We start from the raw sequence: 57,671 nt of genomic DNA, 5'->3' as shown, positions 1-57,671 counted from the left end.
AATTCGGAATCTTGTATTGGAAGCGCCGGTAATGTTTATGGTACCACTAAAAGCTGACCAGTTCCCAAAGAATATTGTCCTGTCTTTTGTTCCCGGAAGGTTAAGATTAAATGTTCCGCTACCTGTTAGACGGCCTCTGTAATTGCACCGGTCATCAGTATTTAGGGTACCGCTTGCATTTTCAGGGACAATCAAATCAGAGGTAAACTCGGTATATCCGCCACTACTCATTGATAAGATCCCATTTCCGAAAGTAACTGAACCGCGGTTTAACCCGGCCGCATTGGCGGTTTCATTTCCGAGAAATAATTCTCCTTCATCTATATACGTATTCCCTTTAAAGGTATTGGCAGCTTTTAATGTTAAGGTCCCGGTACCTTTTTTCACCAGGTTTCCTGTACCGGCAAGCACACCTTCGATAACAAAAGTTGCTGAGCTTCTTTTTACATTGATCGTATCAGAATTTCCTGACAGTGTCATTCCTTTGTTTGTCAATGCCAGATTACTTCCACTGTAGATGAAGTTAGCATTGTTGATTATAAATTCCGCGGGAGACACCGACTCGTTGGCGCCAATAGAACTATTCATTCCTGACTCCGAAATTTTATTTACTTCCAGGCTTCCACCGTTAATAACAGTTTTGCCTTTATAACTGTTGGTGTTCAGTAAGGATAACCTGCCACTTCCTGTTTTCACGAGCGAAGCATTTCCGCTAATACTACCACTTCCGTTAAAGGTATAATTCACTCCGGTTGTATCGGAAACGATTACCGCACTAACCGGTAATTCTCCGTCGATATTAATTGTTTGATTGCTTTCACCACTCCCGTCAAAAATTACCGTATCGTTGGCAACAAAAGTCACTGATTCTTTTTCCAAAGTCCAGTTTGGAGTGGTAAGCAGGTCCCAAACATTGCTCTTTCCGTTCCATGTAACGGTTCCAGGGTTTCGCGATCCTTCAATCTTTAACCAAATGGTTTGGTCTGATGTTGTAAGTGAATATTTTTGTCCGTACAGCCCCTGAATTTCTATTTTATCCAGGTCTCCTGTCAATGTTCCTGAATAAGTAATTAACGGATAATTTCCCGGTTCTACCTGTTTCTCTGTTTTATTAATGATTAATGAGGTGAGGCCGCTAAATGTTATATTTCCTTTTACTGCAAGCGAATCAGAGATTTTATTCATTCCGCTTGAATCATTGGAAATATCAAAGAATAAGGAAGCATTCTCGGGTAACATGAGATCTCCATTCAGAGTTAATATTCCTGTTTGTCCTTTTAATCCCGGAGATAGAACTGATCCGCTCATTAAAGATACCGGCTGATTTACTACTCCGTTTCCTCCAAAAGTTGCTCCCGGATATACGATTACCTTACTTTCTGTCAAGGTGTCGTTAAGGTATAAAACGCCTTCTTCTATCGATGTAATGCCGGTATAAGCAGCCCGACAATCTAAATATAATTTACCATTTCCGGCTTTAATCAGCCCGGTGTTTCCTGCTAAAGTGCCATCGCCGTTAAAATGATAATTAATGGGAGTAATTACTTTAATATCTGAAGGCATAATTTCTCCGTTTAACCATACGCTGGTATCAGGATTTGCTGAAATATCAAATAGTACATCATCTCCCTGCGCGTAAATGCCTAAAGTATCTCCGACAATCCAGTTTTCTTGTCCGTCAAGCTCCCAGATGTTTGAAGTTTCACTTCCTTTCCAGATGCATTTTGCAGTTTGAATAGGTGGTGTTGGTGGTTTGTTCATGTTAGCACCAAGAAAGTAGTCGAGCATGTGCGATTGCATATATCCTTTAATGGTCATTCCGTTTCGGTAAGCCGGATTATGGGGAAGGGTATAAATACGGTGATTCGTTTCAACAGGTGTTGTGAATATCACCAACTGAGAGAAAGAACTATTTGTATAAATGATTTCTTCACGCCAGTCGCCCATAATATCGCCATAAAACATAGGAACTGCACGTGCACTACCTGTTGCAGAATGATAATGCCAGGTTGTCAACAAACGACTTACACTTTTACTTTGGTAGAGGTACTTTTCCAGCTTCCCGTCGTTCAGGTTTTCGCTTAGCAAATCTCCATCCCACCAAATCCGAAGGTTGGGGTAAGCATAGCTTGAAGAGATTCGCGTATTGGATGGTGCATTGTACAATCCACCAAATTCCCAAACTTCATACCCCGGGTAGCTGGGATCTACATCGCCGACTGATCCGCGTCCTACATCACCGATACCTCCATCAGGTGTGGTATGCTTCCAAATCAGTTCACCGGTACCGGCATCGTAATAATAATCCAGAATGGAATTGTATTGTTGAATACCATATCCTTGCAAACCCGGCCGCGTAGGATCGAGTTTTCCTACAAACCAGCGGTCTCCGTGTTGTATTCCATAGTCGCCCATATTGTAATACAACGAACCATCTTCGCCATTTAATACAAAGCCGATATGAGCAACTTCATCCTTTCCATCACCATCTAAATCTATAATTCGCATCTGATGGCCATCGCTTCCGTCTCCGTAACTGGTACCAAAAGGCATATTGGTTTTCCACTTTAATTCTATGTCTGTTCCGTTAAAATCCCAGGCACACATCAAACGATTAAAAGATTTGTCGCTGTTACGGTTTTTAAAAAAGGTTACCAGGCTTGGTGTGATTCCGTTTAAATATCCGACACCCATTGAGCAAGCCAACGGGCCAACAGAAATGTAACTATTCGGGATTTCGGCCCGTGCGCGTTCCATTCCGGTCAGTCCATCTATTACCGATACAAATTGTACATTGTTGTTATTATGCTGCAGTACTGAACCATCTCCAAAAACCACTCCGTTGGCGGTACGTACCATTACTTCGGCTTTTCCGTCCTCGTCCATATCATAGACAGTAACGCCATCCCAATTTCCTACATCAATGGCTGATGAACCAGGCGAGATATTATCCATATTCGAACTATTAGGCCCTAAATCAATGGTCCAGAGATAGGTACCATCTCCTTTGTAGGCTTCAATTTTGCAACCTACTCCCCATTGCAGACGGTCTACAATATAATCGTATTCGCCATCGCCGTCTAAATCGCCTACCCATACAAAATGAATCTCTGCTCCGCTTTTTAGAGGTAACACAATGCATGGTTCTATGCTTGTATTTGCTTTTAAAGTATAGGAATTACTCGCTTCCTGTTCCACCCCATTTACAACCGGTTTAATAAAATAGGAATTATTGACAGAAGAATTTAAGGTGTTATCGGTGAAGTTTGTGCCTTTTATCAGCACTTCATTGTTCAATTTGACAGGCTCTCCACCACCGGAATCTTTGTAGATATTAAAACCTGTATCCCACGATTCTGTTCCAAACAAACGCCAGCTTATAAAAGCACTGCCGGTTTCTGTTCGAACAGCGACTACTCCCCGCCCAAGTTTTTCCATTTTTCGTTGCCCTTGTGTCGAGAAAAAGAATACAAGCAAAAGGCCTGTTAGTAAGATATTATTTAAACGCATAAGAATTTGGTTTTAGTCCTAATCAATATTATATCCATTTGAACAGTCAGGATAGTACGACAAAGATATTAAATGAAGTGAAAGATTGGCTTTCTTGAAAAAAATGCGGGCTACTGATGAGATCAGTCCATATTGTTGTTTTATTAACAAGAAAAAATACTGTGTGCTGTTCAATTACAGAAAACAAAAAGAAATGGCTATTTTAACGCGCTCTTAAAAGAGTTAAGGCAGTCGAATTGATAACATTCGATGCCTTCCTTATTAGAACCTGAATTTAACTAAAACTGACATAATGGAAATGGCGTCTTCAAAACCTTCTAAATTCTTAGCCGTAATCTGCATTGGCTTAATCATTTTAATGTCCAGCATGCAATCGCAAGCCAACAGGTACAAATACAATTTTAATTCGGGATGGAAATTGTTTGTCGGTGACCCGGTCGGAGCTGATAATCCTGCGTTCGATGATTCGGAATGGAAAGATATTACACTTCCTTACGCCTGGAATGAGGACGAAGCCTTTAAGAAAGATATCCTAGAATTGTCGACCGGTATTGCCTGGTATCGGAAAACTTTCATTCTGCCGGAAGGTGAAGATGCAGCTAAGGTATTTCTGGAGTTTGAAGGCGTTCGGCAAGCCGGAGAGTTCTATTTAAACGGCAAAATGATCGGGCTTCACGAAAACGGAATTATGGCTGTTGGGCTTGATGTTTCTGACCTGATGAAGCCATTTCCTGAGAAAAATGTAATTGCTGTACGAACGGATAACAGCTGGGATTATGCCGAGAAGTTCTACAATCAACGTTATCAGTGGAACGATAGAAATTTCAATGCCAATTACGGCGGTATTCCAAAGAATATTTATTTACATACCACAGGCGAAGTCTATCAAACACTTCCGCTATATTCTACGCTTGGCACCACCGGTACCTATGTTTATGCCACCGATTTTAATATTCCGGAGAAGTCGGCAACGATACATGTTGAATCGGAAGTAAAGAATGAAGGCACTGAAGCTGTTGTTGCCGGACTGGAAATAACAGTTGAAGATTTGGAAGGGAATGAGGTGGCGCGTTTTGAAGGGATACCAAGAATGATTTCCCCGAACGGACAAATTGAATTGAGTGCATCACAACAAATGTCTGATCTGGAATTCTGGAGTTGGGGCTACGGCTATTTGTACACAGTTACTTCAAAAGTAGTAGTTGACGGCGTGGTGATAGATGAGGTACCTATTCGAACAGGTTTTCGTAAAACAGAGTTCAAAGATGGAATGGTTTACCTGAACGACCGAGTAATCATGATGAAAGGTTATGCCCAACGCACGAGCAACGAGTGGCCCGGGGTGGGGATGTCGGTTCCGCCGTGGCTGAGCGATTACAGCAATAAACTGATGATTGAGTCGAACGGTAATTTTGTCCGCTGGATGCACATTACACCATGGAAACAGGATGTGGAGTCGTGCGACCGTGTTGGGTTAATACAGGTGATGCCTGCCGGTGATTCGGAAAGAGATGTAAACGGGCGGAGATGGGAGCAGCGTTGTGAGGTAATGCGCGATGCGATCATTTACAACCGGAATAATCCAAGTATCCTTTTTTATGAAGGAGGAAACGAAAACATCAGCGAGGAGCATATGGCCGAACTGAAACAGATTCGCGACAATTATGATCCACATGGAGGACGTGCTGTTGGAAGCCGCGAAATGCTTGACAGTAAAGTTGCCGAGTATGGCGGGGAAATGCTCTATATCAATAAAAGTGCCGGGAAACCATTGTTTGCCACCGAATATTCGCGCGATGAAGGACTACGGAAATATTGGGATGAATTTACACCGCCGTATCACAAAAACGGATCAGGCGGAACTTATGGTACCAATGTTAATGGGGCTAAAGTTAGAGATGCTTCAGCGTACAATCATAACCAGGATTCGCATGCCATTGAAGATGTAAGACGCTGGTTCGATTATTACATCCAGCGCCCGGGCACAGGAACACGAGTAAGTAGTGGGGGAGCGAACATTATTTTTTCCGATACCAATACGCACTATCGGGGCGAACAGAATTATCGTCGTAGCGGAGAAGTTGATCCAATGCGTATTCCAAAAGATAATTTTTATGCGCATCAGGTCATGTGGAATGGCTGGGTTGATCCTGACGAACAAAACACACATCTTATCGGGCACTGGAATTACGAGCCGGGAACCGTGAAACCGATTTATGTGGTTTCGGCAGGTGAAAAAGTTGAGTTATTTGTAAACGGCAATTCGAAAGGTTATGGTGAGAATTCTTACCGTTACCTTTATACTTTCCCTGAAATTAAATGGGAAGCAGGCGAAATAAAGGCAGTTTCTTATAACAAAGCCGGCGAAATTGTATCGGAAGATGTGATAAAAACAGCCGGAGAACCTTATGCCATTAAGCTGACTTCCATGCAATCTCCCGTTGGATTTAAAGCTGATGGCGTTGATTTAGCCATGGTGCAGGTTGAGGTGGTTGATAAAAATGGACAACGTTGTCCCACAGCTTTAAACGAGATTGATTTTGATTTAAACGGTGAAGCTGTTTGGGTAGGCGGGATTGCTGAAGGTCCGGAAAATTACGTCGGTTCAACGACTTTGCCCGTTCAGTGTGGAGTGAATCGTGTGTTGGTTCGTTCAACAACAAAAGCCGGAAACATTAAAGTAAAAGCTTCGGCCAAAGGATTAAAGGGAGCGAGTGTTGAGTTCGAGACACTGCCAGTTAAAGTCACAACTGGTTTGCGTAAAGAACTTGTTTCTGAAGGGCTTCCTTCGAATTTAGAAAAAGGACCGACACCGCTGACTCCTTCTTATAAAGTTACCCGACGCACGATCGCCATTGTAGCAGCAGTTGCCGGTGCTAACCAGGAAAAAGCAGTACTGAGTTACGATGATAATGAAATGAGTGAATGGACCAATGACGGTAAAATGTCAACCGGATGGATTACGTACCAATTGGAGGAAGAAGCTGAAATTGATGAAGTCTCGCTTAAACTTACAGGCTGGCGACGAAGAACTTATCCTATAGATATTTATGTGGATAACCAAAAAGTATGGCAGGGTGAAACAGAACGCAGCCTCGGCTATATTCTAATTCCAATTGCGCCAACTACCGGAAAATCGGTAACCATAAAATTAACTGGTGCCGGAATTGAAGGCGACCTGTATCAGAATATGATTGAATTAAACGGAAACGTGGAACTGGATGGCTTTAGAGATCCGGAAGATCTGGATACAAAAGGTCAGCTACGAATAATTGAGGCTGAATTTATGGATGTGCTGGGAAAATAAAACCTCGAGCAGAAAAGCTTTCGGTCAGTCGTCAAATTCAATTCTTAGGTTCAATGACTTATTGTGCCAGATAGCTTATTCTGTAATCACTTTATTTTAAAGGTTCATATTTAAAATTCTTAAAAATGACTTTTCCATTGCCGATAGAGCAAAGCCCGATGCGCAGACTCAGAAAACCGCTTAGCACGTTGTGGTGTAATGCTGATGTTTCAAACGAATTTTCAATCTTGATCCAGTCTTTTCCGTCCAGACTATAAAACATATCTACTGTATTCTCAACGCTTTTCAAACGAAGAAAAACGTGACGATCGATGACCTGGCTTTCAGTGGCAAATTGCCATCCTCTAAGGTTAGCCAGAATATCATTATCGTCGGCCAAAATACCTGACGAGGCCTGACGGTTGTAAAACAATACTAGTCCGCCAATGGCATCACCTTCAGTTTCAATTTCAACCTGCGCACTATAAGAATGATCTTGTGGAATGCACAACATGGGAGAACAATCGGATATCGAATTTCCTTTTCCTTCAATTATAATACTGTTGTTCCTCACTTCGAAACGATCGTTGTCGAAACCACCAAAAAATTTCCAGTGTGGTTTAAGTTCGTTGCCTTCAAATTTGTCGCTCAACTCAAAAGGTATTCGTTTGGTATTGGCTTTTCCGGGAAGTGTCATCGATTCATCAATTTTAATATCACCCGGAATTTTATACCAGTCATCTTCTGTCCATTCAACCGGTGCCAGCATGGTTTGGCGCCCCATGTTGTAATAACCGTTTTCGTAACCATGGAAGAGCATAAAAGTATTGCCGTCAACATCATCGAAAATGGTTCCGTGACCTACCGACCACCACTGATCTTTATTCGATTGTGCTCTGAGAATCGGATTAAAAGGCGAATTTTCCCATGGGCCGAGTGGTGATTTCGACCGGGCTGAAATTACCATGTGTCCGGTTGCCGGGCCGGCGGTTCCTCCCTCGGCAACGGTTAAATAATAGTATTCGCCCCGTTTGAAAAGTTTCGGGCCTTCCATACAAAAACATTCGATCGACCACTCGCGCGGAATTTCCCAACCGTCGTAACTGTGTACCGGGTCGCCAGCAACAGTTAGTCCGTCATCGGTTAAAGGGACATAACTTCCGCTGCTGAAATAGAGGTAGCGGTTTCCGTTTTCATCAACCACATGACCCGGATCGATCATGCTAATATCGATCAGTACCGGTTCCGTCCATGGGCCTTCAATATTTTCAGCGGTGATGACATAATTTTTGTTATCGGCCGGAAAGTAGATGTAGTATTTATCGTCGTATTTTGCAATGTCGGGTGCCCAAACCGATCCAATATACGTATGCAATGCGTTTGCAACCGGGGTCCAGTTCATGAGGTCGATTGAATGCCAGATTAAAAGCCCGGGGTAATATTCAAACGAGGAGTGCACCATGTAATAGTCGTCCCCGTCGCATAAAATGCTGGGATCGGGATAGTCACCGGCAAGCAGAGGATTAGTAAAAGGGTAGCTTTTATTTGTAGTGCTTTGGTTTTGTGCATTGGTCGTTTGAAATATTAGCAACGACACAAGAGCTCCGACAAAAAATAATAGTTTCATGCTGTTTTATTGATTGTAAGATTCATTAACTCCTTCCATTAGTGCATCCAGAGCCTGCTGGTCGAAAACCGTATTGTTTTGGCGATTGAAAAGTGCCGAGGCATTTTCTCCCATGTTTCCGGCGTCCCAGTAAAATGGTAGCAATCCGTTTGCCCGTGCCTGTTTGGCCAGGTATTTCAGGAAATGAGCTCTCGAATTCAGGTGCAACTGTAGCTTATCTCCCGTTAAAGATGTCCGTTTAATCGCTGCAAATTCACCCAAAACCACCGGTATTCCTTTGTCGACAAATTGTGTTTTCATTCGTCCCATCAGGTCATCGAGGGTTGATTCTTCTCCCCAACTGGCGTTGCGTTCGGTATCGGTTGTTGAGTGGTAGTCTTTTCCCCAGTAGTAAAACATTTTTCCCCAACTTGCATCTTCCGTCATTAAACAGAACTGGTAAGGCGTATAATAATGAATTTCAGCCATCATGCGTCCTTCAACTTCGTCGTTTGGTAATGTCGACATCAGGTTATTGGTTTTTTCAATATCGGTCGATGGTCCCTGAACGACCAAAGTACGGTAACTATTTTTTCCACCCGTTGAGCGCACCGCATCAACAAAGGTTTGGTGATAGGAGAGAAGCACATTCATTTGTGTTTCATCATCCACGTTAGGTTCGTTGGCCCCGGCAAATAGAAGGTGCTCGTCGAAATCGCGCAAATGAGTGGCTATTTGTTCCCAGAACGCCTTTTGCTTGGCGTTGTTTTCGTCCTGTTTCTCAGGCGTACAGTTATTTTCGAGCCAACCTCCGTCCCAGTGAATATTTAAAATTGCATACATGTCGTTATCAACACAATATTGCACCACCTCTTTTACGCGGTCGAGCCACGACGATTTGATTTTTGCGGTAGTACTGTTCTCCATATTCTGATCCCACGAGCAGGGAATACGAATTGCATTGAAACCGTTTTCTTTTACCAGTTGAATCAGTGATTCGGTAACCTTTGGGTTTCCCCAGGCTGTTTCTCCACCAATAGCTTCGAGCGTGTTCCCGATGTTCCAGCCGATTTTAATTTGAGCGGCAATTTCCTGCGCACTGCTGTTCATCCCGGTCATATCAGGCTCCAGTGGATTGATATTGTAGTTTGGATAGCCGCCCTTTTGCAAAACCGCAATTTCTGATGTTGGCGCTTTATCTCCGCTTAATGTAATCGTGGTTGTTCTTTCTGAAAGGACCTCGTTCGCCTCAGTACTTAATACAACTGAAAAGGTTCCTTCGGCTCCAGTAGTTTTGCTAATTTGCAGCCATTCGGCATCACAGGATAAATTCCATTCCGATGTTTCTGAGCTGATTTCTATCGTTATTTCGTCGGCAGAAAAGCTAAACTCGGCGTAATTGATATTCGCACTCAAATCATAAAGATAGTCGGACGCTGCCTGCACCACTTTTATCTCCAGCGGATCTGCATTTCCTGCGCTTAGCGTCAGCTTAGTTTCGCGCTTCTCTAAGGATTTTGAGGAAACGCTAATATCAACTGTTTCCGATTCAAGTGTACCCGATGTTTTTGATAAGTTCACCCAGTCGGTTGAGGGATTACTGATACGCCATCCGTCTGCTGCGTCAGTTTTTATGGTAATGGTTGATGTACCTCCCGATGCCGGAATGTTGATTTCTGATTGCGAAAGCCACAAGGTGTCGGATTCTTCATCAGCACATGATTCTAAAAACAGGAACAACAATAATGCAATGGAATAAAATGAAAGTCTGCAAAATTTGATAGCGGAAATCAATACAGTTTTTGTCATGATTTACTCAAAATTTAGTTAACGGTTTGAGTTGCAATATTAATAATTTGTCTTTTTGTGTTTTTTACAAAATATACAAATTCTTTTACAAAAGCTGTCAGCTTTGGTTTTCGCGGTACTCCGAAGGATTTTTTCCGGTTTCGGCTTTAAAAACACGGTTGAAATGACTTTGATTGTTGAAGCCTACTTTATACGAGATCTCTCCAATATTCAGGTTCGATTCAAGCAATAATCGTTTGGCTTCATTTAATCGAATGCGGTTCAGGTAGGTTTTAAAATTGCAATTAAACTTGTTGCTTATAATTTTTGCCACGCGTCGGGGTGTGGTTGCAGTTTCCTCCGCTATTTTTTCGAGTGTGAGGCTGCTTTCGCTGTAATTGGAGTTGATGAACTCCAAACATCTGGCTTCACTTGAATTAATATCCTCAATATCAAGCGATTTGTATTCGACTACAATCTCTTTTTCTTTCTCCTTTCTTTTTAGTATGAAATAATTTAGGCTTAAAATTAACAGTACCAAAACAAAATAGCCTATTCCAATCATCAGAAACAACTCCTTATTGTCTCGGGTGAACGCAATCTGGAAAATATCAATGGTTTTTGGAGCTTTTATCTCAGGCGAGAATGCGGTCCCGATGTTGATATGAAGCAGGTTTTTTAAATCGAGAGTATGTTTTTTATCCTCTTCCAACTGATGCAAATCCACCCACCAATCGGGAAATTGAAATTGAGAAAGTGGAACATTGTACTGAATTTTTTGATCGCTAACACCCAAATAAGAATGATAAAGCGTTTCGTCCGAACTTTGTTCGGGATCCAAGGGCGGTGTATACAACGAAATACCAATTCTTTCGATGTTTTTGCCTGAAATGGTGATGCTGATTTGGTTGTATTTGGCCACATTTATTGTTCCCATATTTTTGGGCGAAAGAATCAAACCAACATAAGGACTGTAAAACTGATCATTAAGCTGAAATTTAAAATGAATGAGGGTATCGGAAACCGTGTATTCCTGCATTTCGGAATTTCCGCTGTTTGCCTGGTCGGTGTAATAATTGTAGTTGTAATTTTCCAGATTCGGAAAAATTATACGATCGCTAATGCTTGAAATATAGATGAGAACAGCAACCAGTATAAGAGTAAAAGCAGCAACAGGAATATAAAAATACTTCGCATTTAATATTTTCAAGGCCTGTTTATTCATACAATCTTTGCGCGAAGCTTTTGTGCTTCGGCCCGAAGATACAAAATATCATTTTTCCGTCTGATTTCTTTTAAGGAAGAATCGGTTCATTAAAATTTGTTCAGCGAAACAGGAATCGTTAACTTATCGGAAGGAAATCTAACGGATTTTTAAGCGGAATTAAACGATAATTAAATCTATATCGATGAACCTAAATCATTTCAATTTTCCGGCTTTAGTACTACTGTTGCTCGCCGTGGCCTGTTCCTCTGGTCCGAAAAAAACAGTTGAAAAGGAGGACGCGATAAAACTGTATACCGAGAAGTACCGTCCGCAATTCCATTTTTCGCCGGATTCCGCATGGATGAATGATCCGAATGGAATGGTTTACTACGATGGCGAATACCACTTGTTTTATCAATATTACCCCGACAGTACAGTTTGGGGACCAATGCATTGGGGACATGCCATTAGCACTGATCTTGTACATTGGCAAAACATGCCCATTGCTTTATATCCTGATAGTTTGGGGTATATTTTTTCTGGAAGCGCTGTGGTAGACTGGAACAATTCAAGCGGATTTGGCTCCGGAGAAAATCCCCCGTTGGTGGCATTTTATACTTACCACGATCCTGTTATTGTTGAGGCCGGAGGAGTTGATGTTGAATCGCAAGCCATTGCCTACAGTTTGGATAAAGGACGAAGTTGGACAAAATATAAAGGGAATCCGGTGATCCCGAATGACGGGAATCGGGATTTTCGTGATCCAAATGTGATTTGGAATGAAGATATTCAGAAGTGGAACCTCTTACTTTCTGCAAATGATCATGTTCAAATTTATACTTCTGACGATCTTAAAAACTGGAAATATGAAAGTGACTTTGGAATCGATGCTGGAACACATGATGGCGTTTGGGAATGTCCCGATCTCTTCCCGCTGCAGGTTGAAGGAAGTGACGAAATTAAATGGGTATTGATTGTGAATATAAATCCGGGCGGGCCAAATGGTGGTTCCGGAACACAATACTTTACAGGAGATTTTGACGGACACCAATTTACTGCCGACTCAAAAGAAACCAAATGGGTGGATTGGGGGCGAGATAATTATGCCGGCGTTACCTGGTCGGATGTGCCCAAAGAAGACGGCCGCCGGATTTTTCTGGGGTGGATGAGCAACTGGGATTATGCATCGGTTGTACCTACTGAGCGATGGCGCAGTGCAATGACCTTACCCCGAACGCTTTCGTTGACTAAAAAGAATAACCAATACGTTCTGAAATCGGCTACTGTAAAAGAGATGGAATTGATCTTCGATAAATCGAGTGAAATAAGTCTCGATGAGGCTTTGATAATTTCAGGAGTTAAAGAACTGGATATTCAGGGATTGACATTAAATCAGAGTCACTTATCGGCGGAATTTGAAACGGGTGAAACGCTGCCTGAATCATTTGGAATTACACTTGAAAATGAGTTGGGTGAGAATGTAACACTCAGTTATTCCGTAACAGCTCATCAGTTTCAATTCGATCGGACCAAATCCGGTGATATGAGCTTCTCAGATAAGTTTTCGGGAATCGCGTTTGCTCCATACAAAATTGGATGGACCGTAAAACTTGAAATGTTTGTCGACGCCGCATCAGTAGAACTTTTTGTGGATGGTGGAGAGCTGGTAATGACAGAGATCTTTTTCAATTCTCAAGCCTTCAGTAAACTGCAGGTTTTTGCCAATGGTGGCCATGTAAGCTTAACAAAAGCAAAGTTTGTTAATATCAACAGTATCTTTTGAGTAATTAGAAGAATATGTCCGATAAATTCTGACGCTACACTTCGTTAAATTGTCGGACTTATGCATTGCGGGGGAGACGTGGGAGATTCAACGAATTCATTTTTATCAAATTAAATTTTAAGGTTAAAAACTTCAATAATAAATGGTTTAAATATGAAAATCTTAGCATCAAAAGAGTTTATAAAAAGAAAAGATGTGATGATTATAAAAATAATAATCATATCAATGGTTTTTGGTACCTTCTCGTTCATAACGACTGCGCAAAGTTCATTTGCCCAAACAAAAATTTCAGAGGAGGAACGAATAAAAGCTGACCTGGACAGGATATTTGACTACCTCGATAAAAATACTCCGGCGAGGATTGTTGATCGCGAATCTAATGAGGTTATTACTGATTATAAAAATATAGATGCGTCAAGCGTTTTGGAAAGGGGCGATTTTGGGATCACAAGTTATGAATGGGGAGTTACCTATTCTGGAATGCTTAAAGTAGCTGAAATTACGGAGGACAAGAAATATGCAGATTATACCTTTGAACGTTTAAAATTGCTGGGAGAAGCTTATCCTTATTTTAAGAAAGTAAATGACGAAACGGGTAGGAGCGGGCTGCGCGGATTAGTAGCTCCAATATGGCTTGATGACTGCGGTTCAATGGGAGCTGCAATGATGAAAGCCTCGTTAGTAAATCCTGTACTGGCAGAAACCATTCGTCCGGTTATTGATAATGCATTTGATTTTGTAATGTATAAAGAGTTTCGCTTATACAATGGGATACTGGCGCGTTTACGCCCAACTAAAAATTCCGTATGGCTTGATGATATGTATATGGGAATTCCGCCTATAGCTTACATGGCCAAACTTCTCGAAAATGAGGATCCAGAGAAAGCCAGACTTTTATACGACGAAGCGGCTCTTCAAATCGAGTTCTTCAAAATGATTTTATGGCGCCCTGAAAAGAATTTGTACCGCCACGGTTGGATAGAAATTATGGAGGAACATCCTTCATTCTATTGGGCAAGGGCAAACGGTTGGGCGCTGCTTGCAATAAGCGATGTACTCGATGTATTACCTGAAGACCACATTGCAAGAGGTGAAATTATGGAACTATTCAAAAATCATATAAGGGGTTTGGCTGCTTTGCAATCGGGCGAGGGTTCCTGGCATCAGTTGCTCGATCGTAACGACTCGTACCTCGAAACAAGTGCTTCCGCAATGTACACCTATTGTATTGCACATGCCATAAATAAGGACTGGATTGATGGTATGGTTTATGGTCCAATTGCTCTCGCCGGCTGGAATGCTGTTGCAGCCCAGATAAATGAAATTGGCCAGGTAGAAAATACATGTGTTGGTACCGGCTTGGGATTTAATCCTGGTTTCTACTATAAGAGGCCTGTTAGTGTATTTGCTGCTCATGGCTATGGGCCTGTGCTTTTAGCGAGTGCAGAAGTGTTGCAACTTCTTGATAGTCAGAAGAGATGAGACGCTTTGAAAATCTATTTATTTAATATCGACGACTTTGAGAAAAAGATGATGAGGGAGAACACATATTCTGATTTCAAAACCTGGAAACAGGATTGAATAAATACACTGTAAATGAAAGTCACATCAGTACCGAAATATTTATGATAACTTTATAAAATTCAAAAACCTGATTTATGCTAACAAATTTCAGAACTCGAGGATACAAAGGGAAATTATTTCAAACAATAGTGTTGTTTTCAGTGCTACTTTGTTTCGGTTCGTGTAACGAGAATAAGCATAAGTTGTATGATATAAGCGATTTTGGTGCTGTAAGCGATTCAATGGTTGTAAATACAAATGCAATACAAGCTGCAATTGATAAATGTGCAGAAGATGGAGGCGGGACCGTTGTTGTGCCGGCGGGTACATTTATCACAGGGGCAGTGTTTTTTAAGCAGGGCGTTAACCTTAAAATAGAAGCGGGCGGAGTTCTTAAGGGCACCACAAATATGGCAGACTACAATTTGGTTCAGACGCGTTGGGAAGGCGAAGAGCGTATTTGGGTTAGTGCACTGGTAAATGTTTTTGATGTGACAGGTTTTCACCTTAGTGGTGAGGGTACCATCGATGGTTCTGGCGACATTTGGTTTTCGCGCGGAAGAAGTTGGTTTGGCAGGTCACGAGGAACAGAGGCTTCGCAGCCCATTGTTCCAAAATATGTTGGTCCTGTCCGGGAAGGTCCGCCTTCTCTTGGAGTTAAAGGAGGATTGAATCTCACGCCGGAATCACCGGCTTACCATTTTAGGGAAGTAGAATTACCAGCCTATGCTCGTCCGCGATTGATTGCCATTCAGAACTGCAGTGATGTTGTTGTTGAGAATCTGACTTTTATGAATCAGTCGAGCTGGTGTTTATTTGTACTCTACAGTAAAAAAGTTGAGATTCGAAACCTTATTATACGTTCAGAACATTATATCCCAAGTTCCGATGGTATCGACATCGATTCTTCCGATGGAGTTCATATTATAAATGTAGATATTGACGTAAACGATGATTGTATAGCCATCAAATCAGGCAAAGACGAAGATGGACGTCGCGTAAACAGGCCCGCAGAAAATATTCTGGTTGAGAATTGTATTTTCAGGTACGGTCATGGAGGTGTTTCGATGGGCAGCGAAATGTCGGGAGGAATTCGTAATGTCACCATCAGTAATTGCACTATGATGGCAGACAATTGGGCACCCATCCGTTTTAAAACGCAACCGAGCCGTGGCGGAGTAGTAGAAAACATAACCTATCGCGATCTGGTATTGGATAATACAAAGCAGGCCTTTGAGTTTAATATGGAATGGCGTATGGTACCACCAGTCAAACCACCATCCGATCCACTTCCTGTTGTTCGTAATATCAAAATTATAAATGTAAGCGGCACCGTAGGCGATGCCGGATTTATGCACGGTTTAAAAGAAAGCCCAATTGAAAATGTAACATTTGAGAACTGTAGTATTAAGGCAAAAAAAGGTTTGTTACTCGATAATGTGAAGAACCTGGATTTGTCGGGTCTTAAAATTTCAGTTGAAGAAGGCGAGGCGATTATCCAAAGGAACATCACCGAGGAATAAGGCAAATAGCATAGTTTGGAGAAGTGAAAAACAACGGTGCATTACACTTTGAAATAGTAAGGTTAATACTCCATGTATTTACATTTCGATTGTTTCCATTCGCATGTATCCGCTTTGTTAGTTTTTGAAGGTCTTTTTTTGATGCAAATTTGGTGCAAATAAAAAGGGCTCACAACTTAATTCGGTTGTGAACCCCTTTGTTTTCAGTAGCGAGAGGCGGGCTTGAACCGCCGACCTCATGATTATGAATCATGCGCTCTAACCAGCTGAGCTACCTCGCCATTTGCCTTGAAAAAGGCGGTGCAAATATAGTATTTATTTTTATTTCGATGCCCTTTTGCCCATTTTTTTCAAATGAAGTTTTATGTGGTAAATTTTGCCGCTTGTAAGTTCCATTCTTATTAACTATATTGCCGAAAATCAGACTTATGACAAAAATAAAAGTACAACTGGAGTACCTGATAAACTGCTCTCCAAAAGTTTTATACAACAGACTTAGTACGGCTTCTGGATTAACAGAATGGTTTGCCGACGATGTGAAAGTTAGAGGTAAAAAATATACTTTTATTTGGGACAATTCGGAACAAACCGCCGAGATGACACTTCACAAAGAAAACCGCCTGGTGAGATATACCTGGTTGGATGAGGAGGATGAATCGTATTTCGAATTTAAAATTACACGCGACGAACTTACCGGTGATGTATCCTTAATTATTACCGATTTTACCGAAGAAGATGAAGAGGATGAAACCCGCGGACTTTGGAATACACAGGTTGCCGATTTGAAACATGTACTCGGATCGTAAATCAACTTCCCAAACACATATGGTTCTTTAGTTTCTGCTAACCATTATTAACTTTTTTTACTTTAGTAATTCCCAAAATAACTTAGCTTTGTACACGTTTCTCAAAAGGAACCGGAAAACATGAAGCGTTTAGATTTATACGTTATACGATCGTTTATTGGGCCATTTTTCATGACCTTCTTCATCGTACTTTTTATCCTGCTCATGCAGTTTTTATGGAAGTATGTTGACGACCTCGTGGGCAAGGGATTGGATTTTATGGTTTTAGCCGAAATGATGTTCTACGCTTCTTTTGCATTATTACCGCTGGCCTTTCCTTTGGCTATGTTATTGGCTTCCATCATGACTTTTGGTTCGCTGGGCGAGAACTATGAACTGGTTGCCATAAAAGCATCCGGTATATCATTATTCCGAATAATGAAACCGCTGGTTGTTATCGCAATAGCAATTACTGCTGCTGCTTTTTATTTCTCGAATAATATCATCCCCAAAACCAACCTTAAATTTTCGACTTTGCTTTACAGTGTAAAAAAGCAAAAGCCGGAACTGGTGGTACAGCCCGGAATTTTTACCAATGAAATGGACGGTTACAGTATTAAGGTGAGCCGCAAAAACAGTAAAACAAAAATGCTCTACGATGTGATGATCTATGATCATACAAAAGGCCAGGCGAACGAAAGTGTGACTGTGGCCGATTCCGGTTTTATGAAGATCACTGAGGATAAAAAGTTTATGGTACTAAACCTTTTTCACGGCATTAATTATACCGAGGAAAAATCGAAAGGCGACAGAGATCGGGATAATCACGCTTTTCAACGCAATAAATTTGAAGAGCAGACCATTCGTGTTGCACTTCGTGGTTTTGATTTTAACCGTCGCGACGAAAGCATTTTCAGAAATCAGTACCGAATGCTTAACATCGATCAGTTGAGGTGGGCCGAAGATTCAATCTCGTCAGATTACCGTACTCGTCTTAATAAATACATGTTGCAGCTTTCACCAAACCAGGTCATTAATCGGAAGATGGTGAATTTAATAGCCCTTCACGATTCACTAAAACGAGATATACCTGTACCTGAAGCCGATTCGGTTTTCGATTTTGATGCCTATTTCTCGGGACTTGACAAATGGGTACAAGCCGACATAACCAGAACAGCGATCCAGAATGCCCGTTCGAATATGCAAACCATTAATATGTACCAGGGGCAACTTTATGTGAAAAAGAAGAACCTGAACAAATACTCGATGGAATTCCACCGGAAGTTTACCCTTTCAATTGCAGTACTTATTTTCTTTTTCATAGGGGCGCCGCTTGGAGCAATCATTCGAAAAGGCGGACTTGGAATGCCTGTAATCGTTTCCATCCTGCTTTTCATTTTTTACTACATAGTTTCCATGAGTGGCGAGAAATCGGCGCGTGAAGATGCCTGGTCGATGTTCAACGGGATGTGGTTTTCATCTTTTATTTTTCTGCCGGTGGGTGTATGGTTGACCTATAAGGCAGTAACCGATTCGGCCATTATGTCCGCCGAAACTTATACCCGCTTTTTCAATCGCCTGGGCTTATCGAAGCTGTTCGGTAAAAAGAACAAATCGGAATAAATGTTTTTATGAGAATACTACAGGTAAGTAATAAAGTTCCTTATCCTACCAAAGATGGTGGAGCCATTGCCGCAATGAACCTAATTAAGGGATTCTCGCACCTTGGTCACGAGGTAACCGTACTTTCCATGAGTACACTAAAGCATCGAATTTCGGTTGAAGAACTTCCGGAAGGAGTCGCCGACCTGGCCAATTTTCGTTTTGTTGACGTGCCGGCCCGGATAAGCGCCTTGAGGGCAATTGTCAATCTTTTATTTTCATCGCAACCCTACAACGCCATTCGTTTTATCGATAAAAATTTTTCGGATGAACTGGAACAGGTACTTGACGAAAAGGAGTTCGATGTAATTCAGCTCGAAGGTTTGTATGTTTGTCCCTATATTCCACTGATTCGAAAAAAATCGAAAGCACTGATCGTTTATCGTGCCCATAATGTTGAATTCGAAATTTGGCAGCGTACAGCTAAATTGTCGAAAGGACTTTTTAAATATTACCTGGCTAATCTGACCAAACGAATCAAGAATTTCGAAACAAAGTTACTGAACAGTTACGATGTTATTGTGCCGATCACGGATCGGGATAAGAACAAGCTGAATGAAATGGGTAATACAAAGCCCGCACAGGTTTCCCAAACGGGTATCGACAGTTCGGTGCTGATTCCCAATGCACGAAATCTCGAATATCCTTCATTGTTTCATATTGGCTCCATGGAATGGTCGCCAAACCAGGAAGGTTTGATGTGGTTTATTGACAAGTGCTGGCCTGTTTTGAATGAAAAATTTACGGATTTGAAATTTTATGTGGCCGGACGAGGAACGCCAGATTGGCTGCAAAAGAGACTTAAAATGCCAAATGTCGAGTTTTTAGGTGAAGTTGATGATGCTTATCAGTTCATGAACTCGAAAGCAATAATGGTGGTACCCCTATTCTCGGGAAGTGGGATGCGCATTAAAATCATTGAAGGAATGGCCCTTGGGAAAAGCATTGTATCAACTACAATTGGCGCCGAAGGTATTGATTTAGAGCCCGGAAAACATTTATTGGTGGCTAACAATGAAGATGAATTTGTTGAAGCTATTTCGAAACTGGTGGAGGACAAAGAACTGTTCACGCAATTGGGAGAAAATGCCATCGACTTTATCCATGAAAAATTTGATAACTTAGCCACGGCAGGCAAACTGATTGACTTTTATAAACAGCATTTGTAATGATCTTAACCACCTTATTCTGGTTGTTGTTTTTTATTATCGTTTATACCTACGCCGGGTATGGAATACTTTTGTGGGGGCTGGTTCAACTCAAAAAACTATTCTCCAAAAACGATACACCCTTCGATGAAAGTTACGAGCCCGAAGTCTGTCTTTTTGTGACTGCCTTTAATGAAAAGGACTACATTGCTGAAAAGGTGGAAAATTCTTTCTCCCTGGATTATCCAAAGGAAAAGATCCAATACGTGTGGGTGACCGACGGTTCGGACGACGGTACACCTGATCTGTTAAAAAAATACAGCGAACTGGAAGTGTATCATCAACCCGAGCGGAGAGGGAAGATGCATGCCATGAATCGTGGAATGAAATTCGTAAAGGCACCGATCGTTATTTTTTCTGATACAAACACAATCCTGGGTAAGCAATCGATTCGTGAAATTGTGAGGCAATTCAGCAACGAAAAAGTGGGATGCGTTGCCGGCGAAAAAAGAATTATTGAACACGATACCGAAAGTGCTGCGGGGGCAGGAGAGGGGCTTTACTGGAAACTGGAGTCGTGGATAAAAAAATACGATTCGGAGCTTAATACGGCCGTTGGTGCCGTTGGGGAATTGTTTGCTGTTCGAACTCATCTTTTTGAAGATGTGGAAACCGATACCTTGCTCGATGATTTTATAATTTCGTTGCGAATTGCACAAAAAGGGTATAAAATTGCTTACACTCCTGAAGCCTATGCGCAGGAAACCGCATCATTAAATGTAAAGGAAGAACTAAAAAGAAAAGTAAGGATCGCAGCCGGTGGTGTGCAGACCATTTTCAGATTGAGCTCGTTATTGAACATATTTAGAAACGGATTACTAACCTGGCAATATATTTCACATAAAGTTTTGCGATGGACGATCACTCCAATATCTGTTTTTCTGTTATATGTCGTTAACTTTTTTGTGGTCGTGAAAAACAGAAGTTGGGCACCGGATGATTTCTACACCGTGTTCTTTTACATCCAGAGTTTGTGTTATTGGGTAGCATTGATAGGCTGGTATTTCGAGAATAAAAAAATAAGGCTGAAGTTATTTTTTGCGCCCTATTATTTTGTGATGATCAATTATGCTGCCATTCTGGGAATTCTGCGCTATTTCAAAGGGAGGCAGTCTGTGAACTGGGAAAAATCGAAACGTGCTATGTAATCATTTTTAAAGATCCCCTTTCAGAAAACGTTGCTCAATTAATTCGCTTCGTTTTATGGTTTTCCTGATCCATTCAAGTTTAATCTCGTCTTTTTCTGTGTCACTTAATTGCCAGTTGATTCTTTCGTCCTGGCGCATTTTTAAAGTAAGGTGGTGAAGAATTATGGCTGCCGAAACCGAAATATTAAAACTTTCGGTGAAACCGTACATCGGAATCTTCAGAAATTCATCCGCTTCATTCATTATTCGGCTTGTAATGCCCGGAAGTTCGGAGCCAAAAACAAGGGCGGCTTTTCCTTTCGAAACATCAAAATCGTGCAGTTGCTGATCATTGGTGTGTGGAGTTGTGGCTACAATCCGGTAGCCTTGAGCTTTTAGATGTTTGATAGCCTGCAGACTGTTCTGTTCCTTTTCGTTGTATTTTTTTAGCGATAACCACTTTGAAGAACCCAGCGAAACCTCTCGGTTGACTTCAAAGGTATTTCGGTTCTCAATAATGTGTACATCTTGTAACCCAAAACAATCGCAGGTACGCAAAACGGCACTGGCATTTTGCGGCTGGTAAATGTCTTCCAGTACAACCGTTAAATAACGCGTGCGCATTTCAAGCACTTTGTTAAATAAATCTTGGCGCTGCGGGGTCAGGTATCCTGATAAATAAGTAAGCAGATCTTTGTTCATGGTTAAAAGCTTAGGCTACAAACATAAAAAAGGGAAGCAATAGTGCCTCCCTTTAAATTTTTTTGCCAGGTATCGTTATGATACTGCGTCTGCTAATTCAGCGCCAGCTTTAAATTTAACAACCTTTTTAGCAGGGATTTGAATTTCTTTACCAGTTTGTGGATTTCTACCTGTTCTGGCACCACGTTCAGAGATAGAGAAGGAACCAAATCCAATAAGAGCTACTCTATCACCGCTTTTAAGAGCGTCAGTAGTTGCATCAACAAATGCGTCTAAAGCTTTTTTTGCGTCAGCTTTGCTTAGGCCAGCTTTTTCGGCCATTGCTTCAATTAATTGTGCTTTATTCATAAGGCAAAATTTAAAAAATTAATTAAGTGATTGAAATTAAAATACTTAGTATTTATAATTTGTTAAAACATAAGTTTCGTTTAGTTCTGAAGTTCATACTGTATTTCTTTCGAACAATCAGTAAAATCAAGCGTTTCAGAAGCCTTTTCTTAAGGCATAGCTAAATTCAGAAATAAGTTTTAAAAAACCAAGCGCTGCAACCCTTTTTTTTTCAGCATTTTCAGAAAAATTTGTAAAAAATGGTTTTGCGGTTTAAAAAAATCATATACTTTTGCACCGCATCCGGAGAGATGGCAGAGTGGTCGAATGCGGCGGTCTTGAAAACCGTTGTACCGCGAGGTACCGGGGGTTCGAATCCCTCTCTCTCCGCAAAAGGTTCATCGGATTTTACGGTGGACCTTTCCTTTTTTTATCCTGTTGATAACTTTTTTACAGGTCGCCCGGTATTCGGGCATTTCAGCAGGATTTGGACAGTTTTTTTATTTCGGAAAATAAATTTTACTCCGCTTAGGTAATTTAGAATGAATTATTATATTTGCAGTCGCTAAAGCGAAAGGGGTGAAAAGCTCCAAAATACGGGTGTAGCTCAGTTGGTAGAGCACTGGTCTCCAAAACCAGGTGTCGGGCGTTCGAGTCGCTCCTCCCGTGCCGTTCAAGAGAGGTTTTACATTGTAAGACCTCTTTTTTTATGTGTTTATTTAAAACTGCAACGAAACACGAATTCCCCATCTTTTCACTATTTTCAATTCCAAAATGAATCGTATGCAAGTTGAAGCTTTTATTCCATGTTTTATCGATCAGTTTTATCCCGAAACTGCCTCGAATTTTATAAAGGTGTTGGAAAGGGCTGGATGTGAAGTCTATTACAATCCCGAACAAACCTGTTGTGGTCAGCCGGCATTTAACAGCGGTTACTGGGATGAAGCGCATAAAGTGGCTTCAAAGTTTATTGATGACTTTTCTGGGTCAGAGCTAGTTGTTACTCCTTCGGCCTCATGCAGTGGGTTTGTACGCAATTATTATCCTGAGGTTTTTAAAGATCATTCGGAAAAAGAAGAGGCTTCAACAATCGGCAGAAAGCTAATAGAGTTTTCCGATTTTTTGGTGAATCACATAAACGTGGTGGACATCGGAGCTGAATTCAATCATAAAGTTACTTTTCACGATTCTTGTGCCGGATTGAGGGAATATGGAATAGAGGATGAGCCGCGCAAATTACTGGCGCACGTTACAGGACTGGAACTTATTGAAATGGAAAACCGTGCAACTTGTTGCGGCTTTGGTGGTACATTCGCTGCAAAATTCCATAATATTTCGACGGCTATGACTGAGCAGAAAGTTGAAAACGCGTTAAAAACAGGAGCCGAATACATTGTTTCTACCGAAGCATCGTGTTTGATGAACCTGGAAGCGTACATACGAAAACAGCAACTTCCGATAAAGACTATTCATTTAGCCGATATATTGGCCAGCGGTTGGTAGAATCTTTTGCTTTTTGGGCCCAAAGCTCCAGGCTCTGAGCTCGTGGTTCGATATTAAAATACCTGCATTTTGTGCAAGCGTGTATATCTGCCATTTTGTTTCAGAAGCTCATCGTGCGTGCCGCGTTCAACTATTCTGCCTTCATCAAGTACACAGATCAGGTCGGCATTTTTTATGGTAGAAAGCCGGTGTGCGATCACCAGCGAAGTGCGGTTTTTCATTAGGTTCTCAAGCGCTTCCTGAACCAGACGTTCCGATTCAGTATCCAAAGCTGATGTAGCTTCGTCGAGGATAAGAATTGGAGGATTCCGCAGGATAGCCCTGGCAATAGAGATCCGCTGTTTTTGTCCTCCTGAAAGTTTGTCGCCGCGGTCTCCGATTTTGGTTTGGTAGCCATTTTCGCTGGCCATAATAAATTCGTGCGCATTGGCAATTTTCGCTGCTTTTATGACGGCTTCAACCGAAGCATCTTCCACCCCAAAAGCAATGTTGTTAAAAATGGTGTCGTTAAACAAAATCGGCTCCTGGTTTACATTCCCGATCAGGTTACGAAGTGAATGAAGCTTCAAGTCGCGAATGTCGGTCCCGTCAATTTTAATGCTGCCGGTACTGATGTCCCAAAAGCGAGGTAACAAATCGACAAAAGTAGTTTTTCCGCTCCCTGATGAACCCACCAAAGCAATGGTTTTTCCTTTCTTAATTTCGAGTGAAACCTCGTTAAGTACAGTAGCTTTTTCGTAGGCAAAGCTCACATTTTCGTATTCAATACTCTTATTAAATGCACTTATTTCTTTTGCATCCGGTTTATCAGTAATTGTAACTTCAGCGGCCAGAACATGATCGATGCGTTGCATGGAAGCCAAACCTTTTTCGATGCTGTAAAGTGCCGTTGAGAATGCTTTCGCAGGGTTGATTATTCCGTAGAAAAATACCAGGTAACCTATAAATTCAGCAGCCGATAACGACGATTTACCACTTCCCAAAATAATGGTTCCACCGTACCAAAGTACAATTACAATAACAATGGTTCCGAGGAATTCGCTGGCCGGGTGTGCCAAATGACGTCGCCACATCAGGCGGTTCATAATTGAGCGGTAGTTGCTGTTCTCGTTTTGAAAACGATTAATGGCTTTACCTTCGGCATTGAACGATTTTATGATCCGTAATCCGGAAAGATCTTCCTCTATGATCGATAAAATCTCGCCCAGTTTATCCTGTCCTTTTGATGAAACACGTTTCAGGCTCCTTCCAATTCGCCCGATGATAAAACCGGTAACGGGAAGCATGATGAACACAAACAAAGTCAGCGACCAACTCATATAAATCATTGCTGCCAGAAAGACAGCAATCAATATGGGATTCTTGATCATCATTCCCAATGAGTTGGCAATGGAATTCTCAACTTCCTGCACATCGCTGGTAATACGCGCCATAATATCGCCTTTACGCTCTTCTGAAAAATACCCCAGCGGCAAGCCGATGATTTTCCTGTAAATTAGGGTGCGGATATCGAAAACAATGCCGTTGCGCAAACCAATCAATACAAAATCCGACAGGTAAGTAAAACCGACTTTGAATAAAGTGGTGGTAACTAAAATTACTCCGATGAGTAATAAAGCCTGCTGCTGGCCATGTTCAATAATAAACTGACTGATGTAATAGTTAATGTTGTGGGTGATGGCATCGGCAGAAAATGAAAATTCCACCTTTTCGGTGACCAGTTCTTTGGTTTGGAAGAGTATATCCAACGCGGGAATAAGCATGGCAAACGAAAAGACGCCAAAAATCGCTCCCAGCAAGTTGTAAAAGATATTCAAAACGACCTTCCACTTGTAAGGCGGAACAAATCGTTTCATTAATTTCAGAAAATCTCTCATAGTTATTAAGCAGCCGGGTTACCTTTTTCTAAATCGAAGCACTTTAAAAGATACCGGTGTAATTCTGCGGTGTTATGGCTTTCAGTTCATCTTTCACACTATCATTAACGTCGAGTGTGTCGATAAAATTATGGATCGCTTCTTTATTGATCACCTCATTTTTACGGGTGAGGTCTTTTAATGCTTCATATGGATTCGGGAAAAACTCACGGCGCAGAATGGTTTGAATGGCTTCGGCCACAACTGCCCAGTTATCTTCCAGGTCTTTTTCGATGGCCGGAGTATTGATCAGCAGTTTATTTAACCCTTTTAACGTTGATTTGATGGCTATAATGGTGTGACCAAACGGCACACCTATAAAGCGTGTAACGGTGGAATCGGTCAGGTCGCGCTGCAAACGCGAAACCGGAAGTTTTTGTGCCAGTTGCTCGAAACCTGCATTGGCAATCCCGATGTTTCCTTCCGAATTCTCAAAATCGATCGGATTCACTTTGTGTGGCATGGTCGACGAGCCTACTTCCCCTTTTTTGATTTTTTGCTTGAAATAGTTCATCGACACATAAGTCCAGATATCACGGTCCAGGTCGAGAATGATATTATTGATCCGTTTCAATGCATCGAAAATGGCGCTATGATTGTCGTAATGCGAAATTTGCGTAGTGAATTGCGAACGGTGAAGCCCCAGTTTTTCCTTCAGAAAATTGTTGGCAAATTCTTCCCAGTTAATGTCGGGATAAGCCACATGGTGTGCGTTAAAGTTTCCGGTTGCACCGCCAAATTTAGCGTCGATGGCAATTGATTTTAAATGCACCACCTGCACCATAATCCGTTCAATAAAGACTTTAATTTCTTTTCCCAGTTTTGTTGGCGATGCGGGCTGGCCATGGGTTTTTGCCAGCATCGGAATTTCATTCCACTCATTAGCTAAAGTCAACAGTTTTTCAATCAATTGCTGCAATATCGGGTGGTATTCGTTTTCAAGTGCATCCTGAATCGATTTTGGAATGGCTGTATTGTTGGCGTCCTGCGATGTGAGTGCAAAGTGAATAAACTCTTTATACTTTGCCAAACCCAGTTTGTCGAATTCTTCTTTAATGAAATACTCAACAGCTTTAACATCATGATTGGTAACGCTTTCGATATCCTTAATGCGTTGTGCATCATCCACTGAGAAGTTCGTATAAAGATCGCGTAACTTTTCCAGTTTGTCTCTTTCAATGCCGGCAAGCTGAGGCAAAGGAATCTCGCACAGGGCAATAAAATATTCAACTTCGGTGAGCAAACGATATTTGATTAGTGCAAATTCGCTAAAATAATTACCCAGTCCTTCAACTTTGTTGCTGTATCTTCCGTCAACCGGAGATATGGCTGTCAACGTATTCAATTCCATTTCGCTAATAATATTAAGCCGCAAATTTAACAATTTAAAAGGATGAAGAGGTAGTTCAGAAGTCAATTTCAAAACTTTAACGATTAGCAAATCTAAGCACTTGAAATCTGTTTGTCTTTTAACATCGTCAAATTTGATCGTTCAAAGCCGGGATCAGTAAACGTCATGTGTTTTGTACCTCTTGTATTACCAATCTGTTTACTTTTAATGTATCTTCGTAAAAATCGTGATCGGTAAACTGTATCAACTATGAGGAAATACTGGATACTTCTTTTGTTATTGGTTTCACTGGTGGTTTACGCACAGGAAACACAAAAAGCGCTGGTGTATAAAATTAACATCATGCAGAACATTACACCTGCCACGCAGCGTCAGGTAAAACAGGCATTTGCAGAAGCAGATTCTCTGCATGCCGATTATTTTCTGATTCATATGAATACGTATGGAGGAACAGTGCTCGATGCCGATTCCATTCGTACAATGATCCTGCAAAGCAAAATTCCAGTGTATGTTTTTATCGATAACAACGCGGCTTCAGCTGGAGCGCTTATTTCTATTGCTTGCGATGGCATCTACATGCGTCCGGGTTCCAGCATTGGGGCAGCAACGGTGGTGAACCAAACCGGAGAAGCCATGCCCGATAAATACCAGAGTTACATGCGTTCGACAATGCGTGCAACTGCGGAGGCCCATGGAAAAGATACAATAATTACAGCCGAAAATGATACTCTGTTTGAGTGGTTTCGCGATCCCTTAATTGCCGAAGCCATGGTTGATCAAAGTATTTATGTGGAGGGGATCTCCGATACCGGAAAGGTGTTGACATTTACCCCTATGGAAGCAATGGAACATGGATTCTGCGAGGGAATTGCCGAAACTGTTGATGAGGTGATGGAGCAAATCGGAGTTGAAGACTTTGAGTTGGTGACTTATGAACCAACCTTGATCGAAAAAATCATCGGATTCCTGGTTAACCCGGTTGTTTCGGGACTGCTGATCATGGCGATAATAGGAGGTATTTATTTCGAAATGCAATCGCCCGGAATAGGCTTTCCTCTTGGAATTGCCATACTGGCCGCCATTTTGTATTTCGCTCCGCTTTACCTCGAAGGATTGGCTGCCAACTGGGAAATTGTAATTTTCGTGGTAGGTATCATCCTGATCTTTATTGAGATCTTTGCCATTCCCGGCTTTGGAGTGGCGGGTATTATTGGAGTTATACTGGTGTTTACAGGTTTGGTTTTAAGCCTGGTCGACAATGTTAATTTCGATTTTGAAGGTGTTCAACTTCGTGGTTTTGGTGTGGCAGTAACTACGGTCGTTTTGGGTATATTCGGTGGATTTTTGATGGCACTGTACCTCGGCAGAAAAGTTTTTACAGCCGAATCCGGTATGTTTAAGAACTTTGCTTTGAATACCGTTCAGCATGCCAATGAGGGATACATAAGTGTTGAAACGAGTATGCTAACCTTAAAAGGGAAAGAAGGGCACGCACATACCGTTCTTCGCCCGGGTGGAAAAGTAATGATCGAAGGTGAAGTTTACGATGCGATAGCCGAAACCGGATTTATCGAAAGAGCTGAACAAGTTGTTGTAACACGCATTGAAGCTACTCAAATTTATGTAGATAAACCTGAAAACAGTTAGTTCGTTCGGTTCCCTTTACTTCGACGTATCCCTAAAATCTGAAATTTATTTCCGGAATTCTGTAAAAGGAATTGCCTTTTATCCTGTTTACTTTGTAAGCAACAAAACAAGCCATTGGTTGAGTTGTTTATTTATTTGCTATGATTGAATTTGTTGGTAATTATATTACAGAATTGTGGAGACTGGTGCTGGAAATGGCGCCGTGGTTGTTGCTGGGATTAATATTTGCGGGTTTGCTTAAAGTTTACTTTCCGCAAAAGCATATAGATAAATACCTGGGGAAGAAGAACTTTAAATCGGCATTAAACGGTTCGGTACTCGGAATTCCAATGCCGCTGTGTTCGTGTGGTGTAATTCCGACGGGGATTTCGTTTTACAAAGATGGTGCTTCAAAAGGTGCCACAAATTCATTCCTGATTTCAACGCCGCAAACCGGTGTCGATTCCATATTTGCCACCTATTCGATGTTAGGCTGGCCGTTTGCGGTCCTTCGCCCGATTGTAGCCTTTATTACTGGTGTTGTTGGAGGAACACTTACAAACTGGTTGGTTAAAGATCAGCCCAAACCAAGACCGGCCTCACCTTTTGCTGATTTTAAACTGGATGTGAAAACAGTAAGCGGAACTGAAACATGTAATGATGATTCGTGTGGTTGTCATGAGCCACGAAAAAACGATAGCCGTCATTCGCTGGTGCGGGCTGCCGACTATGCTTTTGTTGAATTGCTGCAGGATATTGCAAGGTGGTTGGTTATCGGATTTCTTCTGGCTGCCCTGATTTCAGTTCTGATTCCCGACGATTTTTTTAGTCGTTTTCAAGGCTGGGGAATTGTAGAGATTTTACTGGTTTTGGCAGCTTCCGTTCCTATTTATATTTGTGCTACTGGTTCTATTCCGGTTGCTGCGGTGCTTTTGATGAAAGGTGTTTCACCCGGAGCGGCCCTGGTATTTTTAATGGCCGGTCCGGCTACAAATGTGGCCACCATGACAGTTTTGGGTAAAACCATGGGAAGGAAATCATTGACGGTTTATATGGCCACTATTATTGGTGGAGCCGTGTTGTTTGGTTTACTTACCAACTGGCTGATTCCTGCTGATTTTATTTTAAGCAAAGTCATGCATGTTCATGGCGATGGAAGTGAGCATCAAATGCTTCCGAACTGGTTGGAATGGACTTCAGCAATTCTCCTGATTGGATCAATTGCAGGTGGTTACTTTTATTTGAAATACAGAAAAAGTGCAGGGATGAAAGAAATGGAGGGTACCACATACATTGTTGAAGGTATGACCTGTTCTCACTGCGAAGCCAGTGTGAAACGTAACCTGGAATCGATAAAAGGTATTCAGGAAGTAATGGCCAGCAATGATTCAAATACCGTAAAAATTATTGGATCGGGGTATAAAGAAGATAAAATAAGGCAGACAATTCAGGAAATAGGTTATAAATTTGTAGGTAAAGCATAGACTGTTACCGCAAAATGTTGTCGAAAGTTTTTATCATTTTGATTTTAATTGCACTTATTGCCTGTACTTCGGGAAATAAGTCCGAAGAAAATCAGACCGTGGTTTCCTTGCAAGAGAATATCCCGGAGCAGGCTCAAGCTTTGTTCAATGGTAAAACGCTTGATAATTGGGAAATCACCAATTTTGGAACACAAGGTCCCGTTCGGGTTTCGGGTGGAAAAATTGTTATTGGAATGGGCGACGGTTGCAGTGGGATCAATTTTACTGAAGCTTTTCCAAAGGTCAATTACGAAGTGGGCCTTGACGCTCGAAAAACATCAGGAAACGATTTTTTCTGCGGATTAACATTTCCTGTTAATGAAAAGTTTTGTTCACTGATTGTTGGAGGCTGGGGAGGCCCGGTTGTGGGACTAAGTACCATTGATGGTATTGATGCGTCGGAGAATGAAACAGAAACGCTGATGCGTTTTGAGAAGGATCAATGGTACAACATTCGGTTAAAGGTTAGTGAATCCAAAATTACTGCATGGATTGATGATGAGCTTGTTGTGGATTTTGATTACCAAAATCGGGAGCTTGGAATTCGTCCTGAAGTCAGCCTTTCACGGCCGCTGGGTATTTGTACCTGGATGACCACTGCTGAAATTAAAAACATCTGGTTCAGGGAATTTTCAGAATAAGCTATGCACTCTTTCTTACAAACTCGCCCATATTCTGGCCAGTGAATATCCCGGTGCTTTTATCTGCAGATCAAGAAAATAGCCAAATGGTGTTTGTGCCGTTTCAAAATCAGCATTTTGAAGACGTTTTTCCGCAAGGTCGAACAATTCTTTTGTGAACTCCACAGATGCTTTAGATTCTGAAAGATGCGCAAATGAATGCAAAATTACCTTTTTACAGTTGTTTTTTCGGGCCGTCCATTTGAGGTGGTTCACCAGTTTTTTTTCGCGGCTTTTGACGTCATTTTCTTCATCACTTTCTTCTACCTGAATAAAAGCCAGAATGGAGTCTGTAAAACTCGCACCTTCAGTATTTTCTTCCGCCGATTCCAGATTTTTTATTTGAGGAGTGTAGCCAAATTCCTCGACATACATAACAAGCACCTTCATTTTTCGAATTTTACATTCAAATATAGGGCATTTATGCACTTGACGAAAACTACTCTGAAAAACTGTTTTTTAAAAGTTCTTCGCTCAGTTCGGTCGTCCATTTTTCAATGGCAGCTATTTGTTCGTCGCTCAACCGGGCATTTGGGTGCATAAATTTATACGATTTTAAGGGCATGGTTTTTCGCTTGGTTTCCTGCGCAATTTCCTCAAGCGTGGTAATTTTATCGTAAATATCCAGTTTGCCCCATTCCGAGAAATTTAACTCGTCTTTTCCTTCACGGATGTGGTCATCCACCATCCACGAAACCGGAGAAATTCTGTCGTACCAAGGGTATCGGGTAATGTTGGAATGGCAATCGAAACACGATTCCTTTAAGATTGTTCCGATATTTTCGGGAACATCATGTTGCTGAAGAATATCGGCATCCGTTATTTCTCCTTTGTTGGGGGTAGGTTGAAAAAACTGGATGACAATAAATCCTAAGATAAGGACAATGAGAACTGCACGGATGATTTTGCGCATTTTACATTCCTTTCACCAGTTTTTCGGCTTCGGCTTTTGCCCACTTCATCAACACTTTTTTCTCGTCTTCCGTTAGCTTTTTATCCGGGTAATGATCAAGAAATTTCTTGGGTGGCATTTCGTTTTCGCCCAGTACCTCGTTAATTTTCTTGTAAGAACTGATTTGCTTCATTTTCGACAGATCGGCAAAGGCTTTAAAATCCAGGTCTTCCTTGGCTTTGTCGTTTTTCGAGTCGGTATTGTGGCAGCCAAAGCATTTGTTCTGGATTACGGCTTTCACATCGTCAGGCATACTAGTCGGAGGATAACTTTCGGTTTTATCCGAATCGTTGGCCATTACTGACAAGGAAAAAATGCCTAAGAAAAAAAAGCTAAGTGTAAATTTCGTTTTCATAAGGATCAATATTAAGTTTCTAACAGTTTCACATAATAACATCAAAGAGCATCATTTTGTTGAAAATTTAATGCTGATAATGCTGTCGAAAATATTTTATGTATTTTTCTATCGATTTTAAAACAGAACAACTAATGCCGAAGGTTATCCGTAAGGTTTTTATCATTGCACTCTTTTTTTTCGCACTGGGAGCTCCTGTTTTCGGGCAAGTTTCCGATGGTGGTTATCCGCTTGAAACAAATACGCTTAAAAGTGCAAACCATCAGATTATTGATCTGCCACCAGTGTCACAAATTGAAATCGACCGGGCAATGGAAGCGAACAGAAATAATGTTCAGCTAAAACCTTTTCGTTTTGCTTTGCCGATTGCTGTTGATTTAAATCCTGCAAATTCAGGGCAATGGAGCAAGTCAGTTGATGGTTACAACGTTTGGCAATTAACACTTCACTCAAGCGATGCAAAATCACTGATCGTAATGTTCGAAGATTTTCATTTGCAGGAAGGAAGCCGCTTGTTTGTGTTCAATAAAAACGAGGACCATTACCTGGGTGCGTTTACGACAAAAAACAATAAAGCAGGGGGTAAATTTGCTGTTTCTCCTTTACGAGGCGATGAAGTTACCATTCAGTATGAAGTTCCTGAAAATTTAGGAACACCATCAGATTTTCAAATATCGGGCATTAACCACGACTTTATCGGTATTTTAAAGTCCGACAGGCGCCCTTTGGGACAACCGGCCGGCTCGTGCAATATCGATGTGAACTGTTTGCTTGGTGAAGATTACGATGAATTAAAGAATTCGATTTGTCGTGTGATTGTAAACAGTAATGAAGGTTCGGAGTTGTGCAGCGGTACACTGGTAAACAATACTGCAGAAGATGGAAGGCCTTTAATTCTTTCGGCGGCGCATTGTTATGACGAGTGGGAATATGCCGAAACTACGGTTTACACGTTCAATTACGAAAGTCCATACTGTGCACCGCTAGATGGCGATCCGTCGCATTCGGTATCAGGAGCAGTAATGCTGGCACAACACGACAGCCTTGATTTTGCGTTGGTTGAAATGTCGATGATCCCGCCACCGGAATACCGCCCTTATTACGCCGGGTGGAAGCATTCAGCAGAAATGCCCGATTCCACCGCAAGCATTCATCATCCGTATGGCGATATAAAGAAAATCGCACTGGATCATGATCCGCCCGAACGATCAAATTTTGGGAGACGTAGTGAGTACATCAAAAATGCCTTCCTGAAAATAAAGGAATGGGATGAAGGAGTTACCGAGATTGGTTCGTCCGGAGGAGGTTTATTTACACCCCGCGGCGAATTGATAGGTACTTTAACCGGAGGAGAGGCATTTTGTGGCAAACCGGTTAACGATTATTTTGCCAGTTTTGCGGTATACTGGGATTACAGGGCTGATTCGACCAAACAGGTGAAATACTGGCTCGACCCATTGAAATCGGGAGTTATTGAGTTACCGGGACGTGAATACTACAGCAATAAAAACCTGTGTAAGGCTTTTACAAACCTCAATGACAACGATGAACATGCCAATGTGCAGTTGACTTCCGGAGGTATTTTTTCGGGATACTGGGGAGGCTCGAACAACGTTGGAATTGATGAGATCGCTGAGCGGTTTTCTGTTCCGGGCGATGAAAGCCTGATGGGTGTATCAGTAGGTGTTGGAAGACTGGTACTTGCCTCGTTGCCGGGAAGTGAAATTACCCTCAAGGTTTACAACGGAGATAACACCCCGAAATCGTTGATTTACAGCAAAGTGGTAGAACTGGATGAACTGGTGGAAGATGCAATGAATTATATTCCTTTTGATAGAGATGTTCAGCCGTTGGAAACCTTTTTTATTGGCTTCGATCTCAGCAACATTAACGAACAGGATACTTTTGTGATGTACCAGTCGTTGAGGGAGGAAACGGAAGAAAACAATTATTACTTCAAATTAAACGGCGAGTGGACTGATTTTAAAAGTAACAGTGAGGGATCGATGGTAAATGTAATGGAACTTGTTGCCTGCAATTACGGCGACGATATAAGTGATACAGCGGTAGTGGATACTCCTGCCTACGTACGACTTTTCCCGAATCCGACACGTTCAGAATTAACCATTCAATCGGATCAGGAGATCGTGGTTGAAACTGTTTCAGTATTTAATTTGATTGGTCAGGAAGTAAATGCTCCGCTTTTGCGTGTTCATGATTACGAGGTAAAACTTGATCTTTCAGGGAATACTCCCGGAGTTTATGTGGTTCGCTTCAATTACAATGATTCTTTTGTCACGCGAAAATTCTCACTTGTTCCGTATTAAGTCTTTTTCTTTTTACGTGGCTGAGTAACTTTTTCGATCACTTCTGTTACCGGATCTTTCACCGGATCGGTAGGATTTTCCTGCCCCGGGATAGTTGACGCGTTACCGTCGCGCATGGCCGTGTAGTGTGGGGACATAATTTCAACCCCGGCATTATTAAATTCATTTAGAATGCTCTTGTTCAATTCTGAATAAAAATGAGCCATTTTGCCCGGTTGTTTTGTGTATACATTCAGTTCGTATTCCACGTAAAAATCACTCAAACTTTTCTGCATTACAAACGGCTTGAAATCGCGGGTGAGGTTGGGTGTATTTTGGGCAGCTTTAAGAAGCAGGTTAATCACAGTATCTGCAGGAACGTCGTAACCTATGGTAATCGAGGGATGCAAAATGATTCCAAGATCGCTAGCATTCTTTGTATAATTCATTAAATGAGTGTTGATAATCTGCGCATTGGGAATGGTTACATCCTCATTTTTTAATGTTTTCAGCCGGGTAACCAACAGGTTTTTCTCCACAACATCACCAAGGGTTTGGTTGATCATAACACGGTCACCAATTTGGAAAGGGCGCATGTAGGTAATTACAATTCCTGCCACTATATTGGCGATAGCCGATGTTGATCCGAGCGAGAATAAAATACCAAGGAAAATGGAAACGCCCTGGAAAGCTTTTGAGTCGGAGCCCGGTAAATATGGGAACATAAAAACAAGGGTGAAAGCAATCACAAGTATCCTGAAAATATTATACGTAGGTTTTGCCCATTCGCGGTGAAAACCTTTTATTTTGAGCTTATCCTTATCAATCTCACTCGAAACATAACCCATGATACGAAGTATGTATCGCGAAATAAAAAAAATAATGACGATATAGATGAGTTTTTGAGAAATGAACACCCACAGACCAAGGAAAATCGCTTTTATCGGTCCGGAAATAAAGGTGTAAAATTTGGAAACTATATTTTCCGTCCACGGCAGGAAGCTGAACATCAGGGGCAGATACAAAAATAAGATAATGATGAACAACAGGATTTTCGTAACTTTTAAGATGAAGCCAAAGAAATTATCCGGTCCTTTAGGTGCCAGGTAGCGCCAAAAACTTTTTCGCTTTTGCTTAATCTGTTTCTGATAACTTTCTACATACTTTGTCAGCCAACTAAACAACCTGTTAATGAGTTTAAAGATTACGATCAATCCAGCGATGGCCAGCAGTGTATAAAAAATGTGTAGTACCCAGTAAAACACATCTCTGCTTTCTTTTACCTTTTGAAATTCTACCTGAATGCTGTTAAAGTATTCCTTCGTAAGCTCCGATCTTTCTGCTTGGAAAGCTTTTGCATCTTCGTTGCTAATACTCAAAATCGGCATATCATCGTACAGGATCATGGAAAAGTACATATCCTCTTCGGCATGAAACAAGTCGGTATTTATCCGGGGAAGGTTTTGAACTTGTTTCAATCTTTTGCTTATCGCATCTGCACGTTCTTTTGGGGTGTACGGACCAAAGCCTTTCCTTATCTCAAACAAGGTATCCTTGTGCAAAATAACAAATCCCGGCTCGGCTACAATTGTTTCAGGTTCTTCCGGCTGATTGACGGGAATTGTATCCTGTTGCTGAGCACTAAGTGAAAAAGCGACGAAAAACAGCAAAATAAATAAAAGGATCCTGAACCACATTGCTGGTGTTTGTTATGTTTTAGTTTTGTTCCAATTAAGATAAGGATTCTTTCCCATTTAACAATTGATGTTCTTCTATATTTTAATCGCGTTTCACGGAATAAACGGGAAGGAGGAGTGATGTAGCCAAAGTTTTACACTTCTGTCTTTTGAGCGGTAAAAAACCATGGTGTATTCAACTTTCAGTTGTTCACCTTCGAGGTTGGTAAAGAAGTAATGTCCCATTGACACGGCTTCGTTTTCCGAGATCGAAATCGCGGCATTTTTAAACCGAACGTCGGTAATGGGAAGTAAAGCAAAACCCTGATCTTCGGGATATTCTTCGTTTCCGCTAACAAAATAGGAAACGGCTCCTTCTTTTGTTACGCGAAATGGAAGTTCGCTGGCTTTGGTAGGTTTAAAAAGAACAGTTCTTTCATCGAAACCGTAATTTTTGTCAACAAATTCTTCGGCAGCTTTTTTGTAATCTTTTTTTTCTGAAAAGAGTTTGCCAATGCGCACAATTCCATCACCCCATTGTTGTTGGGCAATTTTTACTTCTTCTTCGGTAATCATTTTTGTGAATCTTATTTTTTATAAGTTAATCCAATCCAACCAAAATCAACAGATAAAAAAGCATGTTGTTCGAAATAAAACACAATTATTGCAGCCGTTCTTTCATCAGTACATCCAACTGTTCCATGTCAAGTCGCTTGGCAATTATCGTTTTATCACGATCGAGTACATATACACCGGGAGTTGTTCGTCCGTCGTAAAGTATCTTAAACCTCGAGGTGTGGTCTTTATCCCAAACATTGATCCAGTCCCACAAATCGTGTTTTACCAAAAAGTCCGTCCAGTCCTGTTTATTTTCCATCGAGTAAATGGCATAAACTTCAAGGCCCTTGTCTTTATATTTCTGATAAACTTTGTCGTAAAACTCGGGTACAAAGACTTTACAGTGGCCGCAATCCGGTTCATAGATCAGCACAACTGTAATTTCGGCATCAATCTGGTGCAGGCTTATATACTCACCATTATAACTTTCCAGCATTAATTCCGGACCGGTTTTCCCGATCAGGTTATCTTTCAGAAAAAGTACATTCTCGCGAATTTTATCGAGCGATTCTTCAGCGGCCCAAAACGCTTTACCGCTCAGGTAATAGTCGTTGGCCAAATCGACAAACAGTGCGTCCATGCCTAAAACATTGCTGTTGATGCTGGCATTCACAAAAAAAGATGTTGCAAACTGAAAAATACGCGGATTGCTTTCCACCTCATCCAGAAAACTGTATACATAAGGTTTCACCGAATCGTACGCTGGGTACAAAACCTTGTTAAACCAGGTTTCGAGCTTGGATTTATAAAACGGGGTGTAAAGCATTCTTTCGTCGGTATAATCGAAGTAATCCCAGTAATGTTCACGCTGGTAGTTAAACCGGGCCAATAACAGAAGCGAATCGTTTTGCCGAATCTCTGCCGGTAAAGTACTAATGTCGATTGTTGGTACTTCGTTAGCTACCATAAATTTGTAAAGCAAAGAGCCGGGGAACTCCCGGTTTATTTTGTCGCGGTAAGCTATCATTTCATCATTCAAACTGACTTGTTGTGCTCGTATCTCTTTCTTTTGTTCGTCTGCAGTTGCGCTTTTAAATTGCTGATTTAATACACGGCTTTGGGTCTGCAGATTTCGTAAAAACACGAGATAATCAACAAACGCCTCACTTTCTTTCGATCCTTCTATTTTCATTTTCGAGGCATCAAGGCCATTGTTGTAAAGGTAGAATTCCTGATCGCTACCTATCAAAAAATCGAAATGCCCGCTTTCGTCAATCAGGATTTTATACAATCCCTGAGGCAATAATGTGTCGCCCTGAAAAGTACCACTTCCTTTATCGTTGAGCAGCACGGTATCGCGCGCATAAATCTTATCCAGATAATGGTAAGCTAACTTTACTTCCCGGTTGGCTGCATTAGGCAGTTCAACATCTATTTTGTAGCCCTGTGCAAAAAGGAACTCAGCAGAGATTATAAACAAAACAAACAAGAGAATTTTCCTCATAATTCCTGAATTATCTTTAGGAGTTTATCTCCGTTAAAATCGTTGGTAAAAGCCGTTAATTTCCGATTTCTTTCTTCTACCTCTTCCGAAGTAAACTCCCTGTTTGAGATTTTGTTTACAGCTGCAACAAATTCTTCGGCGGAATTGGCAATCTCACACAAATCTTTGAGACCGGTGTTGCCGGCCATGGTGTTATTGGCAATAACAAAACGTGAAGAGAACAGTGAAATCAAGAGTTTTAGTTTGAGTCCCGTTCCCTGAAAAGTGGGCAAAATACAGGCTTGCGCATTTTGCAGTAATTCGGTCATGCGATCTTCCGAAGGATTTTCTTCCAGAGTTACATTCTTCAGTAGTTTCGCTTTTTCAATTAAACTTTTTCCCGGATTCTTCCCGGCAACGATTAGCTTCTGTTCTATGTGCTTAAATACTTTTTCGAGTAAAAAATGAACAGCACTGTCATTTTCTTCTACCGAAAGATTTCCGTGGTATAAAAAATAGTCGCCCTTTCCGGAACGTGATTTTAATTTGTTAAAAGGATGAAATGCCGGGATAAAATCAACCTGTGGAAACAGCTTGGAAAGATACACATAGTCGTTTGGTGAAATGGCAAGAATGCGGTCGGCATGTTCCAAAGCTGCTTCAAAACGATTTAGTTTTCGGCTTTCGATACCGTAATATATTTTCTTAGGAATATTAGTCGAAGATTTCTGCAATCCTTTATAATAGTCGTGTTCTATGTTATGCGTCCGAACGATTTTTTTCTGGTCTGCTAATTCCGTGGCATTTAAAAAAGCGCAGGAATGCATTCCTTCAAAAAGAATCGGATAGCTATTTGTTTGTAAATTCTCCAGCAATTTTTTGTTTTTTCGGGTTACTACGATGTAGGGAAGGGGAGAGAACATAAAACGCAGTCCTCTTTTCCTGGGATAATAAATCACTTTTTCGCAATATTTCTCCAGCTCTGTTTGTTCAGTTTTGTTGTATTGAAAACAATGGAGCACAATCCTGACACCTTTTTCTTTTAAGGTTTTCAGTTTGTAAAATATATCGATGCTACCCCCGTAAGTTGCCGGGTAAGGAATATCGAAAGCTACAATATTTATGCTTGTTTCAGGCATTGGGTAACAAATGTAATTAAACCCGAATGTTTTACAAACGCAGAGGACGCTCTGAAATTATGTTTGAAAGTAAAGTGCCGATACAAAATGGCATAAAAAAACGCTCCATGAATTCACAGAGCGTTTTTTGAGCGTCGAATATATTGCTTAGTCTTTCAGCTTTATATCGCCGTATTGGCTTTTTACATTAACAACGCCGCCGGTTCCTTTACCTATTTTCCCTGTAATCTGGAAACTGTTGTTTTCTTTAATCCGGTTGCCGACGAATTCATCTTCAGGATAAGAGATTCCGCAATAGCGACAGCTGGCATCCACATCATAACTGGCGTTGTCGAGGCCTAAGGATATTTGACCGTAATTGTTGGTTATTGTGATAAATTCGAAACCTTCGTCTATTTCACCAACCTGAACACCACCGTAACCCGACTCAACTTTCAGACTTTTAGCCAACTCGCCAATTTTCATATTACTGTATTTAGTATTGGCAGTCACCGATTCCACTTCTTCGAAATTCAGTTTATCGTATTTTGATTCGATCTGCAGATCCCCGCCTTCTTCCACTTCAATGGTGGAATATTTCGATTCGAGTACGAGTGTTTTTAATTCTTCGATGCTAACCGGAGAGTAACCCACCTCCACCTCAAGGAATGATGCGGTTCCGATACTGGCATTGCCGTATTTTAATTCGAGTTTCAGGTCGCCGCTTTCAGGAGTAAGCAATTCGTTTGCAGTGAAATTTCCGTATTTAATATCGAAGATTCCATCTCCTGTAAGCGAGTTAACCAGTGTGTTTCCGTATTTGTTTTCGATCATCAGGTTTTTGTCCGACGGAATATTGACCGTGTAATCGATGCTGAATTTCCGCTGACTTTTAAAATTGTTCTCAATTTCAGTAACTGCCTTTATAGTAGAACCGCTTTTACTAAATTTCACTTCAATCATGTCCAGCAATTCTTCCGCTTTTCTTTCATTGGCTGCTTCAACGGTTATTTCGACATCGATTGTTATGGTGTCACTGTCATCGTTATTGATTCGTACTTCACCAAACTTATTCGAGATCTCAAGTGTGGTAACTTTACTTACTGACCAGCCTTCGTTGTATTCTTTCGTTTTTTCCTCAGCCTGCACCTGGCCGGCAAAAAGGATGCTTGTTACAAATAATGTAACAAAGAGTTTAAATGCTTTCATCGTGGTTATTTTTTTGTTGTTTTACTTCTTCCAGTTTATTTACAATCATATTAATCAAACTGAGTTTTGTCTGATAGAACTCAAGCATGGCATTAATTACCCGCTCGTCGTTGGGATTGGAGGCCAAATCACTTTGCAGGTTCTTATACAATCGTTCAAATTCCTTAAGTTCATTTTGCATCATCGCTTCTTCGTCTTCCGAGATCATGCCTTCCCGGGTTAATGCATTCCATTGCTCAAGCCCGGTGTTTATCGAGGTAGTATAATAAAATTCCACTTCCTGGTATTCAGGAGAAACGGATGCCAGCGTGATATCTTCGTTTTTTGTGGCATTAAGCAACAATCCCTGCGAATCGGACGAAAAATAAATAAATGCCTGGTTGGTAGCCAGCAGGGCAAACACAACCACTGCAGCTACTTTCAAAACCATGTTCCAGGTTAATTTTCTCGTTTTGTGTTGTGCTTTCAGCTTTTCCTCAAATCTATCGAAATGACCTTCAAACGGTTCGTTGTCGTTCAACGCTTCCAGGTTGTTCGCAATCAGTTCTTCTATGTAATCTTTTTCCTTCATCTTGTTTTTAATTGTAAGAGAAAACTTCTTTTCCTTTCAGTAATTCCCTCAGTTTATTTTTGGCTCGTAACAGTTGTGTCCGCGATGACGAATTCGAAATACCAAGTATCTGGCTGATTTCTTCGTGATCGTATCCTTCAATCAAATAAAGACTCAAAACTACACGGTAACCGTCGGACAGGTCTTGAATGGCTGCTTTTAGTACTTCGGATTTTACCTCGTGCGTTGGCATTTGGTAATCCTCAATTTGTGTAGTACGTTCGTTTATCTCCTCGAGCTGTACTTTCCTTTTTTTCAAATAATCCAAAGAGCGGTTTACAACTATTTTCTTCAACCAGGCGCCAAAACTAACTTCGCCTTTGTAAGAATTCATTTTTTTGAACGCGCTTAAAAAAGCTTCCTGCATTACATCTTCAGCTTCCATAGCATCATTTACTATCCTCAGGCTCACACTGTACATTGCTTTGTAATACAATTTGTACAACTGAAACTGTGCCTTTTCATCGCCTTCACGACACCTGTCGATAATGTCCTGATGTATGTTTTTGTAAAGCTTGTTCACTGTTGTATTTTCTGATTGAATGACGAAGGTAATATTTCAATGTTGCATACGTTGCCAATATATTTTTAGTTTTTTTCAGAAGTCGTCATTTTTTTTGTGTTTTTCTATTCTGATTTTGTGAAACAGACCACTATTTGACTGTGGATTTGAGGTGTTGCACAAAAAAAAGGGTGATCCTGAATCATTCAAAATCACCCTGTTTCTGACCAAAAGACTTTACTAAAGTGAATTGTAGTATTCTACCAGTTCTTTTAATTTATCTTCCTTACGGTGGTTTACTTTATTCTTTTTAATAAAAGAGGCTATTTCTTTTTTGTGATCCGGGAAAACAGCTTCCAGGTCTTTTTTATTCTCGATTTCAAGGGCAGCTTCCTTTCCTATCCGAATAAAATAAGTGTCAGGTTTTTCGAGAAATCGGGCAGGTTCGGGATCTTTATAAGCTCCGGCCGGAACGGGTTGGCGGTATTCAATATTAGAACGGGCATACAGTGTTGCGTTTCCCTTAAGCAGTACTTTAAAGAAACCCCTTCTCATTTTTTTTGCTATGATGTAAGGAATATATTCGATGGTATAATCGCCAAAAACCACTTTCTCTATTATTTCGGGTGCGGCAATGGCTGAAACATTTCCTTCAGGCGATTTAAATTGCATTTCGTCGTTGTATACATTGTAACGCAGCGGAATATCGTTGTATTGTATTTTTGATGTGGTGAACACCGAACCTGTAATAAATTCGTCGTTTAGGTAAGGAGATCCTTCAATTTCGGATTCGGTAAGCATATTTTTGATTTCACCCTGAATCATTCTGTTCGACTGAAAAAAATCGATCGCCTGATTGAGTTGGTAATCGCTTTGCGCCAGCGCCGAAAAACCAATGGAAAGAAAAATAAGCAGTGTCAGCGTTTTCATATAAAAGCAGTATTATTTGATTACAGATTGTAATGCTTCTAAAATAGAAAAACGTCATCAAAAATTAAGCCATGTTTCAATGTTTTTATGGTAGTGCTTATGAAGTGGAGATTTGTTTATGTTAACAAACAATTTGGAATTGCCGGGCCTGGCACAACGAAATATAAAAAGCAAGCTGAGCAGCTTGCTTTTTATAATGTATATCGTTTTGTTATTTATCCATCGTTCATCGATGTTAGGAATTCTTCCATGCTGGCTGCCCGCATTAGTCTTGTTTTCATGAATTCCATGGCTTCCAGCGAATTCATATCGCCCAGGTAGTTGCGTAAGATCCAAAGCTTGTCCAGTACTTCTTTCGAGAACAGCAGGTCTTCGCGACGTGTACTTGATGTAGGAATATCCACTGAAGGGAAAATTCGTTTGTTCGAAAGTTTCCGGTCGAGTTGGAGTTCCATGTTACCTGTTCCTTTAAATTCTTCGAAAATAACTTCATCCATTTTCGATCCGGTTTCGGTAAGTGCAGTTGATAAGATTGTTAGCGATCCGCCTTCTTCGATGTTACGTGCAGCACCAAAGAATCGTTTTGGTTTGTGCAGTGCATTGGCGTCAACACCACCCGAAAGTACTTTACCCGATGCCGGCTGAACAGTGTTATAAGCTCGTGCCAAACGAGTAATCGAGTCGAGCAGGATAACTACGTCGTGACCGCATTCCACCATTCTTTTTGCTTTCTCGAGAACGATATTGGCTACTTTTACGTGTTTGTCGGCCGGTTCATCAAAGGTCGATGAAATAACTTCGGCATTTACACTACGTGCCATATCAGTAACTTCTTCCGGGCGCTCATCGATCAAAAGAACGATCATGTAAACCTCGGGGTGGTTAGCTGCAATAGCATTAGCTACTTCCTTCAGCAAAACAGTTTTACCCGTTTTTGGCTGAGCTACGATCAAACCCCTTTGTCCCTTACCAATTGGAGCGAACATGTCAACAATTCGGGTTGAAATGTTGTCGTGTCCATTTCCGGTTAGTTGGAATTTCTCATCGGGAAAAAGCGGTGTTAAATGATCAAAAGGAACACGGTCGCGGATGTATTCCGGACTGCGTCCGTTAATTTCCAGTACTTTAATAAGTGGAAAATATTTTTCTCCTTCTTTTGGCGGACGAACAGTTCCTTTGACCGTATCACCGGTTTTTAAACCAAACAGTTTGATTTGCGATTGCGAAACGTAAATATCGTCGGGCGAATTGAGGTAATTGTAATCTGACGAGCGTAGGAATCCGTAACCATCCTGCAGAATTTCGAGAACACCGGTATTGGTTATAATTCCGTCGAATTCAAATTGTCTTGACTTCTGACGGTTATTTTGATGCTGGTGTTGCCCGTTATCGTGTTTCTGCTGCTTTTGGCCTGAATCACCTTGTCGCTTATCTTGCTTTTTAACTTCCTGCGCTTTTGGTTGAGCTTCTTTCTTCTCTTCTTTTTTAGGTGCTTGCTCGGTTTGTTGCTTATCCTGAGGCTTTTTCTCTTGCTGAGTTGCCTGAGGTGCTTTTGTCTCTTTTTCCGGTTCTTTCGGTGCTTGTGGCTTCTCTGCTTTTGGAGCTGATTCCTGCCCTTTATCCCGGTTAAAACCTTTAATAATGGCTTTTATCTGATCCTGGCGAGATGGAGCGTTGTCGGCCGATTCCGGTTTTTGACCTTCGCCTTTTTTCTGACCGCCTTTGTTTTTTGGGCCCGAACCAACTTTTTCGCGCTTCACTGTTTCAATGCGCTGGCGTGGACGTTTTCCACGACGTGGCTCGTCTTTTGCCTCTTCTTTTGATTCGTTCTTTTTACGGCGTCCGATTAGGTTGCCTTTTTGATCTTTTTGTGCTGGTTTAGTTTCTTTTTTTTCAGCTTCAATTATGGCTTGAGTGTCTAATATCTTGTAAATCAAGTCTTGCTTTTTGAAGGAATCAACACGCTTGATCTTTAATTCCTTAGCTATTTCCTTCAACTCAGGAAGGAGCTTCTTGTTTAATTCTAAAATGTCGTACATATGATAAGATTAAATCTTTTTCCCGATTAATAATTGTCTGATAAAAGTTTTGGAACAATTTACGAGGGGAGTGATTTCAACGGAAATCGAATGCAAGTATAATACAATACTGCCAACTAAACAAAATCTCAATTGCTTTTTTATTCTCCCTTACACGAAATTATAATGTTTTTGCGTAATTGTCAAGAAAATGTAATTCTTATGAACTTTAATTGTTTTGTTCGCTAACAATCAATTATATCAACCTAATACGTTGTAAACGCATAAAAGGTTCATTTTGTTGTATCTGAACACAAACAGATTCAGTTCTTTATACCATTTCCAGGAAGATTTATTTTCGGGCTATAACCCGGATTATACTTGCTGTTCCCCTGTGAAATTTACCTTCATTTAGTTCGGTTTCTGTTTCTGAAACGGATAATTCACTGGCCGCTGAAAAATCATTGCTAAGTTCCGCCTCAGAGAAAAGCATGTCGATATTTTTTGGTCCGCCCGAGTTTCTGAAGATTTGATTCTTATGAAAGCCTTCCAGCAGGAGTGTACCGCCAGGTTTTAGGAAGGACCACAGTTTCTGATGGTATTCGCTACGTTTAGCCGGCGGCATGTGAGCGAAAACCAAAACGACGCAGTCAAAACTTTCGGTCTGAAAATTTACTTCTTCGTAAGTGGTAATTCGATAATCGATGTTTACATTGTATTTTTTAGCAAGCTGAAAGGCTTTTTTACGGCCTTCGCTACTGGAGTCGAAAGCACTCACTTTCCAGTTTTGGAGGGCAGCATATACTGCATTTCGGCCTTCACCTTCGGCAGGGAAGAGAATGGTACCCGGTTGTAATTTCGAAAGTTGCACTTTTACAAATTCGTTGGGTGCCTCGCCGTAGGCATATTCAATACTGCTATATCGTTGATTCCAGAAATCGTTCATCGTCTTCATTTAAGATAGAGAGAACAAATAAACTTCGAAGAGGTTTATCTGTTGAGCAAATGTCCCCATGAATTCGTTTTTAACTTCAGCTGATTGCATGTCAGTATTCTTATTTTGATTAAGCCAGTAGCAGACTTTTCTCTAAATTATCGGTCAGCAGTAAAATGGCACACTGCATCTTTAACAAGTCAGTATATTTTTCAAAGGAATCCTGTTTTAGAGGAATGGTGATCGTGAGTGGGGAGCTAAAATCGTAGGGTTAAAATTAAGTATATTAGATTTCGTATCAGAACGGGCTATTGTTCTTCCCCGCCTTTTTTTGTTTCGATGAGAACAACTCCATTTGCCCCGCTGGCTCCATAAATAGCAGAAGCACCATCTTTTATAATATCAATACTTTTTACCGTATGTGGGGGGAGAATACTTAAAATACTTTCATCCCTCACTATTCCATCAACTACAATTAATGCGGCATTGCTACTTCCCATCGTATTTTTACCTCGGATTATAATTTCAGTACCATCTACCTGAACACCCGAAAATCTTCCTTCTATTAAATCATACATATCTGCATACTTCGAAAAATCATCATTGTCATCTCTTAAACTGGTAATCGCACTCAATTTATCTTTATCCAATACATGGCCATAACCGATTGCCAATTCTTTCCCTTTCTCGCCGGGTTTAAGGTGAAGATTAACGGCTACAAACTTTGTATTATCTTTTAGTTTAACGTTTTGCTTATTAAATCCATGGGCAAAAAAACTTAATTTATCTTTTTCATTACAAGCAACTGCAAACCTGCCAAGCGTATCAGTTTTAACTATCTGCTTTGTACTTTTTACCTGAATTTCCACTCCGGATACGGGAATATTTTCAAAGGTAGTTACTTTACCCTGAATAATTCGATCCTGAGCCTGAACGTTACTTAGAATCAAAAAACAGATGATCAGTATTGTTGGTGTAAAAAAACGCATATCCACGGCTTATTGGTTTTAGTTGATTATCTAGATTAGATTAAAATTAAGGTAAAAATTTGAATTAATTCTTTGATCTATGCAAAATTCTCCGGAATAAAATCGCTGAATAGCTTGATCGGGCCTGCAGGTGAATCACATCCCAAATTACTTGTATTAGGATTAGTCTCTTCACGTATCGAGTCCTGAAGAATCTTACAAAATTGCTGTTGTATTTAATCATTCCAATGAATTCATTTGTGTTTGGTAATATAAATTGCCCGGAAGATATTTTTGTTACCAGATTACATGTGCCATTAAAATCGGTTCAGTAGAAGGAGGCATACGAGCAAAAATCAAAACGATGCAATCAAAATTTTCGGTCTGAAAATTTACTTCTTCGTAAGTGGCAAATCGATAATCGATGTTTACATTGTGTTTTTTAGCCAGCTGAAGGGCCTTTTTACGGCCTTCGCTACTAGGATCGAAAGCACTTACTTTCCAGTTTTGGGTGGCGGCATATACCGCATTTCGGCCTTCGCCTTCGGCAGGGCCGAGAATGTTTCCCGGTTGTATTTTCGAAAGTTGCGTTTTTACAAATTCGTTGGGTGTCTCGCCGTAAGCATATTCTTTTGCAGCGTATCGTTCGTCCCAGAAATTCATGGCATTTGTTTTATTCCCTTCAAACAAACGAAGGATTGTTTGGTTTAGAACAGAAAAAAAAGGCTGCCCAAAGCAGCCTTTTCCTATTCCCCTTCACTCAATCCCACTCAAATTTATCAACAACTTGTTTAGTAGCAGTATTGCACGTTTAGTTCTACTGTATAATAATTGTAACCTTCTAACGGTCCATAATAGTAATAAATTGGCCGCTCCGGTGAAAGCGGAATCCCTGAATAAATTAGTTGTCCGTTTGTACCTAATTCATTGTAACCGGTAACAACCACTTCGGGTTCAACAAGAGTAGTAAACATCCACTCCTGATCAAAATTGAATATGATATTTCCTGAATCGAAGCTTAAATAACCAATATCTAACCAATTGTTTTCCCCAATTTTAGCTACAATCCTTTGGTCAACAACATCTGTAGGATCAAGATAGAACGCTTTGTTCATCATTGTTCCGCAGTATGCCGGAAATGGGAAACAGCCTCCGCTTAAGGTGGGCGTATCAGGCAAATATTTGGTGCTTGTTGCATTGCTTTTAGGACTAAGTGTTTCTCCTTCACTCCAGGACGATTCACTTTTACCTGTTTGTCGGTTACTTGTTTCGACGTGAGCCACCAGAAATACGGGGCCACCTTCAGATAAAAAATAATCTTCTGCAATTTGATCTTGTGGGATCAGGAAAATAAAATTGTTGAAACCGAAGTTCTTGAACGGAAATCTGCCAGGAGTAGGTTTATTTACCGGATTTGAGGGGACCTCCTCAATATTGGTACCTACCCAAAGTTGAACCCGGTCGATGGAATGATTCTGGTTGCCCAGAAAAACTACAACAAGGCAGTTATAGCTATGCATTACATTCATCGTACCTACTTCTTCACCTTTATGTAGCACAGGGAATGATTGCGGATCATCGATACTCATTATCCCTGCCTCGCCACTTTTCAATCCGACGATTTCCTGGTTTAAGTCTGCCGCTACAGCTAGCATTTCTCCTTCGTAGTCTGGTAAAATCTGGTCGCTGTTACAGCTCCAGAATAAACTTCCCACTACTAACATCACCCCTAATAAGATACTAGTTTTCATTGATTTAAATTTTGTTGTGTTTTTTCAATTCAATAAATTGTTTTCAGCTGAGCCGGTTGGTATTGGATCATCCGAATTTTTTTAGGGGTTGATAATTAATGCAGAAGTTTTGCTGTTGGTTCCGAAATGATTGATGCCAACAGTCGTCTTTCAAAGCGTCCTAAAACGAAGACAATAACTTTTGTAATTTCAGTTCTCGCCTCTCACGGGCGGTGTCCGTTTCTTTCAAAATGTGTTTCAATATAGGTTATTTCTTAAATGCGTATCAATCAGTTAAATAAAAGTTTTTAACTATAAAACCTTAAAACGCTTGGTCTGATGTTAAAAACCTCTCAATCGCTTTGTAGCCTTGAAGTTTGAGGAAATCAAAAATATCTGTTGTTAATTTCTTTTCTGGCATTACTAGAGCTGTCTTATTTAATTTTCAGGTTAAGGTAAACATAAAAAAGGCGCACAAGAGCGCGCCTTTTAACTATTAACAGTTTTGATTTTTATTGATGAACTACCTTTCCGTTGATTACTTCATTGTTAAATTGCATGCGATAAAACAGCATGTTGGCAGAAACTTTGTTTGCATCATACCCCACTTTGTATTTTTGCCCGGCTTTTATTATTTGGTCGAATACAACATCAAGTTTTCGTCCGGAAACATCAAATACTTCGATGAGGCATTTTTCATCATTTTCGCGAGTAAATTCGAAAACGAGTTTATCGGTAAACGGGTTGGGGTAGACGTTGATGCCATTCCCAACCGATTGATCAGCAAGTATTCTTGCACTCTTTATCGTGCAATCAGAAACAGGTTCCACAAAATCATAACCATCAGCAATTATATCAGTAATATGAATACACCATGAAACACTTCCTTTGAACGGAAGAGATTCAATTGTTACTTGCCCATTGTTGTCTGTTTCGAAGAATTTAGGCGAATCGCCATCAAAATAACCGGTAACTGCGGCTCCCTCCACAACAGGATCCACCGTAACTATTACTGAGTACTGTTTTTCCCCTTTTGACAAGTTGATCGTTTCCCAGGGGCCAAACAAAGCCGTAATATAATCAGGTCCTGAATTGTCTAGAACATTTATGTAATCTGTTTTAGTTTCGATATTACTTCCGTTGTCATTTGTTACAATTAGCGAAACAGTGTAAGTATCGGGAGTGGTGTATTCATGAGTTGGATTTTGTTCAGTGGACGATTCTCCATCACCAAAATCCCAATTCCATGTTGTAGGAGCATTTGAACTGGCGTCTGTAAAACTAACTGTCAGTGGAGCTTTTCCTGAAGTAGGAGATGCAGTGAAATCGGCAACAGGAGGACTTAACAGCACAGATTTTTCATTCATTAAAACGGGGGCAGATCTGCCATTGTTTTCCCATAAACTGAGGATCTCAGTTCCACGTGTGTTGGTTTTATTTTCAGAGGCAAGAAAATCAATGAATTCTTTTGACGCTGTTTGATAGTATAATCTGGCGACAATCTTTGCTGTTCCATCTGGTATCGAATAAGGGGTACTGTCCCAGTTTTGACCGTCAGGATACATCGTTGTACTGACAACACCATCATGATCAACTACTGGAGATTGTTTCTCCAGAAGGTCGGAGTTGGTGAATCCTGCGGGTGGAATCCGGTTATCGTGATAGATCATATCGTTAAGTGCCATGTGAAAAGATGGACCTGCAGGAATTCCTGTTATATCGGACATAGCTTCACTTATACCGGGTTCGCAGTGGTAGATTTTAATTTCGTCATCCTCTGCTAAAATTCCGGTTGAATTATCGTATGTACCTGATTCTTTGATAACAGCTCCGTCAGCATTGTAAAACAATACATTTATCCACATTCGCCTTCCTTCCGGATAACCTGTAGGTAATTTATGTCCGGTTTTATTTGTTACTACGACGATCGCTTCACCATTTAGAGAGGTAAGATCCATTTCAGCAGCCGACCTCAGTGTGTTGGTTGCTCTTATAATTCCAGCATCCAATGCATCTGCATCTACTTCAGAAGGATATAGCTGTTTAACCAGGTTGGGAACAAAGGTGTTACCTCCGGTCATATCATGTAACGGGAGGTTTGTCCGAACCCTGGCATCTTTCATTTTGGCACCTTTACCGGTAACATCATGCATGTGGCAATCCTGGCAGGTTTTTGTCTCTTCCACTCCTATCCCTGTTGCATATCCACTGGCTAACCATTCGCTGTAGGTGCGTTCGATCGGAAACATAAACCTGACATTAAAATCTTCAGCTTCTACTCCCAAAGCATTTGCGATATATTCATTGGTTTGCGTTGAAATTCTCGTTAACTCCGGATTGCTCACATCGTGACAGGTGCCACAATGCTCGCTGCGCGAATGAAATGGTGACGCGAACATATGGTGCCTTCCTGTTGCATCTGCAAACGGACCACGTTTGGCATTGTTGGCATCAGCCACGTACATCCCGTTTCCGGGTGATCCCGGAAGAGGAATGATATCGGCAAGATATGACTGGTCCTGCGGCCATGTTTCATTTTTATAGGCCGCTCTTATATCATCAGGAACAGTTTCATCATCGTAAGGATTGGAAGCGTAGGCTCTTGGATCAAGCATTTTATGGCAAAAATCGCATTGTACACCTTCCCGGTCGTTTTGATTGAGTGCCGAACCATCAGTGGGTTCGCAACGTCCGTTGAGCCAGCCGTCGGGTGTGTGGCAACGCAGACACATATCACCAACGCCGGGTGCATCCTGTTCAGCAATTGCCAGGCAAGCATAGAATAAGGGATCGCGGGCAGCTTGCGACATCATGCTTCCCCGCCAATTAAATGCAGGTTCTACAGTCTGATCGTAGCCTCCGTGGCAATTGTCGCAACGGTCGGGTGTTTCAAGGTTTCCTGATTGTCCGACTTGAGAACCCGGTAGGAAAAAGTCATCAATTGTTGTGGGTACAATCACAGCAATAGCTAGCAGTGATATTACTGCCATTATTGTTACTAAAGTTGATTTTTTCATGGTATTACGGTTTGGTTTATTAATGATCTTTTGTTTGTTATTGAAGTTACGGTGTTTTTGTGTAATTGTTCTTGATTTAGTGGGCTTTATTAATATTTGGAATCAGTCTTAGTAAGAATAATAATGACCAACTTTATTGTTCGGTGTAAAGGCTGGCACAAAAAAACCGACAGAAATAAATCCTGCCGGTTTTCATCAATTCAGTTAAGTTCAATTAATCATTCTTTTTTATAAACCAGTTTGCCGTTGTATAGCTGATCACCAAGTTGCATTTTGTAGAAATATAAACCGCTGCCTTGATTTACAGGTTGAAACTCGGCATTGTAGTACGTGTTCTCCTCAATATATTCATCAAAAATAGTTTGAACCATTTGTCCGGCCAGATTGTAAATGTCGATTTTTGCCTGAGCAGCAACCGGCGAAACAAATTCAAAACGTGCCTGATCCTTAAACGGATTTGGGAAAACTTTTAGATCCGGTCCATCGATTGCTATTTGAGAATCGCTTGGAATAAACGCGGATTTGTTTTTGTTGCCTTTTGAGCTTGCCTGAACTTCGACTTCTGCTTCTTCCTTCCAGATTGTAATTTCACCACTCACTTCCTGGTCAAGGGTAACCGGATTTTCAAGAACTCCAACAGCTGACCAGTCCCAATAGCTTGAGAACCATACACCACCGTCTTTCCGGTAATAAGTAATTCCAATAGAATCGAGTCCTTCACGACCATCAAAGTCCCCATCAATAAATGTTACATGCAATGGTGAGTTGCCATCGATCTCAACGGTACTTCCATCGTCCATTTTTTCTGAGATATTAGCTTTCGCATCAAAAATGGCCTGGTTGTCAGCAAGAGGAAATTCTGAATTTGGTCCTATGGCAAACAGGTTGATGGCATTGCTTTCGATGACGTAAGTATGCAATTCTCCGTCAAGTGTTCCATCCGGATTGTACCAGCTTTTCACTTCAATTGTCATGCTTCCCTGCGGATTCGTCTGCTTATTATTGTATTCAACATTGAAATTAAAAGAGGTTGTTTCTTCTGACGCGCCTTTTATCATTCCCTCAGAATTGGTGTTCGCCAGTTCTCCTTCTCCTTCTGCTGTTCCATCAGCAGTAGGTTTGGCAAGTGAAACAGTTGCAATCGCGGGATCTGCTGCCGGATCATTTATATATCCGCCAGAAAGTATCACACCGATCTTTATTTCTTCTACTTTACGAATATCGATTTGAACATCGGCACTGGCTGCACCATAAGTTCCATCCAGAATATTGATTAAACCGGCAGGAAGTTTTTTAGCACTTGGTATTGCTTTGTAAGTAGTATCTTGTCCTTCGATTTCTACAAAACAGAAAGTAACATCTGCACCTCTTAAATCACCTTCCGGATCATTGTTGTCTTTCATGATGGCTGCCATTGTGATGGTTCCCGATGAAGAATTTGGTCCGGTGGTCCAGGCCAGCATATTGTCAGTGTAGAATCCTGAGATAGCCACGAACGGATCAATTTTACGTGGGTAGATCAATAATGTGGTATCGTCTTCGCTGCCGGCATAATATTCAGAGGTCGGCATAAATTCAGCGGTGACGGTCCTTGGATCACTGTCATAATTAGCCTCAGGAATAACCTTGATCTTGTAGATGAGAGTGGCACGAAGTTTTCCATAACCGGCTTCGCCTAAGGGAATCGGATAAGCTGGAGCACTTCCAACAAATGTGGTATCATCAAGGTAGAAGTCGACGTTTCCGGTTAACTTGTTATCCGGACATTCGCCGTCGATTTCAGCATAAAGTGTTACTTCATCGCAATATCGAGCTGCTTCAGCACTAACGAAGGCTTCGGTAGTTGTAGGTATTTTTACTACAACATTAAAGCTATCTATTGCAGCATTTCCGCATTCGTCTTCGGCAATTACCTTAACAGTTGTTGTCCCAACTTCGAAGAAATAAGGGAATTCTATTGTATCAGCACCCACTTTGTAGGTAACAGTCGCCTCTCCGCAATTATCAACTGCAGTGGCTTCGAAAGAACGTTCAGTTCCTTCGCAGCGTGTGGCTTCATCGGTAGGGTAGAACTCATCAACTTCGGGGAGAGAAAGTGTTGGTGGAGTAGTGTCGATAATGGTAATTAACTGGCTGAACACAGTACTTATATTCCCGCAATCATCAGCTACCGTCCAGGTATTGTTGTAAATACCTGATTGAGGACATTCAGCTGAGGCTTCAAAATCACCAGCTACTTTTTGGATATCACTTACATCAGCATCGCAATTGTCCATGGCAATCGGGAACCATCCTTGCACTAAAGTCAGTCCTTCCGCATCATCGCACGATAAAGTTGAATCGAGCGCGAATTCTTCAGTAATCCAAACCGGAGCAACTGTATCAACAATCGTGATTATTTGTGTGTAAACAGCACTTGTGTTCCCACAGTCATCAGTCACGGTCCACGTGTTGGTGTAGGTTCCAGACTGGTCACATTCAAGAGATGGAACAAATTCACCGGTGACTTTTACAATATCAGTAACATTTGCATCACAATTATCCATGGCAACCGGGAACCATCCCTGCACTAAGGTCAATCCTTCAGAATCGTCACAAGCCAGAGTTGAGTCGAGCGCGAAATCTTCCGTTGTCCATACAGGAGCCACTGTATCAATAATGGTAATTATCTGGGTATAAACAGCACTTGTGTTTCCGCAGTCATCGGTCGCGGTCCATGTGTTGGTGTAGCTTCCAGACTGGTCACATTCAAGGGAAGGAACAAATTCTCCGGGGACTTTTACAATATCAGTAACATCTGCATCACAATTATCCACGGCTACCGGGAACCATCCCTGCACTAAGGTCAATCCTTCAGAATCGTCACAAGCCAGAGTTGAGTCGAGCGCGAATTCTTCCGTTGTCCATACAGGAGCTACTGTATCAATTATGGTAATTACCTGGGTATAAATTGCACTTGTATTTCCGCAATCATCTGTAACGGTCCATGTATTAGTGTAGGAACCTGATTGGTCACACTCCAGTGATGGAACAAAATTGCCGGCGACTTTTAAAATATTGGATACATCAGCATCACAATTATCCAAAGCCACAGGATACCAACCTTGTACTAATGTTAAACCATCACCATCGTCGCAAGCTAAAGTTGAGTCGAGTGCGAATTCCTCAGTAGTCCAAACGGGTGCAACTGTGTCAACAATTGTAATTACCTGGGTAAAAACCGTACTTGTATTTCCACTACTGTCGGTTGCTTTCCAGGTATTTGTAATCGTACCTGATTGTTGACATTCCTGCGAAGGAATAAAAGCTCCGGGAGTTTTATCGATGCTTGTGACCCCACAATTATCGGTGGCTGCTGGTCCCCATGATTGAGCAAGAATCAAACCTTCATCATCGTCACAGGCAAGCATAGTGTCCAGTTCCTGAGAGCCGGTTGTCCAGGTTGGTGCTTCGTTATCTTCTACCGTAATATCAAAGTTGCATTCAGCTGCTTGGCCTAATCCGTTGTCAGCTCTTAAATATACAGTGGTTGTTCCTTTAAGATAGGTTAATCCACTGCCATCACCAGGAAGATAATTTGTTCCATCTAAAGAATAATAAATGTCAGGTTCGGGAATTCCGTGATATTGCCCTTCGGTAAGTGTTAAATCTGTATCGGAGATATAATTCAGGGAGTATGAAACATCAGCTTCACATTCGCCTTCATCGGTGTCTTGTGTAATATTCGCCGGACAAACAATTGCCGGAGGAACTCCAAGTTGGAAGATTCCAGTTAGAGCTTCTTCGAAATCTCCGATTGCGATATTGCAACCGTCGTTCGTTGTTGCCGGGTACCAGGCTCTTACTCCAAATTCAACAGCGGTTGTGTTGTTCATTGCAGAGTCAACATGAATAGTCAATGTAGTAGTCACAACACTATCTTTAATATTCTGCCCCCAGAGCATTACCGGGACTGCAGGATCAAAGGAGTAGGAAATACTGTCATGACTGAATATTTGCGAGCCGTCTCCATTTCTAAGACATAGTCCAATATTGAGTTCCCCGTTGTTTCCGGGATCTTTGGCTCTGTATATGGTTACCAGATATGTAACTGATCCGGTTTCCCCGGGTAAAACATATCCTTGTTGCGGACCAATAGCCACACTATCAATTTTATTTTGTTTAGCGAAGCTCATATTCGCTGACAAAATAAAGATCCCCATTAACAGCAATAACATTGCCATTCGGGTCGTTCGTAATTTTTTGTAGATTTTTTTCATTTCTTGTTTGTTTTGAGTTAAGGTATTTTTGTATTGGTTAAATACTTGTCATAATATTCGTCGTTGAATCAATAGTATCGATTCTGTCGGTTCTTGTGAATGGGTATTGTGTTGTAATGAGTTAGAGGTTTTCAGCGCGTGTCCATAGAATATAGGTTTTTAAATTAAAGTAATTTGAATGCGTCCCTTGAAAAATTAAGAGCGTCCGGTATTCCATGCAGACAAAATTGTTCCGCAAGGCGTAAATACACAAAACCAGGAAAGAAAATGTTGAATTTTTCCATCGGTTCCAGTTTAAAAAGTAAGTGGTGTTAAAAGAAGAGACCCTTATTTTTTATCCTCAATTAACAGTACGAAAATTACGAAATATTATAATAGGCTGGTAATCAATGCTGTCCCAAAATGAAAAAACGTAAGATGCCGTGCCTTGCCTTGGTTTGCTGTAGTTACAAAACAGAATGTTATGTAAATTTTCAACATTTTAGCTTATTATTCCATTTTTGAGAATGTGCTGAAAATGCATGAAAGGCGAATCCAGAATATAAGTGTCATCAAATCAGTGTGATAATTCATTCAGGTTGTTGATTGGTTTAAATAAACAAAACATAAAAAAACCGGCAGGCCACTGCCTGCCGGTTTATTGTCCCTCAGATGTTTTTATTTCACCTGAGCACAACAAACGATATTTTTATTTTCGTTGATATATCATTTTGCCGTTATAGATCGCATCGCCAAGCTGCATGCGGTAGAAGTACATGCCACTTACGCTAACTTCGGGTTTAAACGCCGCATTGTACCTGGTGTTCTCTTTCACAAAGTCGTCGAAAATGGTTTGTACGTGGCGGCCGGTCATGTCGTAGACATCAATCTTAGCCTGTGTGGCTACCGGCGAAACAAACTCAAAACGTACCCTCTCGCTAAATGGGTTCGGGTAAACTTTTAATTCCGCGCCTTCAACCATTCCCGGTTCTATAGCTGTGGTAATCTCAGCAGCTTTTTCCTGGTTGGTAGGTCCAGCATGAACTTGTGTATTTCCCTTTGTTAAATCTTGCAATAACACAGGGTACGATTCATCATCAACCATATATCCTGGCAATATTCTGTCATAGTCAAAATCGTTGGTTGCATACAGTAGATTGTCCTTATTATCCAGTACGGCAAATCCAAATAGATCTGGCTGTGGTTGTGCCGGATTGGTTGAGCCTGGTTCGCCCCAGTCATAGAAGGTCATGATAATGTATCCTGCCCCTCCACCGTAAATACCTTTAAGTTCAATAATATTTACATTGCTAAATATTAAATCTACACGATATCCTGTTAATTTGGATGGATCGACTGGATCTGTAAACTGTTCAGTAATAATCAATGTAGAAGGTTTATTTGACCTGGCCTGGTACATATGAATAATCTCTCCGTACTCATTGGTAACCCTCCAAATAGTGTTAATATTCCCTTTTAACCGGGAGTAGTTTTTGGCCCATTTTACATTAAATCCGAAATTGTTTTTAGTGCCAATTGAGCCAGCCAATTCTCCGCGCGGATCCGGATTTTCCAATAGTAGATATCCTCCGCCAGTTACAAAGTCATCGGAAGGTTTCGAAACAGTGATTAACATTAAGTTATCACAAACATTTGTATTAATTGTATAACTACATCCTTCTGCAAATTCCCATGTTAATTGGAGTACATCGGAGTAATCAACTTCCTCCAGACTTACGTTACAAACTTTTGTATACGTGTAAGACACAGGATCTTCATTTTCATCAAACTCTGTGGTCCAAATTCCATCATCCGACGTCCAGCCAGATGGGGTGGCCACTGTCCAACCTGGATTATCACCAGGTTTTAATTTTGCCTTTCCATCGGGGATTAGAGTCAATTCAAGGCCGCAAGGACCACAAATGAGTTCGCTTGCCGGGAATGTAACATTAATTGTAATTAATGCTGGTGCTAATTCAGTCTCATCCTTGTCTATTTCGGTATTGGCAAACAGTGTTCCTGTGTAATCGCCACAAACTTCTATTGGGTTTACAGTTACAGTTGGATAACAGTAACCAATATTTCCGGCACAATCGGTAGCGGAAACAGTTACTGTATTATCTCCAACATCACTACAGCCGAAAGTGTATGGTCCAACGAGTGATGGTGTTACGGAACCGCCACAATTATCTGAAGCACTTACAAATACATCATCCAGAACAATGGATGCTTCACCATTTTCATCTAAATCAACCGTTACATTTTTACAAACTAATTCTGGTGCTGTATTATCATCTACGGTGTAAGTATAAGTCCATTCGAAATCGAGTCCGGCACAGTCAGTCCAGGTGTAGGTGTATGTAATTGCACCTTCACAACCGTCAAATCCGG

Annotated in this window: 40 protein-coding genes and 3 tRNA genes (1 of these 43 only partly in view); 15 read left to right on the top strand and 28 right to left on the bottom strand. The window is 41.1% G+C overall.

Annotated features, from left to right (window positions below):
- On the bottom strand, positions 1 to 3,510 hold the 5' portion of the coding sequence (locus tag WFY05_RS12680; RefSeq protein ID WP_340113238.1) for a rhamnogalacturonan lyase family protein. The gene continues 1,008 nt to the left of window position 1, outside the view; only the first 3,510 of its 4,518 coding nucleotides appear in the window; the start codon lies at positions 3,508 to 3,510; the stop codon falls past the left edge of the window.
- 358 nt (positions 3,511 to 3,868) lie between these two features.
- Between WFY05_RS12680 and WFY05_RS12675 the strand changes: the two genes are divergently transcribed.
- On the top strand, positions 3,869 to 6,817 hold the full coding sequence (locus WFY05_RS12675) for a glycoside hydrolase family 2 protein (protein WP_340113237.1): 2,949 nt from the start codon (positions 3,869 to 3,871) through the stop codon (positions 6,815 to 6,817).
- 91 nt (positions 6,818 to 6,908) lie between these two features.
- Here the strand turns inward: WFY05_RS12675 and WFY05_RS12670 are convergent, their stop codons facing one another.
- The 3 genes from WFY05_RS12670 to WFY05_RS12660 all read right to left on the bottom strand — a co-directional run bounded on the left by WFY05_RS12670 (position 6,909) and on the right by WFY05_RS12660 (position 11,400).
- Positions 6,909 to 8,423 carry a family 43 glycosylhydrolase gene (locus WFY05_RS12670; RefSeq protein WP_340113236.1) on the bottom strand — a complete coding sequence of 505 codons (1,515 nt, stop codon included), beginning with the start codon at positions 8,421 to 8,423 and terminating at the stop codon, positions 6,909 to 6,911.
- Between the two features lie 6 nt (positions 8,424 to 8,429).
- Entirely contained in the window at positions 8,430 to 10,211 is a 1,782-nt protein-coding gene (locus WFY05_RS12665) for a cellulase family glycosylhydrolase (RefSeq protein ID WP_340113235.1), read from the bottom strand.
- 97 nt (positions 10,212 to 10,308) lie between these two features.
- A complete protein-coding gene (locus WFY05_RS12660; protein ID WP_340113234.1) occupies positions 10,309 to 11,400 on the bottom strand; it encodes a helix-turn-helix domain-containing protein in 1,092 nt (363 codons plus the stop codon).
- Between the two features lie 199 nt (positions 11,401 to 11,599).
- Here WFY05_RS12660 and WFY05_RS12655 point away from each other — a divergent pair, with 199 nt between their 5' ends.
- The 3 genes from WFY05_RS12655 to WFY05_RS12645 all read left to right on the top strand — a co-directional run bounded on the left by WFY05_RS12655 (position 11,600) and on the right by WFY05_RS12645 (position 16,266).
- Positions 11,600 to 13,180, top strand: coding sequence for a glycoside hydrolase family 32 protein (locus WFY05_RS12655; protein WP_340113233.1), 1,581 nt, complete (start codon positions 11,600 to 11,602; stop codon positions 13,178 to 13,180).
- Between the two features lie 153 nt (positions 13,181 to 13,333).
- Positions 13,334 to 14,662 carry a glycoside hydrolase family 88/105 protein gene (locus WFY05_RS12650; protein ID WP_340113232.1) on the top strand — a complete coding sequence of 443 codons (1,329 nt, stop codon included), beginning with the start codon at positions 13,334 to 13,336 and terminating at the stop codon, positions 14,660 to 14,662.
- Positions 14,663 to 14,838: 176 nt separating this feature from the next.
- Positions 14,839 to 16,266: a glycoside hydrolase family 28 protein gene (locus WFY05_RS12645; RefSeq protein ID WP_340113231.1), complete on the top strand. Its 1,428-nt coding sequence runs from the start codon at positions 14,839 to 14,841 to the stop codon at positions 16,264 to 16,266.
- 207 nt (positions 16,267 to 16,473) lie between these two features.
- On the opposite strand, the gene WFY05_RS12640 is transcribed toward WFY05_RS12645, so the two are convergent.
- A tRNA-Met gene (locus tag WFY05_RS12640) sits at positions 16,474 to 16,547 on the bottom strand.
- A 147-nt stretch (positions 16,548 to 16,694) separates the two neighbouring features.
- Between WFY05_RS12640 and WFY05_RS12635 the strand changes: the two genes are divergently transcribed.
- The 4 genes from WFY05_RS12635 to WFY05_RS12620 all read left to right on the top strand — a co-directional run bounded on the left by WFY05_RS12635 (position 16,695) and on the right by WFY05_RS12620 (position 21,069).
- On the top strand, positions 16,695 to 17,072 hold the full coding sequence (locus tag WFY05_RS12635) for an START-like domain-containing protein (protein ID WP_340113230.1): 378 nt from the start codon (positions 16,695 to 16,697) through the stop codon (positions 17,070 to 17,072).
- Positions 17,073 to 17,192: 120 nt separating this feature from the next.
- Positions 17,193 to 18,674 carry an LptF/LptG family permease gene (locus WFY05_RS12630; protein WP_340113229.1) on the top strand — a complete coding sequence of 494 codons (1,482 nt, stop codon included), beginning with the start codon at positions 17,193 to 17,195 and terminating at the stop codon, positions 18,672 to 18,674.
- Positions 18,675 to 18,682: 8 nt separating this feature from the next.
- Complete coding sequence (locus tag WFY05_RS12625) at positions 18,683 to 19,882, top strand: glycosyltransferase family 4 protein (protein ID WP_340113228.1); 1,200 nt, start codon at positions 18,683 to 18,685, stop codon at positions 19,880 to 19,882.
- On the top strand, positions 19,882 to 21,069 hold the full coding sequence (locus WFY05_RS12620) for a glycosyltransferase family 2 protein (RefSeq protein ID WP_340113227.1): 1,188 nt from the start codon (positions 19,882 to 19,884) through the stop codon (positions 21,067 to 21,069). The genes WFY05_RS12625 and WFY05_RS12620 overlap by 1 nt, the downstream gene beginning before the upstream one ends.
- A 6-nt stretch (positions 21,070 to 21,075) precedes the next feature.
- Here WFY05_RS12620 and WFY05_RS12615 read toward each other — a convergent pair whose 3' ends face one another.
- Positions 21,076 to 21,750, bottom strand: coding sequence for a TrmH family RNA methyltransferase (locus WFY05_RS12615; RefSeq protein ID WP_340113226.1), 675 nt, complete (start codon positions 21,748 to 21,750; stop codon positions 21,076 to 21,078).
- Between the two features lie 75 nt (positions 21,751 to 21,825).
- Positions 21,826 to 22,098 carry an HU family DNA-binding protein gene (locus WFY05_RS12610; protein ID WP_340113225.1) on the bottom strand — a complete coding sequence of 91 codons (273 nt, stop codon included), beginning with the start codon at positions 22,096 to 22,098 and terminating at the stop codon, positions 21,826 to 21,828.
- Positions 22,099 to 22,382: 284 nt separating this feature from the next.
- Between WFY05_RS12610 and WFY05_RS12605 the strand changes: the two genes are divergently transcribed.
- The 3 genes from WFY05_RS12605 to WFY05_RS12595 all read left to right on the top strand — a co-directional run bounded on the left by WFY05_RS12605 (position 22,383) and on the right by WFY05_RS12595 (position 23,580).
- Positions 22,383 to 22,467: transfer RNA gene (locus tag WFY05_RS12605), tRNA-Ser, on the top strand.
- Between the two features lie 206 nt (positions 22,468 to 22,673).
- Positions 22,674 to 22,746, top strand: a tRNA-Trp gene (locus WFY05_RS12600).
- Between the two features lie 114 nt (positions 22,747 to 22,860).
- Entirely contained in the window at positions 22,861 to 23,580 is a 720-nt protein-coding gene (locus WFY05_RS12595) for a (Fe-S)-binding protein (protein ID WP_340113224.1), read from the top strand.
- A 53-nt stretch (positions 23,581 to 23,633) separates the two neighbouring features.
- Here the strand turns inward: WFY05_RS12595 and WFY05_RS12590 are convergent, their stop codons facing one another.
- Together WFY05_RS12590 and purB are read right to left on the bottom strand one after the other, a co-directional pair.
- Entirely contained in the window at positions 23,634 to 25,436 is a 1,803-nt protein-coding gene (locus WFY05_RS12590) for an ABC transporter ATP-binding protein (RefSeq protein WP_340113223.1), read from the bottom strand.
- Positions 25,437 to 25,500: 64 nt separating this feature from the next.
- Positions 25,501 to 26,847, bottom strand: a complete 1,347-nt coding sequence (gene purB / locus WFY05_RS12585) for an adenylosuccinate lyase (protein ID WP_340113222.1) — start codon at positions 26,845 to 26,847, stop codon at positions 25,501 to 25,503.
- 249 nt (positions 26,848 to 27,096) lie between these two features.
- Between purB and WFY05_RS12580 the strand changes: the two genes are divergently transcribed.
- From WFY05_RS12580 to WFY05_RS12570, 3 genes are all read left to right on the top strand, one after another.
- A complete protein-coding gene (locus WFY05_RS12580; protein WP_340113221.1) occupies positions 27,097 to 28,494 on the top strand; it encodes an NfeD family protein in 1,398 nt (465 codons plus the stop codon).
- 140 nt (positions 28,495 to 28,634) lie between these two features.
- Positions 28,635 to 29,957, top strand: coding sequence for an SO_0444 family Cu/Zn efflux transporter (locus WFY05_RS12575; protein WP_340113220.1), 1,323 nt, complete (start codon positions 28,635 to 28,637; stop codon positions 29,955 to 29,957).
- 14 nt (positions 29,958 to 29,971) lie between these two features.
- On the top strand, positions 29,972 to 30,637 hold the full coding sequence (locus tag WFY05_RS12570) for a 3-keto-disaccharide hydrolase (protein WP_340113219.1): 666 nt from the start codon (positions 29,972 to 29,974) through the stop codon (positions 30,635 to 30,637).
- A gap of 15 nt (positions 30,638 to 30,652) precedes the next feature.
- On the opposite strand, the gene WFY05_RS12565 is transcribed toward WFY05_RS12570, so the two are convergent.
- The 3 genes from WFY05_RS12565 to WFY05_RS12555 are packed head-to-tail and all read right to left on the bottom strand — an operon-like array spanning position 30,653 to position 31,983.
- Positions 30,653 to 31,066 (bottom strand): threonyl-tRNA synthetase editing domain-containing protein, encoded by a 414-nt coding sequence (locus WFY05_RS12565; protein WP_340113218.1) that lies wholly within the window; start codon positions 31,064 to 31,066, stop codon positions 30,653 to 30,655.
- A gap of 49 nt (positions 31,067 to 31,115) precedes the next feature.
- On the bottom strand, positions 31,116 to 31,589 hold the full coding sequence (locus WFY05_RS12560) for a heme-binding domain-containing protein (protein WP_340113217.1): 474 nt from the start codon (positions 31,587 to 31,589) through the stop codon (positions 31,116 to 31,118).
- 1 nt (position 31,590) lies between these two features.
- Complete coding sequence (locus WFY05_RS12555; protein WP_340113216.1) at positions 31,591 to 31,983, bottom strand: heme-binding domain-containing protein; 393 nt, start codon at positions 31,981 to 31,983, stop codon at positions 31,591 to 31,593.
- A 134-nt stretch (positions 31,984 to 32,117) separates the two neighbouring features.
- On the opposite strand from WFY05_RS12555, the gene WFY05_RS12550 reads away from it, so the two are divergent.
- Positions 32,118 to 34,310, top strand: coding sequence for a T9SS type A sorting domain-containing protein (locus WFY05_RS12550; protein WP_340113215.1), 2,193 nt, complete (start codon positions 32,118 to 32,120; stop codon positions 34,308 to 34,310).
- Here the strand turns inward: WFY05_RS12550 and WFY05_RS12545 are convergent.
- The 16 genes from WFY05_RS12545 to WFY05_RS12470 form a co-directional block, all read right to left on the bottom strand.
- On the bottom strand, positions 34,307 to 35,986 hold the full coding sequence (locus WFY05_RS12545) for a mechanosensitive ion channel family protein (RefSeq protein WP_340113214.1): 1,680 nt from the start codon (positions 35,984 to 35,986) through the stop codon (positions 34,307 to 34,309). The two genes, WFY05_RS12550 and WFY05_RS12545, sit on opposite strands and share 4 nt — an antisense overlap.
- A gap of 93 nt (positions 35,987 to 36,079) precedes the next feature.
- Positions 36,080 to 36,541: a metal-independent carbonic anhydrase family protein gene (locus WFY05_RS12540; protein WP_340113213.1), complete on the bottom strand. Its 462-nt coding sequence runs from the start codon at positions 36,539 to 36,541 to the stop codon at positions 36,080 to 36,082.
- 85 nt (positions 36,542 to 36,626) lie between these two features.
- Positions 36,627 to 38,027, bottom strand: coding sequence for a redoxin domain-containing protein (locus WFY05_RS12535; RefSeq protein ID WP_340113212.1), 1,401 nt, complete (start codon positions 38,025 to 38,027; stop codon positions 36,627 to 36,629).
- Positions 38,024 to 39,145 carry a glycosyltransferase family protein gene (locus WFY05_RS12530; protein ID WP_340113211.1) on the bottom strand — a complete coding sequence of 374 codons (1,122 nt, stop codon included), beginning with the start codon at positions 39,143 to 39,145 and terminating at the stop codon, positions 38,024 to 38,026. Before WFY05_RS12530 ends, WFY05_RS12535 begins: the two co-directional genes overlap by 4 nt.
- Positions 39,146 to 39,292: 147 nt before the next feature.
- Entirely contained in the window at positions 39,293 to 40,333 is a 1,041-nt protein-coding gene (locus tag WFY05_RS12525; RefSeq protein ID WP_340113210.1) for a hypothetical protein, read from the bottom strand.
- Complete coding sequence (locus WFY05_RS12520) at positions 40,320 to 40,904, bottom strand: hypothetical protein (RefSeq protein WP_340113209.1); 585 nt, start codon at positions 40,902 to 40,904, stop codon at positions 40,320 to 40,322. Before WFY05_RS12520 ends, WFY05_RS12525 begins: the two co-directional genes overlap by 14 nt.
- 7 nt (positions 40,905 to 40,911) lie before the next feature.
- Entirely contained in the window at positions 40,912 to 41,466 is a 555-nt protein-coding gene (locus WFY05_RS12515) for an RNA polymerase sigma factor (protein ID WP_340113208.1), read from the bottom strand.
- A gap of 219 nt (positions 41,467 to 41,685) precedes the next feature.
- Entirely contained in the window at positions 41,686 to 42,375 is a 690-nt protein-coding gene (locus WFY05_RS12510; RefSeq protein WP_340113206.1) for a hypothetical protein, read from the bottom strand.
- 215 nt (positions 42,376 to 42,590) lie between these two features.
- Entirely contained in the window at positions 42,591 to 44,414 is a 1,824-nt protein-coding gene (rho, locus tag WFY05_RS12505) for a transcription termination factor Rho (protein WP_340113205.1), read from the bottom strand.
- A 331-nt stretch (positions 44,415 to 44,745) separates the two neighbouring features.
- Complete coding sequence (locus WFY05_RS12500) at positions 44,746 to 45,339, bottom strand: class I SAM-dependent methyltransferase (protein WP_340113204.1); 594 nt, start codon at positions 45,337 to 45,339, stop codon at positions 44,746 to 44,748.
- A 296-nt stretch (positions 45,340 to 45,635) separates the two neighbouring features.
- Complete coding sequence (locus WFY05_RS12495; protein ID WP_340113284.1) at positions 45,636 to 46,316, bottom strand: TonB-dependent receptor plug domain-containing protein; 681 nt, start codon at positions 46,314 to 46,316, stop codon at positions 45,636 to 45,638.
- 276 nt (positions 46,317 to 46,592) lie between these two features.
- Positions 46,593 to 46,958, bottom strand: a complete 366-nt coding sequence (locus WFY05_RS12490) for a class I SAM-dependent methyltransferase (RefSeq protein ID WP_340113203.1) — start codon at positions 46,956 to 46,958, stop codon at positions 46,593 to 46,595.
- 128 nt (positions 46,959 to 47,086) lie between these two features.
- Positions 47,087 to 48,046 (bottom strand): hypothetical protein, encoded by a 960-nt coding sequence (locus tag WFY05_RS12485; protein ID WP_340113202.1) that lies wholly within the window; start codon positions 48,044 to 48,046, stop codon positions 47,087 to 47,089.
- Between the two features lie 491 nt (positions 48,047 to 48,537).
- Entirely contained in the window at positions 48,538 to 51,042 is a 2,505-nt protein-coding gene (locus WFY05_RS12480) for a PKD domain-containing protein (protein ID WP_340113201.1), read from the bottom strand.
- A gap of 218 nt (positions 51,043 to 51,260) precedes the next feature.
- Complete coding sequence (locus WFY05_RS12475; RefSeq protein ID WP_340113200.1) at positions 51,261 to 55,301, bottom strand: T9SS type A sorting domain-containing protein; 4,041 nt, start codon at positions 55,299 to 55,301, stop codon at positions 51,261 to 51,263.
- A 688-nt stretch (positions 55,302 to 55,989) separates the two neighbouring features.
- Positions 55,990 to 57,671, bottom strand: a 1,682-nt coding sequence (locus WFY05_RS12470; RefSeq protein WP_340113199.1) for a T9SS type A sorting domain-containing protein, incomplete at its 5' end; no start/stop codon positions are given.

Origin of the sequence: Maribellus mangrovi, assembly GCF_037646455.1 — a bacterium.
In the GTDB taxonomy this organism is placed as follows: Bacteria; Bacteroidota; Bacteroidia; order Bacteroidales; family Prolixibacteraceae; genus Draconibacterium; species Draconibacterium mangrovi_A.
Note: the sequence above shows the minus strand (reverse complement) of the source record. Positions and strands in the feature narration are given on the sequence as shown.

Bases quoted from the DNA above. Each gene is read 5' to 3' on its own strand.
- WFY05_RS12675 (WP_340113237.1), top strand. From the start codon at position 3,869: ATGTCCAGCATGCAATCGCAAGCCAACAGGTACAAATACAATTTTAAT.
- WFY05_RS12670 (WP_340113236.1), bottom strand. From the start codon at position 8,423: ATGAAACTATTATTTTTTGTCGGAGCTCTTGTGTCGTTGCTAATATTT.
- WFY05_RS12665 (WP_340113235.1), bottom strand. From the start codon at position 10,211: ATGACAAAAACTGTATTGATTTCCGCTATCAAATTTTGCAGACTTTCA.
- WFY05_RS12655 (WP_340113233.1), top strand. From the start codon at position 11,600: ATGAACCTAAATCATTTCAATTTTCCGGCTTTAGTACTACTGTTGCTC.
- WFY05_RS12650 (WP_340113232.1), top strand. From the start codon at position 13,334: ATGAAAATCTTAGCATCAAAAGAGTTTATAAAAAGAAAAGATGTGATG.
- WFY05_RS12645 (WP_340113231.1), top strand. From the start codon at position 14,839: ATGCTAACAAATTTCAGAACTCGAGGATACAAAGGGAAATTATTTCAA.
- WFY05_RS12635 (WP_340113230.1), top strand. From the start codon at position 16,695: ATGACAAAAATAAAAGTACAACTGGAGTACCTGATAAACTGCTCTCCA.
- WFY05_RS12630 (WP_340113229.1), top strand. From the start codon at position 17,193: ATGAAGCGTTTAGATTTATACGTTATACGATCGTTTATTGGGCCATTT.
- WFY05_RS12625 (WP_340113228.1), top strand. From the start codon at position 18,683: ATGAGAATACTACAGGTAAGTAATAAAGTTCCTTATCCTACCAAAGAT.
- WFY05_RS12620 (WP_340113227.1), top strand. From the start codon at position 19,882: ATGATCTTAACCACCTTATTCTGGTTGTTGTTTTTTATTATCGTTTAT.
- WFY05_RS12615 (WP_340113226.1), bottom strand. From the start codon at position 21,750: ATGAACAAAGATCTGCTTACTTATTTATCAGGATACCTGACCCCGCAG.
- WFY05_RS12610 (WP_340113225.1), bottom strand. From the start codon at position 22,098: ATGAATAAAGCACAATTAATTGAAGCAATGGCCGAAAAAGCTGGCCTA.
- WFY05_RS12595 (WP_340113224.1), top strand. From the start codon at position 22,861: ATGCAAGTTGAAGCTTTTATTCCATGTTTTATCGATCAGTTTTATCCC.
- WFY05_RS12590 (WP_340113223.1), bottom strand. From the start codon at position 25,436: ATGAAACGATTTGTTCCGCCTTACAAGTGGAAGGTCGTTTTGAATATC.
- purB (WP_340113222.1), bottom strand. From the start codon at position 26,847: ATGGAATTGAATACGTTGACAGCCATATCTCCGGTTGACGGAAGATAC.
- WFY05_RS12580 (WP_340113221.1), top strand. From the start codon at position 27,097: ATGAGGAAATACTGGATACTTCTTTTGTTATTGGTTTCACTGGTGGTT.
- WFY05_RS12575 (WP_340113220.1), top strand. From the start codon at position 28,635: ATGATTGAATTTGTTGGTAATTATATTACAGAATTGTGGAGACTGGTG.
- WFY05_RS12570 (WP_340113219.1), top strand. From the start codon at position 29,972: ATGTTGTCGAAAGTTTTTATCATTTTGATTTTAATTGCACTTATTGCC.
- WFY05_RS12565 (WP_340113218.1), bottom strand. From the start codon at position 31,066: ATGAAGGTGCTTGTTATGTATGTCGAGGAATTTGGCTACACTCCTCAA.
- WFY05_RS12560 (WP_340113217.1), bottom strand. From the start codon at position 31,589: ATGCGCAAAATCATCCGTGCAGTTCTCATTGTCCTTATCTTAGGATTT.
- WFY05_RS12555 (WP_340113216.1), bottom strand. From the start codon at position 31,983: ATGAAAACGAAATTTACACTTAGCTTTTTTTTCTTAGGCATTTTTTCC.
- WFY05_RS12550 (WP_340113215.1), top strand. From the start codon at position 32,118: ATGCCGAAGGTTATCCGTAAGGTTTTTATCATTGCACTCTTTTTTTTC.
- WFY05_RS12545 (WP_340113214.1), bottom strand. From the start codon at position 35,986: ATGTGGTTCAGGATCCTTTTATTTATTTTGCTGTTTTTCGTCGCTTTT.
- WFY05_RS12540 (WP_340113213.1), bottom strand. From the start codon at position 36,541: ATGATTACCGAAGAAGAAGTAAAAATTGCCCAACAACAATGGGGTGAT.
- WFY05_RS12535 (WP_340113212.1), bottom strand. From the start codon at position 38,027: ATGAGGAAAATTCTCTTGTTTGTTTTGTTTATAATCTCTGCTGAGTTC.
- WFY05_RS12530 (WP_340113211.1), bottom strand. From the start codon at position 39,145: ATGCCTGAAACAAGCATAAATATTGTAGCTTTCGATATTCCTTACCCG.
- WFY05_RS12525 (WP_340113210.1), bottom strand. From the start codon at position 40,333: ATGAAAGCATTTAAACTCTTTGTTACATTATTTGTAACAAGCATCCTT.
- WFY05_RS12520 (WP_340113209.1), bottom strand. From the start codon at position 40,904: ATGAAGGAAAAAGATTACATAGAAGAACTGATTGCGAACAACCTGGAA.
- WFY05_RS12510 (WP_340113206.1), bottom strand. From the start codon at position 42,375: ATGAAAACGCTGACACTGCTTATTTTTCTTTCCATTGGTTTTTCGGCG.
- rho (WP_340113205.1), bottom strand. From the start codon at position 44,414: ATGTACGACATTTTAGAATTAAACAAGAAGCTCCTTCCTGAGTTGAAG.
- WFY05_RS12500 (WP_340113204.1), bottom strand. From the start codon at position 45,339: ATGAACGATTTCTGGAATCAACGATATAGCAGTATTGAATATGCCTAC.
- WFY05_RS12495 (WP_340113284.1), bottom strand. From the start codon at position 46,316: ATGCGTTTTTTTACACCAACAATACTGATCATCTGTTTTTTGATTCTA.
- WFY05_RS12490 (WP_340113203.1), bottom strand. From the start codon at position 46,958: ATGAATTTCTGGGACGAACGATACGCTGCAAAAGAATATGCTTACGGC.
- WFY05_RS12485 (WP_340113202.1), bottom strand. From the start codon at position 48,046: ATGAAAACTAGTATCTTATTAGGGGTGATGTTAGTAGTGGGAAGTTTA.
- WFY05_RS12480 (WP_340113201.1), bottom strand. From the start codon at position 51,042: ATGAAAAAATCAACTTTAGTAACAATAATGGCAGTAATATCACTGCTA.
- WFY05_RS12475 (WP_340113200.1), bottom strand. From the start codon at position 55,301: ATGAAAAAAATCTACAAAAAATTACGAACGACCCGAATGGCAATGTTA.